At 40.0% G+C, this 57,671-nt stretch carries 52 protein-coding genes (2 of these 52 cut by a window edge); 28 read left to right on the top strand and 24 right to left on the bottom strand.

Annotated elements, in window-relative coordinates; genetic code table 11:
- The 4 genes from D0T56_RS04210 to D0T56_RS04195 form a co-directional block, all read left to right on the top strand.
- Positions 1-379 carry the 3' portion of an NUDIX domain-containing protein gene (locus D0T56_RS04210; RefSeq protein WP_163318887.1) on the top strand. It extends 323 nt beyond the left edge of the window, so only the last 379 of its 702 coding nucleotides appear in the window; the start codon falls outside the window, past its left edge; it ends in the stop codon at positions 377-379.
- A 99-nt stretch (positions 380-478) separates the two neighbouring features.
- Positions 479-1,360: an ADP-ribosylglycohydrolase family protein gene (locus tag D0T56_RS04205; RefSeq protein WP_163318886.1), complete on the top strand. Its 882-nt coding sequence runs from the start codon at positions 479-481 to the stop codon at positions 1,358-1,360.
- Entirely contained in the window at positions 1,357-1,770 is a 414-nt protein-coding gene (locus tag D0T56_RS04200; protein WP_163318885.1) for an ADP-ribosylation/crystallin J1, read from the top strand. The genes D0T56_RS04205 and D0T56_RS04200 overlap by 4 nt, the downstream gene beginning before the upstream one ends.
- Positions 1,767-2,291 carry an O-acetyl-ADP-ribose deacetylase gene (locus tag D0T56_RS04195; protein ID WP_163318884.1) on the top strand — a complete coding sequence of 175 codons (525 nt, stop codon included), beginning with the start codon at positions 1,767-1,769 and terminating at the stop codon, positions 2,289-2,291. Before D0T56_RS04200 ends, D0T56_RS04195 begins: the two co-directional genes overlap by 4 nt.
- Positions 2,292-2,377: 86 nt before the next feature.
- Here D0T56_RS04195 and D0T56_RS04190 read toward each other — a convergent pair whose 3' ends face one another.
- A complete protein-coding gene (locus D0T56_RS04190) occupies positions 2,378-3,004 on the bottom strand; it encodes a CatB-related O-acetyltransferase (RefSeq protein WP_163318883.1) in 627 nt (208 codons plus the stop codon).
- 562 nt (positions 3,005-3,566) lie between these two features.
- On the opposite strand from D0T56_RS04190, the gene D0T56_RS04185 reads away from it, so the two are divergent.
- From D0T56_RS04185 to D0T56_RS04160, 6 genes are all read left to right on the top strand, one after another.
- Positions 3,567-4,382: a helix-turn-helix domain-containing protein gene (locus D0T56_RS04185; RefSeq protein ID WP_163318882.1), complete on the top strand. Its 816-nt coding sequence runs from the start codon at positions 3,567-3,569 to the stop codon at positions 4,380-4,382.
- Between the two features lie 133 nt (positions 4,383-4,515).
- Positions 4,516-5,418: a hypothetical protein gene (locus tag D0T56_RS04180; RefSeq protein ID WP_163318881.1), complete on the top strand. Its 903-nt coding sequence runs from the start codon at positions 4,516-4,518 to the stop codon at positions 5,416-5,418.
- A gap of 678 nt (positions 5,419-6,096) precedes the next feature.
- The gene (locus D0T56_RS04175; RefSeq protein ID WP_163318880.1) at positions 6,097-6,795 is read left to right on the top strand and encodes a succinate dehydrogenase cytochrome b subunit; all 699 of its coding nucleotides are present in this window, start codon (positions 6,097-6,099) and stop codon (positions 6,793-6,795) included.
- A gap of 25 nt (positions 6,796-6,820) precedes the next feature.
- Entirely contained in the window at positions 6,821-8,779 is a 1,959-nt protein-coding gene (locus D0T56_RS04170) for a fumarate reductase/succinate dehydrogenase flavoprotein subunit (protein ID WP_163318879.1), read from the top strand.
- A 77-nt stretch (positions 8,780-8,856) separates the two neighbouring features.
- Positions 8,857-9,225, top strand: a complete 369-nt coding sequence (locus D0T56_RS04165; RefSeq protein WP_163318878.1) for a four helix bundle protein — start codon at positions 8,857-8,859, stop codon at positions 9,223-9,225.
- Positions 9,226-9,294: 69 nt separating this feature from the next.
- Positions 9,295-10,050, top strand: coding sequence for a succinate dehydrogenase/fumarate reductase iron-sulfur subunit (locus D0T56_RS04160; protein WP_163318877.1), 756 nt, complete (start codon positions 9,295-9,297; stop codon positions 10,048-10,050).
- Between the two features lie 130 nt (positions 10,051-10,180).
- Here the strand turns inward: D0T56_RS04160 and D0T56_RS04155 are convergent, their stop codons facing one another.
- From D0T56_RS04155 to D0T56_RS04145, 3 genes are all read right to left on the bottom strand, one after another.
- Positions 10,181-12,019: an LTA synthase family protein gene (locus D0T56_RS04155; RefSeq protein ID WP_163318876.1), complete on the bottom strand. Its 1,839-nt coding sequence runs from the start codon at positions 12,017-12,019 to the stop codon at positions 10,181-10,183.
- Between the two features lie 68 nt (positions 12,020-12,087).
- The gene (locus D0T56_RS04150) at positions 12,088-12,849 is read right to left on the bottom strand and encodes an SDR family NAD(P)-dependent oxidoreductase (protein ID WP_163318875.1); all 762 of its coding nucleotides are present in this window, start codon (positions 12,847-12,849) and stop codon (positions 12,088-12,090) included.
- Positions 12,850-13,148: 299 nt separating this feature from the next.
- The gene (locus tag D0T56_RS04145; RefSeq protein WP_163318874.1) at positions 13,149-14,099 is read right to left on the bottom strand and encodes a glucosaminidase domain-containing protein; all 951 of its coding nucleotides are present in this window, start codon (positions 14,097-14,099) and stop codon (positions 13,149-13,151) included.
- Between the two features lie 319 nt (positions 14,100-14,418).
- On the opposite strand from D0T56_RS04145, the gene cdd reads away from it, so the two are divergent.
- Entirely contained in the window at positions 14,419-14,898 is a 480-nt protein-coding gene (gene cdd, locus D0T56_RS04140; protein ID WP_163318873.1) for a cytidine deaminase, read from the top strand.
- An 8-nt stretch (positions 14,899-14,906) separates the two neighbouring features.
- Here the strand turns inward: cdd and D0T56_RS04135 are convergent, their stop codons facing one another.
- From D0T56_RS04135 to D0T56_RS04120, 4 genes are all read right to left on the bottom strand, one after another.
- Positions 14,907-16,589, bottom strand: a complete 1,683-nt coding sequence (locus tag D0T56_RS04135) for a L,D-transpeptidase family protein (RefSeq protein ID WP_163318872.1) — start codon at positions 16,587-16,589, stop codon at positions 14,907-14,909.
- A 164-nt stretch (positions 16,590-16,753) separates the two neighbouring features.
- Positions 16,754-17,701 (bottom strand): glycosyltransferase family 2 protein, encoded by a 948-nt coding sequence (locus D0T56_RS04130; protein ID WP_163318871.1) that lies wholly within the window; start codon positions 17,699-17,701, stop codon positions 16,754-16,756.
- Positions 17,702-17,715: 14 nt separating this feature from the next.
- Complete coding sequence (locus tag D0T56_RS04125) at positions 17,716-18,264, bottom strand: DUF4199 domain-containing protein (RefSeq protein WP_163318870.1); 549 nt, start codon at positions 18,262-18,264, stop codon at positions 17,716-17,718.
- Positions 18,265-18,459: 195 nt separating this feature from the next.
- Positions 18,460-18,729 (bottom strand): zinc ribbon domain-containing protein, encoded by a 270-nt coding sequence (locus D0T56_RS04120; RefSeq protein ID WP_163318904.1) that lies wholly within the window; start codon positions 18,727-18,729, stop codon positions 18,460-18,462.
- A gap of 85 nt (positions 18,730-18,814) precedes the next feature.
- Between D0T56_RS04120 and D0T56_RS16590 the strand changes: the two genes are divergently transcribed.
- Both D0T56_RS16590 and D0T56_RS04115 read left to right on the top strand, forming a co-directional pair.
- Complete coding sequence (locus tag D0T56_RS16590) at positions 18,815-18,982, top strand: hypothetical protein (RefSeq protein WP_185153831.1); 168 nt, start codon at positions 18,815-18,817, stop codon at positions 18,980-18,982.
- A gap of 99 nt (positions 18,983-19,081) precedes the next feature.
- Positions 19,082-19,933 carry a bifunctional methionine sulfoxide reductase B/A protein gene (locus tag D0T56_RS04115; protein WP_221412332.1) on the top strand — a complete coding sequence of 284 codons (852 nt, stop codon included), beginning with the start codon at positions 19,082-19,084 and terminating at the stop codon, positions 19,931-19,933.
- A gap of 89 nt (positions 19,934-20,022) precedes the next feature.
- On the opposite strand, the gene D0T56_RS04110 is transcribed toward D0T56_RS04115, so the two are convergent.
- Positions 20,023-20,868: a helix-turn-helix domain-containing protein gene (locus D0T56_RS04110; protein ID WP_163318868.1), complete on the bottom strand. Its 846-nt coding sequence runs from the start codon at positions 20,866-20,868 to the stop codon at positions 20,023-20,025.
- Positions 20,869-21,202: 334 nt separating this feature from the next.
- Here D0T56_RS04110 and D0T56_RS04105 point away from each other — a divergent pair, with 334 nt between their 5' ends.
- Positions 21,203-22,006, top strand: a complete 804-nt coding sequence (locus D0T56_RS04105; protein WP_163318867.1) for a hypothetical protein — start codon at positions 21,203-21,205, stop codon at positions 22,004-22,006.
- Between the two features lie 234 nt (positions 22,007-22,240).
- Here D0T56_RS04105 and D0T56_RS04100 read toward each other — a convergent pair whose 3' ends face one another.
- The 3 genes from D0T56_RS04100 to D0T56_RS04090 all read right to left on the bottom strand — a co-directional run bounded on the left by D0T56_RS04100 (position 22,241) and on the right by D0T56_RS04090 (position 26,184).
- On the bottom strand, positions 22,241-23,962 hold the full coding sequence (locus D0T56_RS04100) for a S41 family peptidase (RefSeq protein WP_163318866.1): 1,722 nt from the start codon (positions 23,960-23,962) through the stop codon (positions 22,241-22,243).
- Between the two features lie 201 nt (positions 23,963-24,163).
- The gene (locus tag D0T56_RS04095; RefSeq protein ID WP_163318865.1) at positions 24,164-25,225 is read right to left on the bottom strand and encodes a bifunctional 3-deoxy-7-phosphoheptulonate synthase/chorismate mutase type II; all 1,062 of its coding nucleotides are present in this window, start codon (positions 25,223-25,225) and stop codon (positions 24,164-24,166) included.
- A gap of 65 nt (positions 25,226-25,290) precedes the next feature.
- The gene (locus D0T56_RS04090; RefSeq protein ID WP_163318864.1) at positions 25,291-26,184 is read right to left on the bottom strand and encodes a class I SAM-dependent methyltransferase; all 894 of its coding nucleotides are present in this window, start codon (positions 26,182-26,184) and stop codon (positions 25,291-25,293) included.
- A 217-nt stretch (positions 26,185-26,401) separates the two neighbouring features.
- Here D0T56_RS04090 and D0T56_RS04085 point away from each other — a divergent pair, with 217 nt between their 5' ends.
- Both D0T56_RS04085 and D0T56_RS04080 read left to right on the top strand, forming a co-directional pair.
- Positions 26,402-28,381, top strand: coding sequence for a hypothetical protein (locus D0T56_RS04085; protein ID WP_163318863.1), 1,980 nt, complete (start codon positions 26,402-26,404; stop codon positions 28,379-28,381).
- Between the two features lie 130 nt (positions 28,382-28,511).
- Complete coding sequence (locus tag D0T56_RS04080; RefSeq protein WP_163318862.1) at positions 28,512-29,534, top strand: LacI family DNA-binding transcriptional regulator; 1,023 nt, start codon at positions 28,512-28,514, stop codon at positions 29,532-29,534.
- 23 nt (positions 29,535-29,557) lie between these two features.
- On the opposite strand, the gene D0T56_RS04075 is transcribed toward D0T56_RS04080, so the two are convergent.
- Both D0T56_RS04075 and D0T56_RS04070 read right to left on the bottom strand, forming a co-directional pair.
- Positions 29,558-30,100: a 1-acyl-sn-glycerol-3-phosphate acyltransferase gene (locus D0T56_RS04075; protein WP_163318861.1), complete on the bottom strand. Its 543-nt coding sequence runs from the start codon at positions 30,098-30,100 to the stop codon at positions 29,558-29,560.
- Between the two features lie 8 nt (positions 30,101-30,108).
- Complete coding sequence (locus tag D0T56_RS04070; protein WP_163318860.1) at positions 30,109-30,387, bottom strand: hypothetical protein; 279 nt, start codon at positions 30,385-30,387, stop codon at positions 30,109-30,111.
- Between the two features lie 248 nt (positions 30,388-30,635).
- Here D0T56_RS04070 and D0T56_RS04065 point away from each other — a divergent pair, with 248 nt between their 5' ends.
- The 4 genes from D0T56_RS04065 to D0T56_RS04050 all read left to right on the top strand — a co-directional run bounded on the left by D0T56_RS04065 (position 30,636) and on the right by D0T56_RS04050 (position 35,493).
- Positions 30,636-32,291: a glycogen/starch synthase gene (locus D0T56_RS04065; RefSeq protein WP_163318859.1), complete on the top strand. Its 1,656-nt coding sequence runs from the start codon at positions 30,636-30,638 to the stop codon at positions 32,289-32,291.
- Positions 32,292-32,372: 81 nt separating this feature from the next.
- Positions 32,373-32,801 carry a GNAT family N-acetyltransferase gene (locus tag D0T56_RS04060; RefSeq protein WP_163318858.1) on the top strand — a complete coding sequence of 143 codons (429 nt, stop codon included), beginning with the start codon at positions 32,373-32,375 and terminating at the stop codon, positions 32,799-32,801.
- A gap of 68 nt (positions 32,802-32,869) precedes the next feature.
- A complete protein-coding gene (gene rpe, locus D0T56_RS04055) occupies positions 32,870-33,523 on the top strand; it encodes a ribulose-phosphate 3-epimerase (protein ID WP_163318857.1) in 654 nt (217 codons plus the stop codon).
- Positions 33,524-33,531: 8 nt separating this feature from the next.
- A complete protein-coding gene (locus D0T56_RS04050) occupies positions 33,532-35,493 on the top strand; it encodes a ComEC/Rec2 family competence protein (RefSeq protein ID WP_221412331.1) in 1,962 nt (653 codons plus the stop codon).
- Positions 35,494-35,547: 54 nt separating this feature from the next.
- Here D0T56_RS04050 and lpxA read toward each other — a convergent pair whose 3' ends face one another.
- The 7 genes from lpxA to D0T56_RS04015 all read right to left on the bottom strand — a co-directional run bounded on the left by lpxA (position 35,548) and on the right by D0T56_RS04015 (position 44,135).
- Positions 35,548-36,330, bottom strand: coding sequence for an acyl-ACP--UDP-N-acetylglucosamine O-acyltransferase (gene lpxA, locus D0T56_RS04045; RefSeq protein ID WP_163318855.1), 783 nt, complete (start codon positions 36,328-36,330; stop codon positions 35,548-35,550).
- 18 nt (positions 36,331-36,348) lie between these two features.
- Positions 36,349-37,734, bottom strand: a complete 1,386-nt coding sequence (locus tag D0T56_RS04040; protein WP_163318854.1) for a bifunctional UDP-3-O-[3-hydroxymyristoyl] N-acetylglucosamine deacetylase/3-hydroxyacyl-ACP dehydratase — start codon at positions 37,732-37,734, stop codon at positions 36,349-36,351.
- A 76-nt stretch (positions 37,735-37,810) separates the two neighbouring features.
- Positions 37,811-38,839 (bottom strand): UDP-3-O-(3-hydroxymyristoyl)glucosamine N-acyltransferase, encoded by a 1,029-nt coding sequence (gene lpxD, locus D0T56_RS04035; RefSeq protein ID WP_370458783.1) that lies wholly within the window; start codon positions 38,837-38,839, stop codon positions 37,811-37,813.
- Between the two features lie 140 nt (positions 38,840-38,979).
- Entirely contained in the window at positions 38,980-40,824 is a 1,845-nt protein-coding gene (locus D0T56_RS04030) for a 4-hydroxy-3-methylbut-2-en-1-yl diphosphate synthase (RefSeq protein ID WP_163318852.1), read from the bottom strand.
- Positions 40,825-40,847: 23 nt separating this feature from the next.
- Positions 40,848-41,945, bottom strand: coding sequence for a DegT/DnrJ/EryC1/StrS aminotransferase family protein (locus tag D0T56_RS04025; protein ID WP_163318851.1), 1,098 nt, complete (start codon positions 41,943-41,945; stop codon positions 40,848-40,850).
- A gap of 10 nt (positions 41,946-41,955) precedes the next feature.
- The gene (locus tag D0T56_RS04020) at positions 41,956-42,525 is read right to left on the bottom strand and encodes a 5'-methylthioadenosine/S-adenosylhomocysteine nucleosidase (protein WP_163318850.1); all 570 of its coding nucleotides are present in this window, start codon (positions 42,523-42,525) and stop codon (positions 41,956-41,958) included.
- Positions 42,526-42,635: 110 nt separating this feature from the next.
- Positions 42,636-44,135, bottom strand: a complete 1,500-nt coding sequence (locus tag D0T56_RS04015) for a helicase HerA-like domain-containing protein (RefSeq protein WP_163318849.1) — start codon at positions 44,133-44,135, stop codon at positions 42,636-42,638.
- Between the two features lie 608 nt (positions 44,136-44,743).
- Between D0T56_RS04015 and D0T56_RS04010 the strand changes: the two genes are divergently transcribed.
- Positions 44,744-46,717 carry a KUP/HAK/KT family potassium transporter gene (locus tag D0T56_RS04010; RefSeq protein WP_163318848.1) on the top strand — a complete coding sequence of 658 codons (1,974 nt, stop codon included), beginning with the start codon at positions 44,744-44,746 and terminating at the stop codon, positions 46,715-46,717.
- 173 nt (positions 46,718-46,890) lie between these two features.
- Entirely contained in the window at positions 46,891-47,112 is a 222-nt protein-coding gene (locus D0T56_RS04005) for a hypothetical protein (RefSeq protein WP_163318847.1), read from the top strand.
- 259 nt (positions 47,113-47,371) lie between these two features.
- On the opposite strand, the gene D0T56_RS04000 is transcribed toward D0T56_RS04005, so the two are convergent.
- Both D0T56_RS04000 and abc-f read right to left on the bottom strand, forming a co-directional pair.
- Positions 47,372-47,872, bottom strand: a complete 501-nt coding sequence (locus tag D0T56_RS04000; protein ID WP_163318846.1) for a lipocalin family protein — start codon at positions 47,870-47,872, stop codon at positions 47,372-47,374.
- A 124-nt stretch (positions 47,873-47,996) separates the two neighbouring features.
- A complete protein-coding gene (gene abc-f / locus D0T56_RS03995) occupies positions 47,997-49,586 on the bottom strand; it encodes a ribosomal protection-like ABC-F family protein (RefSeq protein ID WP_163318845.1) in 1,590 nt (529 codons plus the stop codon).
- Positions 49,587-49,799: 213 nt separating this feature from the next.
- Between abc-f and D0T56_RS03990 the strand changes: the two genes are divergently transcribed.
- The 6 genes from D0T56_RS03990 (at position 49,800) to D0T56_RS03965 (ending at position 56,451) form a co-directional block, all read left to right on the top strand.
- Positions 49,800-50,066: a hypothetical protein gene (locus D0T56_RS03990; RefSeq protein WP_163318844.1), complete on the top strand. Its 267-nt coding sequence runs from the start codon at positions 49,800-49,802 to the stop codon at positions 50,064-50,066.
- A gap of 279 nt (positions 50,067-50,345) precedes the next feature.
- Entirely contained in the window at positions 50,346-52,952 is a 2,607-nt protein-coding gene (locus tag D0T56_RS03985; RefSeq protein WP_163318843.1) for a DNA translocase FtsK, read from the top strand.
- Positions 52,953-53,128: 176 nt separating this feature from the next.
- The gene (locus D0T56_RS03980) at positions 53,129-53,440 is read left to right on the top strand and encodes a GIY-YIG nuclease family protein (RefSeq protein WP_163318842.1); all 312 of its coding nucleotides are present in this window, start codon (positions 53,129-53,131) and stop codon (positions 53,438-53,440) included.
- Between the two features lie 283 nt (positions 53,441-53,723).
- Positions 53,724-54,356, top strand: a complete 633-nt coding sequence (locus D0T56_RS03975) for a LolA-like putative outer membrane lipoprotein chaperone (RefSeq protein ID WP_163318841.1) — start codon at positions 53,724-53,726, stop codon at positions 54,354-54,356.
- Between the two features lie 239 nt (positions 54,357-54,595).
- The gene (gene trxB, locus D0T56_RS03970; RefSeq protein ID WP_163318840.1) at positions 54,596-55,543 is read left to right on the top strand and encodes a thioredoxin-disulfide reductase; all 948 of its coding nucleotides are present in this window, start codon (positions 54,596-54,598) and stop codon (positions 55,541-55,543) included.
- Between the two features lie 269 nt (positions 55,544-55,812).
- The gene (locus D0T56_RS03965) at positions 55,813-56,451 is read left to right on the top strand and encodes a hypothetical protein (protein ID WP_163318839.1); all 639 of its coding nucleotides are present in this window, start codon (positions 55,813-55,815) and stop codon (positions 56,449-56,451) included.
- A gap of 111 nt (positions 56,452-56,562) precedes the next feature.
- Here D0T56_RS03965 and D0T56_RS03960 read toward each other — a convergent pair whose 3' ends face one another.
- Positions 56,563-57,671: the 3' portion of a sulfatase-like hydrolase/transferase gene (locus D0T56_RS03960; protein ID WP_163318838.1), read on the bottom strand. Its footprint extends 511 nt past the window's final position; the window shows 1,109 of its 1,620 coding nt (coding positions 512-1,620); its start codon lies beyond the right edge, outside the window — the gene reads right to left on this strand; its stop codon occupies positions 56,563-56,565.

Here is a 57,671-nt window from a genome sequence, read left to right as displayed (position 1 = left end):
TTACAATGCACAAGCTGGCATGGATGCAACAAATATCAAATGGTTTTCAATTTCTGATGCTCCTGAACTGGCGTTCGACCATGCGAAAATATTAGAGGTAGCTAAAGAAAGGCTGAAAGGAAAAATAAAATATCAACCCATAGGCTTTGAATTGCTTCCAGAGAAGTTCTCCTTGCCTGACCTGTTCCATTTATATAAAACCGTATTACAAACCGATCTGGACGACCGAAACTTCCGCAAAAAGATATTAAGTTATGGTCTATTGATTGATACAGGTGAAATGCAACGTGGAGCGCGTAACAGAGCACCTAAGCTATACAGTTTCGATAAAGACAGATACGAAGAATTGACAAAGACAGGATTTTATTTTGAATTATAATGAGAGGAGGAATAATACATAGCGCCTTATTCGGTGTTGCCGTGGGTGACGCTTTAGGCGTTCCTGTGGAATTTAGAAAATGATATAGATGTATAGTTTATGACTTCGATTGATATCAAGGAAAGGCTAAAGGGGTGCTTAATTGCCGGAGCAATAGGCGATGCTATTGGTTTTAAATACGAAGGTGCTGAAAATAATCAGGATATAACTTTCAATTTCGACTGGGTAATATCTGATGATACCCAATTAACATTGGCAACCTGCGAGGCCATCTACAACTCAATCGAAGTAAAACCTGAAAAAGTTTCTGAAAGGTTTTTATATTGGTACAGTCATAAGAAACTGATTGGTTTGGGAGCAAGTACCTTGAAAGCATTGAGAGAGTTGCAGGTCGGAGGACATTGGGCTTTGGTTGGTAGATCAGGAGAATATGCGGCAGGGAACGGAGCGGCTATGCGCATAGCACCATTGGCTTTTAAAAAGTATATCACAAAACTAACCATCAGGGATATATGCACGATTACACATCGTAATGACGAAGCTTATTCCGGTGCACTGGCAATTTATTATTCTATAAAGGCGGCCATAGATGGAATTTGGAAAGGAGATAACGGTTTGATAGATTATATAATCGCAAAAATTCCTGATACAAGAGTGAGGGATAGATTCATTGAGTTAATTCCTTTGCAGAGGTTATCTATATCCGAAATAGGTAAGCAATATAAATCGAGCGGATACGTGGTTGATTCCGTACCTATGGCTGTATTTGCCGCTCAGAAGATAAACAAGCTTGATTATGCTACGATTCTTACTGAACTGATTAAATTGGGAGGAGATACAGATACTGTATGTTCTATGTTCGGGCAAATTGTAGGTTCATTATATGGAACAAAAATAATATCGGATGACTTAATGTATCGGTTTGATGAACTAAAAATTACAGATATGGTTTCTGAAATTGTAAAGAACTGGAAAGAATGAAAACAACACTATACAGGCCAATAGGTCTGAAAGAACTACAATTAATAATTGATTCGGATTTTAAAGCTTTTCCTCCTCGATTGGAGTGGCAGCCGATATTTTATCCTGTACTCAATCAGGAATATGCAGAACAGATAGCTGAGAAATGGAATACGAAGGATGAATTCTCAGGCTACTGTGGTATTGTAACCAAGTTTGATCTGCCTGCAAGTTACCTACAAAAATATGAAGTTCACAATGTCGGAGGTTTTATCCATAATGAATTGTGGGTTCCGGCTGAAGATTTGAATGAATTTAATAGTAAGATTATCGGACAGATAGAAATAGTAAAAGTTTTTGCAGGGGAGAGCTTTGTAACATCAGTCAACGATGCTGCAACCCAATATGTATTAAAATATTTAGACAGATGAAAACAGAAATAAAACTGATAAAGGGAGATATAACAACAATGACTGTAGATGCCATTGTTAATGCAGCGAATTCTTCTTTACTTGGAGGCGGAGGTGTGGATGGTGCTATTCATCGCAAAGGTGGCCCTCAGATATTGGAAGAATGCAAAGTTATTCGTAACCGACAGGGAAAATGCAAAACCGGAGATGCAGTTTATACTTCTGCCGGATTGTTGCCTGCTAAATATGTGATACATACAGTAGGACCTATATGGATGATGGGCAAGAATAAAGAAACCGAACTGTTAGCCTCCTGTTATAGAAAATCTTTAGAAATAGCGGATTCTTTACTTGTAAAATCTATTGCTTTCCCAAACATCAGTACAGGAGTTTATCATTTTCCTAAAACAGAAGCAGCACAGATTGCTATTGATATAGTAAAGGAGTTTATTGATAATAATAATAAAAATATAGAAGAAGTTATATTTGTCTGCTTCGATGATGAGAATTATAGAATATATGAGAATATTTTAGCTGAATAAAAATGGTTGGTACTATCCCATATTTTGTGTAAGTCTCAACTACATGGTTGAATAATCATCAATCAGCCGCTTCAATATGGTTTAAATTATATTTCTGTCAATTTTTGGATATTTCCATTGACGATATAAGGTATTGCCTCTCTGATCTTATCGGTTGACCAATCCCACCATTGCAGTTTCTGCAATTTCGAGATGGCATCTTCGTCAAAGCGTTTCCGTATCTCTTTTGCCGGAACTCCCCCTACGATTGTATAAGGAGGAACGTTTTTCGTAACAACTGCCCGTGTTCCGATAATGGCTCCGTCGCCGATATGAACCCCGGCCATGATTATGGCATCATAACCAATCCACACATCGTTACCGATAACAATATCGCCTTTGTTGTCCCAAGCGTCCGTCACACTAGCCTTATCCAAATCCCATTCGTCATAAAACAATGGGAAAGTATAATTGGATAGTGACCTCAAGGTGTGGTTTGCACTGTTGAAGATAAACTTAGCGCCACAGGCAATGGAACAGAACTTTCCGATAATCAGGCGATCGTTATTAATCGGATAATGATATAACACATTATTCTTCTCGAACAGGGTTGGGTCGCCAACGAAATCGTTGAAGATGGTATAGTCTCCAACAATAATGTTGGGGTTGTTGACCACCGTATTCAGATAGATGGTTTGAGAGTCGTTTACCCTCGGATATATTTTTTTATTCATTGTAAATCAGCTTATTTGTTAATAAGAATATGAATTTAACCATGCCGAATAAAGGCACAGTAAATTGGGAATGACAATACTGCCATTCCTAATCTATTTACAAAAAGCTCATATACAACGCTGCCACTTCATAGGGTTCGTGAATTGATTCTTCTTTGAGTTTAAATTACAAAAGTAATACTTTTTAAGCGGTTAATTAGTTCAATCCAGTGGTGGTTCTCAACTAAAAAAAGTATTTTCTTCACGAAATATTTGCAGGAAAATAAATTTGTGTATATCTGTACTTTAATTATGAATGATTACACCCCTCTGTCACTTGGTAAGTGACGGAACTATATTTTAAGGTTTGTATTGTGTTTATTATTAATGGTTTAATAGCCTATCTATTGCGCTATAAGGCATTGATAAACATTTGTGCAACTTTTGAGAGATTTATGATAAAATGATTTCTATTGAAATGTGATAAGGTGTTGATATTCTGGTTAATGATGAAACACGACTAGGAAAATGATGTAAAACATACGTTAAACAAGCTATTATACAGAGACTTAAACAATACAAAATGATGAATTTTACAGATAACGGCATTGTGGAAGCAATTGCTTTAGACAGAGGCAAATTGTACACAACGGACAAGGACAATAGTAAAATAGTATTGGTGACGAAAGGATCAATTGAATTCTCCTTTTCCATGTACAATAATGTTGAGATGGATTGCGGTAAAATGCTTTTCGTTCCATCCGGATATGGTTTTAGGGCGATGGCAATGGAAGATGCTGCTGTCATTTTCTTTAACATAACGGAAGAATATGATTGGTGCAGGGCGATTGCGGTCGGTAACAATCAACTGTCGCAAGATGTGGATGATGGAATATCTTTTCTGGATGTGAAAGATATGTTGGGTAGTTATGTCTATTCCATAGAACTCTATTTGCAGAAAGGATACAGGGATTGCAATTTGATGCAGTTGAAAATAAAGGAATTAGGCTGCATTATGAATGTCTGTTACACAAAGCAGGAACTTCATGATTTTTTCAGGCTATATCAAACTAACGACTTGTTGTTTTCGGAACAAGTGAGGAAATATTCGGCAGAAATACGGACCGTGCGGCAATTGTCCGAGAGGATGAATTACAGCTATTCAGGTTTCAATAAGCGGTTCAGGAGAGTATTTGGTATGTCTGCATACAAATGGATGAAACAGCAACGGGCAAGGATAGTTTATCACGAAATTTATGAAACCAATAAGAGTTTAAAGCAAATTTCTGCGGATAACAAATTCATGACTTTGTCTCATTTTAATGAATTTTGTCATAAGGTATTGGGTGGGTCGCCACGCCAGATCAGAAAGCAAAGATATATGGAGCAAAGTTCCTGAAAAACAAACCCCTCTGTCACTTACCAAGTGACAGAGGGATATATATCTAAAAACAAGTGATTTACATATTTTTGAAAAATTTGAAGGAAAAGCAAGTGAAGAAAATATTAACACAACAAACAACAAAAAGAAGATGAAAAAGGATTTTTTAATTTTATTAATGTTTTTTATGCCATCGGCGCTGATAGCCCAGGTAGGAGTGAATACGGAAACCCCACAGGGAGTGTTTCATGTTGATGCTCAAAAGAATACGAGTGGTAACACGAACGTGAGCGATGATGTGATAGTTAACTCTCAGGGAAATGTCGGGATAGGCACAAATAGCCCCTCTCAAAAGTTGCATGTGGCAGGAAATTCATACACAAGCGGTTATGTTGGCATAGGAAACTCGTCTCCGGCATATAAACTTGATATCAGAACGGGAGGAACTTCCTCTTCTCCAACCAAAGGTTTCAGATTGGTAGACGGAAATCAAGCTTCGGGGAAAGTACTAACATCCAATGCCAATGGAATTGCAACCTGGGAGCAACCCGGATTCAGTGAGTTTACGCAAATCCCATTTTTTAGAAATACAAAGATAGGCCCTCTTCCGGCAGAGGAAACAAGTGCGACCTTTATGACCGGACATAAAATAACTTTTCCTGCATACGGAACGTATTCTGTGACATTAGGCGTAAGGGTCAGTGCAGTGAGCTCAATCAGAAACATAATAGAAAGAGCTTGTATTCAACTATTACCGGGTAACGATATTGACCTATGGGGTGCTGCAACCCGATTTAAAGGAGCGTATGAGGTTTATGCTACGAACGGAGGAACAGATCCAAGACCCTACTATGGCAATTTCAGGTTCTACTTCAGTCAAAATATAACGGTAGATGCATCCACAGGGCTGGAAGGGTATTTAGCAATTTACATTTTGACTAAAAGTGGGAGCACTTTCCCGGCTGGAAACGACAATTATCTCACATTCGAAATCGGTGATGGGAATGATATCTGTATACAGTGTACAGGTGGCTCTTTCGTGAAAATTAATTAATAATGCCAATCAGTATTTGGATTTTCTATAATAAAGACGTTGGTTTTTATTCGATATTCTTTGCTGCCGCGCCTACGAAGCAGATGCCGTTTCGCCTAACGGGTGTAAACGTGACATTTGGCTGATTGACGGGGTGCCCACACAGCGCAGATAAGCGACAAGAACAAAAAGCTGTTTGAGCATAGCCGAACCATTTTTGTCCTCTGGGGTTTGTAACCCCAGAGTTATTATTTTCCGGATTCAAAATCCGGATAGCACCCAAGCATGGGATTGCAAATCCCATATAACGACAGGGTGGAAGGGTGCATTTTGTAGGGGCAGGGCTCTGCTCTGCCCGAAAGTAGGGGCGAAAATATTGTACAATTTAAACCAACCTGTTTTAACTACTGATTCGCATTAATAGAAAGCATAAAGCTATACAGCCACTCATGTGCAAAACGACCCGTTACTGTCAAAAGTAGCGGGTTTTTACCTTTTAAATCAACCGATCCTCAAATTCTTCCTTCTTCCCTCAAAAACAGGTAAAAAAGTGACTTTTTATTTTCTTTAATTGGATATATTCCCTTATTTTTGCGATGCAAATATGTAAATGGGAATTATATATTATAAAATTCACTTTTAATAGACTTTTTTTTGAGAAAAAATTAACTATTCAATATAACTAAAAACTATTATTTTATGAGTTGGTTACTAAATTCTTCTATTGGCCGCAAATTCATCATGGCTCTTTCGGGTTGTGCTCTGGTTTTGTTTCTCATTTTCCACATGTGCATGAATCTTGTCTCATTCATTTCGATGGACGGATATATCATGATTTGTGAATTTTTAGGAACAAACTGGTATGCGGTTGCTGCTACCGTCGCATTGGTGGGGTTAATCCTTATTCACATTTTGTATGCTCTGTTCCTGACATTGCAAAACAGAAGAGCGCGTGGTGGCGATAAGTATGGATCGTCTAACCTGACGGATGTTGCATGGTCATCTAAAAACATGTTCGTTCTAGGATTGGTTGTACTGGCATTCTTGTTATTACACCTTTATGATTTTTGGTTCAAGATGATGTTTGCCGAATTGTTCGCAGGCAAAATTCATGCGTTGCACAGCATTGTTGTTTTGCCCGCCGAAGTAGGCGGTCACATGAATATGCTGTTCGGAAACCCAATCAAAGTGGTTCTTTACCTGATTGGCATCGCGGCATTGTGGTTTCACCTGTCTCATGGGGTTTGGAGTATGTTCCAATCGTCGGGTTTCAATGGCAGAACATGGTTGCCCCGCTTGAAAGTTATCGGTACTATTGTGGCGACATTAATTTGTCTTGGTTTTGCAATCGTGCCTATTATATTCTATTTGAGAAGTCTGGGACTTGGTATTTTATAAAAATTGACTAAAAGAAATAATAGATATGACTACTATTCTAGATCCTAAAAAAGATTCTAAAATTCCGGAAGGCCCTTTGGCTGATAAATGGACAAACTATAAAGACCACCAAAAACTTGTGAACCCTGCCAACAAACGCCGTTTGGACGTGATTGTTGTGGGAACAGGTCTTGCGGGTGGCTCTGCTGCCGCGTCTCTTGGCGAGATGGGCTTCAATGTATTGAACTTCTGCATTCAGGATTCTCCTCGCCGTGCGCACTCTATTGCAGCACAAGGAGGTATCAATGCAGCGAAAAACTATCAGAACGACGGCGACTCTGTATACCGTCTATTCTATGATACAATAAAAGGAGGCGACTATCGTGCTCGTGAGGCAAACGTTCACCGTATGGCCGAAGTAGCAAACAACATCATCGACCAATGTGTGGCTCAAGGTGTTCCCTTCGCTCGCGAATACGGAGGTCTTCTCGACAACCGTTCATTTGGTGGAGCGCAGGTATCACGTACATTCTACGCTAAAGGACAAACAGGGCAGCAGCTTCTTCTTGGCGCATACTCGTCATTGAGCCGTCAGGTAAAAAAAGGAACTGTGAAACTGTATACCCGTTACGAAATGCTCGATGTGGTTATCATAGACGGACGTGCCCGTGGTATCATTGCCCGCAACCTGGTAACAGGTAAGGTTGAGCGCTTCTCGGCTCATGCAGTGGTTATCGGTACAGGCGGTTACGGTAATACATTCTTCTTATCAACTAACGCAATGGGATCGAACGGTTCGGCTGCAATTCAGGCATACAAAAAAGGAGCATATTTTGCTAATCCTTGTTTCGCTCAGATTCACCCGACTTGTATTCCTGTTCACGGAGAATTTCAATCGAAACTGACTTTGATGTCAGAATCGCTTCGTAACGACGGACGTATCTGGGTTCCTAAAAAGAAAGAAGATGCAGAAGCAATCCGTGCAGGAAAACTGAAACCTACTCAAATAAAAGAAGAAGACAGGGACTACTATCTCGAAAGACGTTACCCTGCTTTCGGAAACCTTGTGCCTCGTGACGTTGCATCGCGTGCGGCAAAAGAAAGATGTGACGCCGGATTTGGTGTTAATTCAACAGGTTTGGCCGTATACCTTGATTTTTCTTCTGCAATAGAGCGTCTTGGACGAGATGTAGTTGAAGCAAGATACGGAAACCTTTTCCAGATGTATGAAAAAATTGTTGATGACAATCCATACGAAACTCCGATGATGATTTTCCCTGCCATCCACTACACAATGGGCGGTATCTGGGTAGACTATGAATTGCAAACCTCAATACCGGGATTGTTCTGTATCGGCGAAGCAAACTTCTCAGATCACGGAGCTAACCGTCTTGGGGCATCTGCTTTGATGCAAGGTTTGGCTGACGGATATTTCGTTCTTCCTTACACCATCCAAAACTATCTGGCAGATCAGATTACAGTGCCACGTTTCAGTACAGATCTTCCTGAGTTTGAACAAGCTGAGTCGGAACTGAAAAAGAAAATCGACAAATTGATGAATATCAAAGGAAAACATTCCGTTGATTCGATTCATAAGAAACTTGGTTTGATTATGTGGGATTTTGTTGGAATGGCACGTACAAAAGAATCTTTGGAAAAAGCCCTTGAAGACATCAAAGCATTGAAAAAAGAATTCTGGACAGATCTTCGCATACCCGGAGAGGCTGCCGACCTGAATGTGGAATTGGAAAAAGCATTGCGTCTTGCCGATTTCCTTGAAATAGGTGAACTTATGGCTCGCGACGGTTTAAACAGAAACGAATCTTGTGGAGGCCATTTCCGTGAAGAATATCAAACACCGGATGGTGAGGCTCTTCGTGACGATGAAAACTTCTCGTATGTAGCTTGCTGGAAATACAACGGCGAAGACCAAGATCCGGAATTGGTAAAAGAACCTCTCGACTACGAGTTCGTAGTTAGACAACAACGTAACTATAAATCGTAATTTCTAGTTACGAGTTACCAGTTACGAGTTGCCAGAATAAGAGTATTCCGGACTATTCGTAACCTAAAAAGCAATAAGTGATGACTCATAAAGATCTGATTGTTTGGAAAAAGGGAATAAACCTGGTGAAAGTTGTATATGATATGACTGCCGGTTTCCCATCGTCCGAGCAGTTTGGTCTGACTTCTCAAATCAGGAGAAGCGCAGTTTCAATCCCATCCAACATAGCTGAAGGATGTGGTAGAAACTCGGATAAAGAATTGATACAATTTCTTTATATAGCTTTGGGCTCTGCAACTGAGTTGGAAACACAGATTATAATTTCAGGCGAACTTAATTTTTTAAAGAAAGAAGATGTAGCCGTATTGAATGAGTCTGTAAATGAGATAATAAAAATGACAACATCGCTGATTAAGTCTTTAAAAACTCGTAACGAAACAAAATAATTTCATTAATAACCATGTTACCGGTTGGTTCTTGTAACTCGTAACTCGTAACTTGTAACTATTTGTCCAATGGAAAAAACAATAAATATATCGCTAAAAGTATGGCGTCAGAGAGGTCCGAAAGAAAAAGGAGCTTTCGAAACATATAGTTTGGAAAAGATTTCTACGGATACATCTTTTCTTGAGATGCTCGACATCCTGAATGAAAAACTGATAAACGAAGGCAAAGAACCTATCGTATTCGACCACGATTGCCGTGAAGGTATTTGCGGAATGTGCAGCCTCTACATCAACGGACACCCACACGGGCCGGACGAGGATGTAACAACTTGCCAGTTGCACATGCGTAAGTTTAAAGATGGCGAAACTATTACTATCGAGCCTTGGCGTTCGGCTGGTTTTCCTGTTATTCGCGACTTGATGGTAGACCGTACTGCGTTCGACAAAATTATGCAGGCAGGAGGTTATACATCTATCAATGTAGGCGGTGCACAAGATGCTAATGCTATTCCTATTTCGAAAGAAGATGCAGACGAGGCTATGGACTCGGCTTCTTGTATCGGTTGTGGAGCTTGCGTTGCAGCATGTAAGAACGGGTCGGCAATGTTGTTCGTATCGGCTAAAGTAAGCCAATTGGCACTTCTTCCTCAAGGACGTATCGAAGCTGCCAAACGTGCTAAAGCGATGGTTGCGCAAATGGACGAACTAGGCTTCGGTAACTGTACCAACACAGGTGCTTGCGAAGTGGAGTGCCCTAAGAATGTTTCTATCAGTAATATCGCACGATTGAACCGTGAGTTCTTGAAAGCGAAATTTAAAGATTAAAATATCTTGACATATTTATAAAGCCTGCTCTTGTTTAAAGGGCAGGCTTTTATATTTTCATTATATAATATAGAGTGAAACGACGGAATCACATACTACAATTGCATTGCCGCATGTATGCCGGCACAGGTCATTTCCTTTTCGCAATATCATCATACAAGCATTGCAAGTATGCTTTCCCCTGTTTTTCGAGGAGATCAGCTCCGGAGCCTTCTTTCATTATTGATTGCCCTTTCTCGCAATCGAAAACGACTTTAGCAGTGTCGGACATCATTCCAAACCCGTTAGGGAAAGCATAGAACGCAAAACTTTTGCTCGTCGGATTCATTATATCTTTGCTGAAAGTAAAGTCTTTATAGTCAAGTTTCATCTGGCTCAGCAACGTAGCCGCAAGATCGACCTGAGAACATGCCTTATCAACTATCATTGGCTGCTTTACCGCTCCCCCCAACCATAGCATAAATACATCGTGACGGTCGGGCGACGAATGGTCTAATGTTTTCGGGTAACGCATATCATGATCGGGTATCAATATCACTAAAGTGTTATCCCATTTCGGACTTTTTTTCAGGTTATCCATAAAAATACCGAGACAACTGTCCGTATAATACACCGAATTGAGATAATCATCCTCAAATCTCTTGGTAGGGACATCGAAAGGCTCATGACTGCTTAATGTCAAAAACATTTTCAAGTAAGGCTCTTCATCCTCTTTTTGAATATCATTGGCAAGCCTTTCGAAAGTAAGAGCATCGGGCACACCCCATTTTGTTAACCTCTCACTCACAGGGAAATCTTTATCTTTCGTAATATCAGTTACTTTCTGAGCAATAATAAACGATTGCATCTGAGCAAAATCCAAATCACCTCCATACAGGAATGAACCATTATAACCGTTCTCGACCAAAGATCCGGGTATGGAGCTTAATGTCTGCATCTTATTAAAATATTTCAGGATAGACATTGTGGGTTGAGCCGGGTATCCACCCACAACCGAAACCAGACCTCTGTCCGTTCTGAAACTATTGGCATACATCTTCCTGAAAAACACACCTTCTTCCGTCAATTTATTAAGATTTGGCGCAACACCTTTCTCTCCGCCTAGTGGCTCAAGTATTTTTGCTCCGAAACTTTCCAGAACAATGAATACTATATTCGGACGGTCGGTGTTCAGTAGTTGAGGAATCGTATCGCTCGGCTCATAGTGCATCAGATCGGCAAACACGTCGTGAGCCTCCTTGTCGTCCATAAAACGATATTGCTTACTGAAATCCGTACTCAGTTTCAACGAATAGAAGATGTTGAACACAGGGTTTATAGCTGCATGATTGAGGAACATATTGTTACTGAAATAGACCGAACCGGGACTCATTGTCGCAGTGGATATACCTCCTCTGATGGGAATTATCATCAATGCCATAATGATGACAAAAACTACCGACTGAACGACTTTCGATTTTGAAGGTTCGTCCGGAAATCTATCAACTATCAGTTTACGAAGGATAAAATACTGACCAAAACTTAAAAGAATCATGATCAGCAATATACCGATTGTCTCGATAATGGAAATGCTTGCCACCACTTCTGCCGGAGATGTTATATAAGCAAACACGGTGGAGTCTATCCTGAATCCCCAGTAGGAATATAAGACTACGTCGGACAAGAAGATAATTGAAACCAAAGCACTTACGATCATAAAATACACATTGAGTATTTGTTTCAAATGCTTCACCGTGAAAAGGGAAATTACAAGTATTATGAGTGGTATCAGCACCAGATAACCTCCGGTGGAGAAGTCCATAGGCAAACCTTTCCACATTACACTAAACCAATCACCTGCACCTGTCAAGGAAGATTGTTGCCAGTGAAACACAAGAAACACAACCTTTTGGATGACGAAAAGCAGAACAAAAATCAGGTATGTTTTTATGAACAATGCTATACGGGTGTTCAATATTTGTCTATTCATGATAGTAAGTCAGATAATTATTTTTGTCACACTGAATAATGCGAGGCATGACAATGAAAAAGTGTTTTCTATTCTTTATGAAATATTGTTGCCGAAGCCTGTGCCTTGGGCATGATGAGCATATCCTGAATGTCGACGTGATCGGGCGCATTGACAGCATAAGCAATGGCGTCGGCAATATCTTCGGCCAGCAAGGGCACAAAGCCGTCATAAACTTTATCTGCCCTGTCCTTGTCTCCCTTAAACCTGACAAGGGAAAATTCTGTCTCGGCAAAACCCGGACATATCTGTGTCACTTTTATCCCGTAATTGATCAAATCCATCCTAGTGCCTTTGCTGATGGCATCTACCGCATGTTTGGTTGCGCAGTATACATTTCCGTTAGGATAAACTTCCTTTCCGGCAATGGAGGCTATATTGATAATGTGCCCCGATTTTCGCTCAACCATCTGAGGCGAAATAAGACGGGTAACGTAAAGCAACCCTTTGATATTGGTATCTATCATTCGCTCCCAATCTTCACGAACCCCTTCGTGTATCGGGTTCAGTCCAACGGCTAAACCTGCGTTGTTGATCAAAACATCAACGTTTTTCCATTTGCCTGACAGTCCTTTGAGGTTAGCCTCCACTTCCGAATATATCCTGATATCGAAACTTAGCGTCAGAACGTCTGTATGGAGATTATCCTTAATTATTTCGTCTTTCAGTTCGCCCAGTCTTTCTTTTCTGCGTCCTGTTACGATCAGGTCGAAACCATCCTTCGCCAATCTTTTCGCAGTCTCTTTTCCAATGCCGGAGGTTGCTCCGGTAATCAATGCTATTTTTCTCATTTTTTTTATATTTTAAGTAACAGATATTCTTTAAAGATTACTCCTCAAAGAATAAATGTCTTTTGCTATTATGTACCCGTGGTGCATTTAGGACTTTGATATAAACTCATTTATTATAAGATTCATATCGGTTTTGTCATTTTGAACGAAGTGAAAAATCTGTGTATTTTCAATCCAGATCCTTCGTTTTACTCAGGATGACAATATAAATATGTATTATATTTCAGCCTGTTATCTTTCATTATCTAAATGCACCACGTGCTGTTATGTTTACAAAAGCAATAAATAGGACTGAAACCTTATCTCAATTTGAGAACATCTCCTTCGGTGGGGACATATTCCTCATCCAACTTGTTGATTTTGTATAGGTTTTTAACTTTCACGCCATAGTGTTGCGATATGCTGTGCATAGATTCTCCCACTTGTACCACGTGGTCGTAATATGGCTTGTCAGCCTTATTCTTTTTCTTTTGAAAATATATTTTGTCTCCTTTGCGAAGAGGGAAATCTTCGGGAACCTCATTATACTTGCACAAATCTTTCACCTTAAATCCGAATTCGTCGGCAATATCTTCATAGGTATCGCCATCCAAAGCAAAGATATAAACTAATCCTCCTGTTTTGTACGGAGTATGCGTATAGACTCTTGGTGTTGATTCCGATTTCTTATTTTTTTCTTTCTCCTTTTTGTCTTTTTTCGATTCTTTTTTGCCGTCTGACTTGTCATACTCATAAAGTTCGTAGGTTTCTATCATTCCTATCAACTTATTGGCATAACCTTTATCCGTGGCATAACCACTTGTTTGCAAACCTTTAGCCCATCCTTTATAATCGGTGATATCCAGTTTGAAAAGAGGACTGTATCGGGCATACTTGGTAAGAAACACTGCATGGTCGTTGTAAGAATCGGCTACACTATTATAGTGCCGGAAACAATCTTTCGGACCGTCATCTTTCATGTAATATTTTTTACCCGTCCAGTCTGAGTGGCATTTTATACCAAAGTGGTTGTTGGCTTTTTTTGCCAGGCTACTTGTCCCCGCACCCGACTCCAACAACCCCTGAGCCAATGTTATACTGGCAGGGATTTTATATTTACCCATGTGTTCTATACTGACATCCTTATACAGTTTAATGTAGTCTTCGTATATTTTTACTCTTTTCTGAGCCGACAGATTGGGCGTTACAACGCATAGTAAAAATAATATCAATAAAGAATGGTTCTTGAATCTTAAAATATTTTCTTTCATATCATTTTTGTATCTTTGAATAAAACACGTACAACAATAAATATGTTTAATGTTGCGGGCAAACAAGTTGCAAATTTTGTGATGCGCAAGTAACTTGCAAGCAATGCGAATCAGTAGTTGTTCAGGATGACAAAAGATACCAAAATTTACTTTTGACACACGCCCAACAAGAAATGTATTGCACTCTTTGCATCCTTGCGGTTTACTTTATCTAAACCAACATTCTAGTTATAGTAAATCCAAATACTGATTTTGATTGATATAACTATTAAAAAATATATTATTAAAAACTTTCAATCACTTAATATTATAATATAACATGGAAAGTCTTGAAATTATTACAAAGATAAAAGTTTATAGTATAGAGTCGTGCACAGGCGAGAAGAAAAAATTGATAGAAAAAGCACGACAAGCTACCCAATCGGCATACGCTCCGTATTCTAATTATAGTGTTGGTGCGGCTGTATTGCTGAAAAATGGAGAGATAATAACAGGCAGCAATCAGGAAAACGCAGCCTATCCATCAGGTTTGTGCGCCGAAAGAACGGCATTGTTTTATGCAAATGCCCAATATCCTGATGTTGCGGTGAGTATGGTTGCGATTGCAGCTTTCAACAAAGGAAACTTCACGCCGGATGTCTGCTCTCCCTGCGGATCGTGCCGACAGGTTTTTGTGGAAGTTGAAAATCGGTTCGATACCCCCGTCACCATCTTGATGTGTAGTAAAGACAAAGTATATGAGGTAAGTTCCATCAAAGAAATCTTACCCCTTAGCTTTTCAAAGCAATCTATGTTATAGAGTTATCATTAAAGACTTATAGACCTCAATATCGTATTGTCGTGCCCGTAAACGTCATCGGCGAAATACAGGCTGCTCTGAGCGGGCATGGCAAAAACTGTATGATAATCTAATGTAACAGGTATTGTTTTGGACAGGTTAATGACATTCGGAAGTTTTTTAAGGCTTCCGTCTTTCATTTTCCGTTTGCCTTCTTCCGATTCGGGGCTTCTTTCTATCGTATATAGTATTTGGTCTTTATATAGCTTATCGTCTAGTTTCGACATACAGTATTGCGTAAAATCAATCGGTTTTTCCAACCGCACGCATCCGTGGCTTACTGCCCTGTTCTTACGTAAAAATGCTGATTGAGAAGGTGTATCATGCAAATAGACGGAGAATCTGTTGGGGAATAAGAACTTCACCCGCCCTAATGAGTTTCCGCTACCCGCACCCTGACTGATGGAGTAGTTGAATGTGCTGGAAGAGGTCTTAGACCAGTCTATACTGGCCGGATCTACTGCTTTTCCGCCCTGGCTCATGGTCATATTTCTTCGTTTCAGATAGTTCGGGTCTTTTTTTATGGAATGATATAATTCTTTCTGAGTGATACTGCGAGGCACATTCCAAACGGGATTCATGTTGACGATGTTTATATCGCTTTCCATCAATGGCGTGCGGTTAGCAACGGTGCCTACACAAACTATCATTTGCAGGGCAACTTCATTTTTGTCGTAAGCAAACAAACGGAACGGAGCCACATTTACCTCCACCCTTCTGTCGGAACGTACTTTTTTTCTCCTCCAGCGTTGACGCTCCAAGTTGGCTTGCAGCTTTTTCATATAATAACTAAGGGGGCGGTTCAGCACCTCGATTGTGGTTTTCCCGATTTCGTCATCTTCATGATATGAATTTTCTCTACGAAACTTGTTTACAGCGTCTAGCAGATCTTTTGTAAGAATATTCTTCAACGAGTCTGTTCCTGTATATGTGTAATTTCCCGTGAGCACCAAACGGTCTACTATCCTCCCGATGTTTACGTTTTCATCGTTCAGTTTGTAGCTTGCATCACCAGCTTTGGGTACAATCGTTTCCAACTTAACGCTGCTTAAACTGTCGATGGCAATCAGTTTATTTTGCATTTTCACATACATTTCGCCTTTCGGTTCCGATTTCATCATCGCTTTTATCGGACATGCCAATACCAGTTTGTTTATGTATGAAAAATACAACGAATCGGGTTGAACTACATCAATGAAATAGTCGTTCGGCATTATTTTTTTAGGATTGGTATATCCAAACTTCAAGGCTTTAACATAGTCGATGGATGCCTTTGTGGAAAGAAATTCTAACTGAGCCAGAGCTTCATAGTATTTTTCTTTCGGATATTTGTTTTCGGACAGAGAATCAACGATTTGCTCTATTCGGGTTTTATTGAACAAGTCGGACGGCAGTCCATGCTGTTTACTATTGGAAAGTATTTCGATCAAAGGTTTAAACTTTTCTTTATCAAACGATTGACCTATCCACAAGTGTTGGTTGCTATTTTCTTGATACAGATGTTTCAGCCTGTTGTCTGTGGATATATATTTCGCCAAAGAATCGTTTAGTATAGCTAAATTTATTTCTCCGTTGTTGCCCGTTGTTTCCGTAGCTTTAGAAATAGATATGCCTAGTGTTAAAAATAGTAATAGAGTTGCCCAGTGTTTCATCTTAATTTAAAGAAGTTTATGTTTTTTCAGATACAAAGATATGTTTTCTTGAAAAAATAACAATAGATATCACTATTTCATAATGTAATTAACATTAAAGTGATCCCCGCTTTTTCATATCACTTCTTTTTGTCATCCTGACCAGGCAAGATGATTAGCGCAATCTATATTTCTTCTTCTATTTTATAATTATTTCTTTCAGACGAATTGCGGGATATGATTTCGCCCAGAAAACCGGCAAGAAAAAGCTGTGTCCCCAGTATCATCATTGTCAGGGAAATATAGAAATAAGGAGAATCTGTCACTAATCTGAATGGCATCCCGTTGTTCATTGCATACAACTTCATTGCACCTACAACAATAACGGCAACCAAACCAATGAAGAACATCAAACTGCCGAGCAGTCCGAAAAAATGCATCGGTTTGCGCCCGAATTTAGACAGAAACCAGAGCGTGAGCAGGTCTAAATAGCCATTCACAAAACGGCTTAAGCCAAACTTGCTCGACCCGTATTTTCTGGCTCTGTGCTGCACTTCTTTCTCTGTTATTTTCTTGAAGCCTGCTATTTTTGCCAGATAAGGAATATTACGGTGCATATCGTTATACACCTCTATATTTTTCACAACGGCCTTACGATAGGCTTTCAATCCGCAATTGAAGTCGTGTAGTTTTATGCCCGATACTTTTCGCAGGGTATAGTTGAACAGCTTGGTAGGTATTGTTTTTGAAAGTGGATCGTACCTTTTCTTTTTCCATCCCGAAACCAGATCGTAACCATCTTCTTTAATCATTCTGTATAGTTCGGGAATTTCGTCGGGACTATCTTGAAGATCGGCATCCATTGTTATCACAACATCACCTTCGGCTTTGGCAAAACCACAATGCAGAGCCGGCGATTTTCCGTAATTTCTACGGAATTTTATGGCTTTAACATGTTCCGACCTGCTTTTCAGTTTATTTATAACCTCCCACGAATGGTCTGTGCTTCCATCGTCAACAAAGATGACTTCGTAACTGAACTTGTTTTCGTTCATTACCTTTTCTATCCATTCAAATAGTTCCGGGAGCGATTCTTCTTCGTTATACAATGGCACAACAACAGATATATCCATCTTTTGTTTCAAAATTAGTTTAAATCCGGTCTTTTTCTTCTTACAAATATACCATAAAATAATGACAATACGAATCCGTACAGGGTGCTTACATATATATTATTGATGATGTATTCGGCATTGCTTGCCAGATGGAAAGGTTTTGCCACATTTACCGATTGCGTCGGCTCACTGAATATCCTCAGTAGCTGTTCTAGAATGAGTATGCCAATCCGCCCCTGCTTCGAAAGGAAATCGGGGTTGATGAACCCGATATGGATATATATGATTATGCACTCGATGAGAGATGCGAAAAAGAAGAGCATAGTGGAAAATGCCAGACATCTTTTATACGACATAATGCCGCCTAAAGCCCTTTCCCTATATCTGTTTACCAAAACATAATATATGAGAGGGGTTCCGATATTGAGCACATTATACACATACCAAAGATGGTCGTATACATCCCAAACAATCATGAATATATATTTGAAAAGCCAAAAGACACCAAGAACAACACCATATTGCATGGCATAAGTCAGGATGTTTTTAAAAGAGTACTTTAGCTTTTTCGAATTCACCATCAGTTGAGAAAATTTGTGCAAAAGTACTAAATTCTCTCATATAAGCGAATCTGTATTTGAAATAAGTTTGCGATCAGAATTGTTTATGTCTGATATTATACCGGATAAAGCGTTATTTCATTCATTTATTCGACATCTTCCGGGTGGAGTAAAAATAACATTCTACCCCTACCCGGAAAATATTGAATAAATTACTTATTTTTTCCAGCGTTTCAATGTCGGGAAAAATTGTTTCATACCAGCGCGCGCTTCCTCCTTTGTAAATTTATTCTCAGAATCTTTATTAAATTCTTCCAGATATACGAGGCTATGATCAATCATTTCGTCCATTGTTACATCTTGGGCAAAGATTCCGTCTTTGTAGCAATAGCTGCAATATTCGGTATTTACGGATTGATCTGCGTTTGTACTGTAAAACTCGGGTGACATTGGCATCCCGCAACTTTGGCAATAAGTCTGTTCCATTTTCATTGTTTTAAGGTTAGTTATAAAACTTTCGTTTGATTCAACTTGTTTATAAAGATAGTAGAAACTTTTAAAGTTAAAAACAATGAGCAGACGTGAAGAATTGGAAAAAGAAATTAGAATTGTTCAGAAAAGAATTGCAGATGCTCCTATTGATACCCCCAAGCATGTCATGGAGTTGTGGCAAAAGGAACTGGACAGTCTCGATTTTGAATTGAATAATCTGTACGACGATGATGAAAACGAATTTTGATGTATGTTTCGATTTAAATTGATTATACTTTTCGTTTTTTATTTTGGCATTGGGGTATCATGCACTCAGAATAATAACGGATCATCAGACAAGAACAATATGAAATACAATAAACTGACACCGGAAGAGGAAGATGTTATATTGCGTAAAGGTACGGAACGACCTTATAGCGGTGAGTATCTTGACAATAAAAAGGAAGGCACGTATGTGTGCAAACGCTGCGACACACCATTGTATAAATCGTCCGACAAGTTCGATTCGCATTGCGGATGGCCATCGTTTGACGATGAAATTGCGGGAGCCGTGAAGCGTGTTCCCGACAAGGACGGAAGACGGACTGAAATAATATGTGCAAATTGTGGGGCACACCTCGGACATGTTTTTCTGGGAGAAGGATTTACCGATAAAAATACACGTCATTGTGTTAATTCAATCTCAATGAAATTTATTCCCGAAAAAAGCAAGACAATCAGGAAGGCATATTTTGCGTCGGGTTGTTTCTGGGGTACTGAATATTACTTCATGAAGGCGAATGGAGTGAAACACACTGCCGTCGGATTTATGGGCGGGCATGTCGACAATCCCAGTTACAAGGAAGTGAGCGGAAAGAAAACCGGTCATCTGGAAACTACGGAGGTGGAGTATGACACAACAAAAACGAGTTACGAAGATTTGGTTAAACTCTTTTTCGAGACTCACGATTTCACGCAAACCGATGGGCAAGGTCCGGATATAGGACCTCAATATTTGTCCTGCATCTTTTATTCGGATGAAAATGAGAAAGCGATAGCACAAAAATATATCGACATTCTGCAATCAAAAGGTTACAAGGTGGCAACAAAACTGGTTGCGGCATCAACATTTTGGAAAGCTGAGGATTACCACCAGCAATATTACCTGCACAAAGGCACCACACCATACTGCCATGTTTACAGAAAGATATTTGATTAAAGGGTGTTGAAAATATTTTTGAAAGAGTTGTACAAGTAAAATATTTGAGTACCTTTGTATCATAAAATAAAGGAGTTAACTAAAATCTGTCACTGGGTAAGTGACGGATTTTGTTGTTTCAAGGGGCGTAATTCTACACGATTAAACTCCTTGTTTTTTCGTCTTATCTGCGAAGGAGAAGACCCCAGATTTCTATGGCAAAACTCATTGAAGTGAGACAAGGTGGCAAACTTGTGGCTGGTGCTTATCTGTTTCAAACTCATACTTGTCAGGCAAATATCCCTGAACACTTGTTTTGCCTTATTATCTTTCATCCAAGTGTATGCCGACATTCCAAAAGCTCTTCGGAATCGTTTATTGAACCCCGAATAACTGTAATTCATTACTTGCGCCAATTGCCTGACGGAGCGAATGTTGCGCGAATGTATGCCTACCTGTTCGATGAACACCATGTCTTGATTGGGCAAGAACTTGAAAAAGTTTTGCAATACAGTTTCAGGATAAAAACTCCTAAGTATGTACCCGAATTCCCTTAGCTTCAAATCGTCCAGATAGCTATCGTTAATTCTGCTGTCCTGATATACCTTGACTGTTTGCAGAAAGTTATTTACAACGCTCTTTACGGGCAGAACGGTGTAGTTGTCGGCAGTCGTCCCTATGCTACGAAAAAGAGGCGAAAGAATATCGCAGAGTCCCGACCGGTTTGCAAATCGTATCAGAACTATGTTAGACTCATCTTCCGTCGTTAGGGAGACTTCATCTCTAAAAGAATAAAACGCCATTTTAGAAGAGGGAATTTCAATCCCCGAAGAATTACAACATACCTTTCCTTGTGCGACCAATATTATCTTGTTTTCTCCTGAGGGAAAACACCACTCTTTTCCTTGCTCCAAATCCAAGAAAACAATTGGTTTGTCATTATCAGCTTTGATCATTATAAAGTTGTTTAAGTATTAAAAAATCAGCGTGTTTAACTAAAAACACACAAGCCTTATTTTTATCAGTTTTTCCAATTCGCGTATCAGTCATACGTAAACAATTATCCATCAGTATGTTACTGGGGAAATAAAGCATTTTATCCCCTCGACGGATAACACACGTTTAACAAATTACTTACCGGGTTGTACTATTGCCTTTCCGCGATTAATTAAACCTCTGAATATAAAGAACTTCCCACCAAGCATTAGCTTCCTCCGTCACTTACCCAGTGACAGATATGCAAAGGGTTAAAACAGAAATATTTAACACAACAAACAACATTAGAAACTTATGAAAAAGAGCAGTTTAATTTTATTGATTTTTTTAGCCGTTACGGCACTCAAAGCACAGGTGGGAGTGAACACGGAATCGCCTCAGGGAGTATTTCATATTGATGCGGCACGCAACACGAGCGGAAACACAAATGTTGCAGACGATGTGGTGGTGGATGCTCAAGGCAGAGTCGGAGTTGGGACGAACAATCCTCAGACAAAGGTGGATATCAGAAGCAGCACCCAAGGTGGTGGCTTCCGCTTGCAGGATGGATCGCAAGCCGATGGACGGGTACTTACTTCTGATGCAAGTGGTAATGCCAAATGGCGGTCTCATGGAATACAAACAGTTAATGCTGTTTGGAATGGAGATTCAACTTTTGTTATAGCAGATACAACCACACAGTTCTTCCTCAGTACAGGGACGACCTTAACCTTGCCTTCGGGAAGATGGCTTGTACAAGTAGCATTTCTTGTAGCACATAAATATCCAATTACAAATCCTATGACCTCTCCTTATTGGATTCGATCCTCATTCACGGATGGCATCGTCCCTATGGGAACAAGAATGCCGGTAACTACCGCCACTTATACTTCTGATTTTGAAGGTAATAATAGGCTGGTTGCAGGTGTAGGATATGGACTTTACAATACAGCGGTTGGTTCTGTTGTTCTTAACAATGCTACGAATGCGAATAAAACATATACATTTATAGTTGGAAATGTCAATAAACTGACTACCGCTCCAGCTTTCGAGTTTGGAAGAATAGGGCAAGGCCTTTGGCTTGAAGACAACATCACAGCTATAAAAATTCAGGATTAGTAAATCTATCAGCCATTAAATATATTTAAGATACGAGAATCGCATCTTTCCTTGTTCTCCGGGGTTTGTAACCCCGGAACAAAAATCCGGATAGTAGCCAAACATGGGATTGCAAATCCCATGCGACAAAAAAAATAAAGGAAACATCTTTCAATTAAGATGTTTCCTTTTTATATATCGAAAAACAGTATTCCTGAAATACGCCCGTTTGAATTATTCCCGTTTCTAAAAAACTTATTTCATTATATTGGCTTGAGCTTCCTCGCTGGCCTTAGGCTGTAATGTTTTTGCATAAAGGTCTTTGTCGTTCAGCACTTCAATTGCCTTTTTCACCACATTGTCGTTCCTCAATTGAACAATCGTTTCACCCCTGTTGTAATAGTAACGTTTTGCGATTTCCATGTTCAAATATTCAACAATGTCGTTTTTGAATGTCTCCAAATCCCTGTCCAAGTCGGGGACAAGCTTTGCTTCCAATGCTTTAAATTCATCCTCGGCAGTTTTCATGTAACCTTCAAATTCCATTATTTCTTTGAGGGTACTCATCGTTTTTTCGCTAGTCTGATCGTATTTAAAGTCTTTTGTTTTCACAAACGCTTTAAACTCTTCATAGTCTTTGTCCGAAATGCTGAACTCGTTTGCCGATGCAATTTTAGGATTCTTCTCAGTCCAGATAGTAGCAAAATCAAACACGATATTTTGATTAATAAGATAATAGAGCATGCTCGGATATTTCTCCGGCTCCAATTCAAAATCGGGCGAGATACCACCGCCGTCCCTGACTTCACGCCCTGACGCTGTTTTAAACACATGAGTCAGGCTATCGGGAATACGTCCCACACTACCGTCTTCGTTCCGGTGAGTGTAGTCAATCGCCTGAATACACCTGCCGCTCGGTATGTAGTATTTAGAACTTGTTATTTTCAGGCTTGCACCATAAGGCAACTCTCTGGTCATCTGCACCAATCCCTTGCCAAAAGTCCGCTGCCCTAAAATTACAGCCCTGTCCATATCCTGCAACGATCCGGAAAGAATTTCGGAAGAAGAAGCCGACCCTCTGTCAACCAATATGGCAATAGGAATTTCCGTATCAATCGGGGCTAAAGTAGTCCGGTATGTTCTTTCGGCTTGTTTCATCTTCCCTTTGGTTGTAAGAACAACTTCGCCTTTGGGCACAAAGAAGTTTACGATCTGTATCGCATCATCCAGCAGTCCGCCCGAATTGCCTCTTATGTCTATAATAAGCGATGTTATGCCTTGACTTTTCAAATCGAGAAATGCGTTTTTCACTTCAGAAGCACTTTTATCCGTAAATCCTGAAAAAGAAATATATCCCACATTGTCGGATAGCACTCCGTAGTAAGGCACTGCGCCAACGTGGATTAATTCACGCTTAACCTTGAACTCCATCGGTTTCTTTTTGCCAACACGTTCAATCTTTACCACTACCTCCGTACCGGCTTGTCCTTTCAATGAAGTACTTACTTTATTAGATAGCTCACGACCAATTTTGTCAACCGAACCATCCTTCACCATATCTTCACCATCAATCGAAAGAATTATATCCCCGGCTTTCAGTCCCGATTTTGCGGCAGGCATATTTTCGTAAGGCTCTGTTATCATCACAGCCACTTTTCCGTTATGCTCCCGTGCCAGAATGTACGAACCTATACCGGCATATTCGCCAGTTGTCATGAACTTGAAATCGTCCATTTCTTCTTCCATGATGAAGTTGGTGTAAGGATCGAGATTAGATAACATCCCGGTTATCGCAGTCTTCACATTCTTCTCTACATCAATGGAATCGACATAGTAAATATCTAAATCCCTCAGTGTGGAGTTGAAAATTTCGATGTATTTATTTATATCAAAATATTTTTTATCATTCTCCTGAGCATTTGCTCTGAATGACAAAATGGAAAGTAATGCTATCAATAAAACGGCCTTTCTTTTCATATATAATCTGCTAAATGATGAAACTGAATATTCTTTCAAACTAAAAACGAACAAAGAAACAACTTTTTATTAACAAATCAACTTAACATATTGTTATATCTTTCTAAAAAAATAAGATCGAGGCATCTTTATTATTGTACAAAAAAACGAGACTATCCGAATAGATAGCCTCGCCCGTTTTTCATATTTCAAAGAAACAGATTACTTATTCATAATGTCAACCTGTTGTCTTACCGATTCTTCGTGAATTGCCTCCAGCACAACACGCATAAACTCAGGATTCATACCCATCTCCGAAGCCTGATTGATACGCTTCGTAAGGATTTCATCGTAACGGTTGGTTTGAACAATCGTCATATTATGTTCTTTCTTGAAAGTACCTATTTCCTGAGATACACGCATACGCTTTGCCAACAACTCCAACAACTGATCGTCCAATTCGTCAATCTGTTTTCTCAACGCCGACAAGTCTTCCGTTGTTTGCTTGCTGTCTCTGATAACCAACGAATCCATTATCTCCTTCAATTTGGCTGGCGTAACTTGTTGAGAAGCATCGCTCCAAGCCTCATCCGGATTACAATGCGTTTCGATGATAAGTCCGTCGAAATTCAAATCCATTGCTTGTTGAGACAATGGCAATACCAAATCCCGCTTCCCGCCGATGTGGCTAGGGTCGCATATTATGGGCAGGTTAGGATATCTGCGTTTCAATTCGATCGGGATGTGCCATTGAGGCAAGTTGCGGTATATTTTTTTGTCGTAAGAACTGAATCCACGATGTATTGCTCCCAGTTTTTTCAATCCTGCATTGCTTAATCTTTCCAAAGCTCCAATCCACAATTCAAGATCGGGATTAACCGGATTTTTTACAAGCACGGGAATATCAACACCTTTCAATGCGTCTGCAATTTCCTGTACGGCAAAAGGGTTAGCTGTTGTGCGTGCACCCACCCAAAGCAGGTCTACACCATATTTCAAAGCCTCGTATACATGTTTTTCGGTTGCCACTTCCGTGGAAACATACATGCCTGTTTCTTGCTTAACCTTTTTCAGCCATTGCAATCCCTCACTGCCTACACCTTCAAAACCTCCCGGTTTGGTACGAGGTTTCCAGATACCGGCTCTTAGTATTTTTACTCCGTTGGCTGCAAGTTCTTTTGTAGTTTTCATTACCTGCTCTTCTGTTTCGGCACTACATGGACCTGCTATCAGGAATGGGCGTTTCGCATCCATTCCGGGCAACAAAATTGACTCTAATTCCATTTGCTTATATAATTTTTGTTACTATTTTACCCTAATTACGCTAAATAAGACAGGAAACAACCTTTTTATCTTACAAATCTCGCAAAGATACTCAAAGGTAGGAATTTTCCTGAATCTTCCGGTATAATTAACTCTCCATATTCGCATTTTTTTACATCAGGAAAGTAGTCTTTTATCAGGTTTGCCGCTATCACAGCCGAAAAACCCATCGAATAGAGGTTAAGGATAAGGAAAGAGTTTTTCTTTTCGAGCAATTCTCCGCACAAGGACATCAATTCGGCAATATTATCCTCCAGAATCCATCTTTCTCCATCAGGACCTCTTCCATAGGCGGGAGGGTCGAGAATGATTCCATTATATCTTTTACCCCTTTTAACCTCTCGTCGGCAAAACTTCAATGCGTCTTCCACAATCCACCGGATTCCATCCAAACCGGAAGCCTCCATGTTTTCGCGCGACCACGTGATAACTTGCTTCACCGAATCGACATGAGTCACGTCAGCCCCTGCGCTTTTCGCAGCAATAGAAGCTCCTCCTGTATATGCAAAAAGATTCAACACTTTGGGTTCAGGAGCATTAAAATTCTTTATCGTATCATATATAAAGTTCCAGTTTTCAGCTTGTTCCGGAAATATCCCGACATGCTTGAAGGAAGTCAAACCTAAACGAAATTTCAAGTGCATGTCTTTGTAATCATATTTCACAAACCATTGGTCGGGCATACTTTTTTTCTGTTTCCACTCGCCTCTTTCATTTCCGTCTTGCGACGATTTTCCTTTTTCGCGGGTGAAAGTTGCATTTGCCATTTGTTGCCACTCTTCTTCCGACAGTGATTTCGTCCAAACTGCCTGAGGTTCGGGGCGTGAGACTATGAATTTGCCAAAACGTTCCAGTTTTTCGTAATTACCGGAATCTATAAGTTTATAATCTGTCCAATGTTTAGGTTCGAGAAGATGCATAAATAGCTGATATATGAAATTTAACAGCACAAAGATATTAATAAAGTGAGTGTTTTTGGTATCCTGTTCCGATAAAGTGCAGAAAAATAATGAGAAACCAAAATGTCACCCTTTTTAAAATCATTTGTACCCCCTTAGCCATCTTTCGGTTTCTATTTTTGTGTTATCTAATATCATCCAGGCGGGACATTCTATTTAAATTTAAATCATTATACCTATGAGAAAAAAAATTACACAATTAAGATTATTATTCGTCAGCTTTATGCTGATGGGTGTTTTAGGAGTGAATGGGCAAGATTACAAGCTGTTTACAACTAATGAAGTTATTTATACTACAATAGCAAATATTGCAGCCGAATCTGATTGGGTTGAAGGAAAGTCATATACTGAAAGAAAAAGCCAAGATGTTACTAATCTGAACCCAGAAACAGATTTAGCATATACCAGTTCTACAAAATTAGATGGTATATATGTGAAAAGCGTAGATACTAGAAGTGCTTGGTTCTATATAACAGGTGTGGAACGCGTAGTTATCTATTACCAATCTTCATCTACATCAAACAGGACTCTCACAGCAGACCTTATCCCGAGTGATGGAAGCGTAACTCTTTCAAATTCTGTCGCTTCAGCAAAAGTGGCTGGTGCTTCTTTCAGTGTTACTGGTCTTGATGCTTCTAAAAAATATATATTGAAGCCTTATGCGTCAGGAGATATGATGATATATGCTATCAAATTCATTGTTCCCGCCGCAACTGGTACAAATAGCCTGACAACAAGTGTTTATCCTGAAAATGCAGGAACAGTTACTGTTGATCCTGAAAAAACATTATATTCCGCAACTGATGTAGTAACTCTCACTCCTACTCCTAAAGAAGGCTACGAGTTTGTTAACTGGACTGGAACTGATGCTGCAGATGTTGTTAATACAGATGGAGTGTATACAATAACTATGGATGGAAACAAAGAGGTTGTAGCAAACTTCACTGAAATAACAACACCATCACTTTCGGCAACTGAGTCTAGCCTTTCAGGATTTGAATACGAAGAAGGTAAAGGACCTTCTGCATCTCAAACATTTAGTCTTTCAGGTGTTGCACTGACAGCAGGCACAATCACAATTACAGCACCAACTGGATTTGAGGTTTCCACAGATGATGAGAATTTTGGATCAACTGCAACTATTTCAGCTACTAACGGTTCGTTAGCTGCAACTCTTGTTTATGTAAAACTTGTTGATGAAGCTGTAGGAACATATAATGGTGATATTACTATTTCCGGCACCAATGTTGGCGTAACAACTCCAATTACTGTAGCTTGTGAGGGAGAAGTTACTGCAGCCGATACATTTATTGCCATAAAAGCATCCGATTTAGTTTCTAAATCATGGACATCTGCAGATTTTGTTCTTGCTGATTACTCCGGTAACACAACAGTCTATTCAACAGACAACTATACAATGAAGATAGATGTTAATAACAAGACTGTAAAAATTAGCAAAGATGGAATAAGAATTAGTGGATCTGATACACGGGTTTCCGTAAAACTAGATGGCGCTTTTTTCGTTTATGCCACAGTTGTAGGTGCTGGTGACTCCAGAAAATTTAGATTTTACGAAGATAATGTTCAAAAAGTAGAACATGTCTTTGGTACAGAAGAAACAACATTTGTGTATTATTATGATGGCACAGCTACTGAGCAGTTAATTAGTGTTGGAATTAATAGTAGTGCCTTTATCAAAGAACTTAAAGTTATCCCTGCAGTTTCTCTAACAGTTGAGTGTGATGGACAAGCTGTTAAAAACGGCGAAGTATGTCACTACTACCTTGACGAAGATGTAGATAAAGATACAAAAGTTGTAGTTAGCGAAACGGTATCAATGTATCCTCTTAATGCTACAATCACCCTAACAGCAACACCTAGTACGGATTACTACCTAAAAAACTGGACAGGACATGCTGCTTCCGAAAGTTCTAGCAACACAACTAGTCAACTATTGATGGATGGACCTAAAACTGTTGGTGCTGAATTTGACATAACAACCGGAATAGACAACACAACCTCATCTAAAGCTGTTGTATCCGTGAAATACTATACAGTTACGGGTGTTGAAGTAGCAGAAGATGCTAAAGGACTTGTTATCGTAAAAACAACCTACGAAGATGGTTCGATAGAAACAGCGAAAAGAATATTGGAATAAGATAAAAGTTTAAAATATTCTAAATTTCATCAAAAGGCTATCTCTGCAATAGTGAAGATAGCCTTTGTTCTTTTGTTTTTCAATTTATGTATTCCGAGTCAGAACCTTATCTCTAAAACATCTTTAAACTATGGAAAAAAACAGACCTGTATCTCTCAAAGATCTGGCAAAAGAATTGGGCGTTTCCATTTCCACAGTTTCCCGCGCATTGAAAAATAGTCCCGAAATAGGAGCGGAATTGAAAAAACGCATCAAAAAGCTGGCAAAAGAAAGAAACTATCGTCCTAATCCATTCGCTATGAGTCTGTTGAAAAACTCGCCCCGGATTATTGGCATTCTGGTACCCGACATCGTCACTCACTTCTATGCCTCGATAATCAGTGGGATAACCGATATTGCACGGGCAAACAACTACTCGGTAATAATAAGTTCATCTTACGAACAATACGAATTGGAAAAGCAAAGCCTCGAGGATTTCATAAACCTTCGGGTGGAAGGCATTATAGCTTGCCTTGCTCAGGAAACCACCGACTACAGCCACTTCGAAGAACTTGTCAACCAGAATATCCCTACGGTTTTTTTCGACAGGATTTGCCTCACCGACAAGTTTTCGTCCGTAATAACAGACAATGCCGAATCGGCGCAAAAAGCCACGCAACACCTGCTCGAAACAGGCTCGAAACGGGTAGCTTTCATCGGTGGAGGGAATCACCTCGAAATTGTAAAACAACGTAAACATGGCTATTTGCAAGCTCTTAGAGAAAAAAACATTCCGATAGAAAAAGAACTTGTCTTTTGCAAAAAGATAGGTTTCGACTACGGATACGAAGGCGCATGCAAGCTACTGTCACTACCTCAGCCGCCCGATGCCATACTGGCAATGAACGATAGCCTGGCCTTTGGCGCAATGAAAGCGATAAAGAAACACAACCTGAGAATTCCCGAAGATGTGTCTCTGATCGGCTACACCGACGAACTTCATTCCAACTACGTAGACCCTGCATTAACTTCTATGACACATCAGACCTATAAGATGGGAGAAGAATCATGCAAGTTGCTGTTAAGACATATCAGAGGAAACGAAAAGCCCAAACATATAACCATTCCTGCGCTTCTAACCATAAGAGAATCTTCCATAAAAAAAGGAGATTAACTTCGTGTCAACCTCCTTCTTCTTTATTTTTCCGAAAACAGATGGGGAATCTTTCCTTTCGCCCCTTTGTAATATGCTTTTATCTTTGGCATGTCCGTTTCAATATCTCCACTTGGGGTCAGGACGTCTTTAAAATAAACCGTCTTATCGCCGTAATCAAGAACAGCGATCAGAATAGGGACTTTCGCACCCAAAGCAATATAGTAGAATCCTTTTTTCCAATCCGCATTATATTTTCGTGTGCCTTCGGGAGTTATGGCAATACGAAACTCGTCTCGTTTGGCAAATTCTTCTGCCAACTGCTCCGTAAGGGAGTTTTTCTTACTCCTGTCTACGGGTATGCCTCCCATTGCCCTAAACAACAGGTTCAGAGGAAAAAAGAACCAGCTTTTCTTCATCAAGAAGTTCGCCTTCTTTCCCATAGCTCCGTATATCATCTTGCCTACAATCAGGTCCCAGTTGCTGGTATGAGGAGCCACGCATATAATGCACTTCGAGGGAGATTTTACTTCCTCAACAATTTTCCAACCTAAAAATTTAAGAATGAAACTATAAATTTTTCTCATCCTTTTTCTTATGCAAGTTTACTTAACTTCCCGCCCAGCTCATTTACGGCTTGTTTGAGATCTGTTCTCACCCCGGCATAATATTTCTTAGGATTTTCTCCGGCGTTTTTCCTCCCTGCATTCATCTTGTCAGACAGCTGCATGTGCACACCTTCTATCTCGTTTATCAACTCGTCAGCTTTTGCCGTGTCTGCATCAATCACAAATGTTTTATAGAAAAAACATTCGGTATAAAGCGCAACCATCGATTCGTGTATTTCTTTTTTTAGTGATCGTTTACTGCTCATAATTCTCGTTAATTATTAGATACTTCTTTCCTGAAAGAAAGATAAATTTATGCTACAAAGATATAAAAAAGATGCATGGTCTTTCCCGATGCTCCATTTTTTAATTTATAATATTAACTTTGAACCCCTTAAGGCGGTAGGCCTTTTTGTTGCCTGGGCAAATAAAAATGACCCCGGCAAAAAAATAACTTAAGGACAGATATCGTTAATTCGATGTAATTGCTTAATAAACAACACAAAAAAAGATAATGGCTAAAAAACAAACTATCAAAGAATCACTTTCTCCCGATTTTGTATTCGAAACCAGCTGGGAGGTATGCAACAAAGTAGGAGGAATATATACGGTTTTGTCGTCGAAAGCAAAAACCATGCAAACCATATACAACGAAAATGTATTATTTATAGGTCCCGATATCTGGGACAATACAAAAAGTCCGTGGTTTAGAGAAGACAAAAATCTACTGCCCGAATGGGTAGAACATGCCCGGAAGAAAGACGGGCTGAAAATAAAAATCGGAAGATGGGATGTACCCGGACAGCCTAAAACCGTATTGGTCGATTTTACTCAATTTTTTGAACAAAAGGATAAAATATATGCTCAAATGTGGGAGAAATTCGGCGTAGATTCGATGCCCGCATACGGAGACTATGACGAGTCGTGCATGTTTGCCTATGCCACAGGTGTGGTTATAGAAAGCTACTATAAATTCCACAAAATGGGACGAAAAAAAGTCATCGCCCATTTCAACGAATGGATGCTAGGTATGGGACTTTTATACGTAAAGGACAAACTGCCTAAAGTTGCTACTGTTTTCACCACTCATGCCACAACCGTAGGACGGTCGATAGCATCGAACAACAAACCTCTGTATAGCCAGATGCATGCATACAATGGTGATCAAATGGCACACGAATTGAATGTCGTATCGAAACATTCGATAGAAAAGAAAGCCGCACAACAATCAGACTGCTTCACCTCCGTAAGCGGTGTCACTCAATGGGAAGCAACTCAACTGCTTGAGTGTAAGCCGATGGTTACCCCCAATGGTTTTGAGAAAGATTTTGTACCGAAGGGCAAATCGTACACAACCAAAAGAGACAAAGCACGCCAGGCTCTGATAAACGTAACGGAAAAACTGACAGGAACCAAAATAAACAAAAATGCCGTACTGATTGGCACAAGCGGGCGCTACGAGTACAGGAACAAGGGCTTAGACGTTTTCATTGACGCCCTGAACAGGGTAAGATATGCACAAGACCTGAAAAAAGAAGTCGTAGCTTTCATTATGGTTCCGGCGTGGGTAGATACGGCTAGAGAAGACCTGAAAGAACGCTTGCTGTCGGCTCAGGACTTCACTACGCCGCTGCACAATCCGTTCATCACGCACAATCTCCACGACATAAACAATGATCCTGCCACAAGCCAAATGCGATATTTGCAGTTATGCAACGGGCAAGACAATGTGAAAGTTGTCTTCATTCCTTCTTACCTGAACGGAACGGATGGAATATTCGACCTGACATATTACGATTTGCTGATAGGGCTTGATGCTACAATATTCCCTTCTTACTACGAACCTTGGGGATATACGCCACACGAAAGCATTGCTTTCTCCGTACCAACTCTGACCACATCCCTTGCCGGGTTTGGTGTTTGGGCAAAAACTGTTGGCGATTGCACAAAACTGGTGAACAGCATAAGGGTAATAACCCGTGATGATGATAATTTCGAGCATGTTTCGAGGAAAATTAGCGAAGCCATTTGCGAACTCTCAGCAATGGGGCGTGAAGATTTGGAAAAATCGAGACAGCTAGCCAGAAAAAAAGCCGAAATTGCCGACTGGCAGCATTTCTTCAAATATTATGAAGAAGCCTATCACGAGGCTCTGAGCAAGAAGAAATAAATTTGCAAAAAAAATCCGGATGATCCAATAATAATTTGCATGTAGCATACAAGTTATTGACTATCCGGATATATTTGTACTATGATTCAGGAAGCAACACAGACAGACTATCAACAACTGTCTCGAATATGGGAAAGTGCCGTTTCTTCGACACACGATTTCCTTGAAAAAGAAGACTATGAGTATTACAAGTCGCAATTGACTCTATACTTTAAGTATGTGAAACTCTATACTTTCAAAGAAGAAGAGGGAGGAGAAATAAAAGGTTTTCTTGGTGTAGCGGCCGATAAAATAGAAATGCTCTTTGTTCATAACGATTTCAGAAGACAAGGCATTGGCAAAACCTTAATTAATTTTGCTATAGACGAGTTGAAACTCAGCAAAGTGGATGTTAACGAACAGAACATTCAGGCCTTGAATTTTTATAAACTTATCGGTTTTAAACAGATAGGCTATTCCGAGATAGATCAAGAGGGAAAACCCTACCCAATTGTTTATATGTCTTTGTGATATTGCTAATCAGCTTTAATAATTAAGAATAAACATGTACATTTGTTCGGATAAAAAACAAATGTATCATGAGTCATAAAATAGCCCCTTCAATTCTTTCGGCAGATTTCCTGAATCTGCAATCAGACATAGAAATGATAAACCGCAGCGAAGCCGACTGGATTCACTGCGATGTGATGGACGGAGTTTTCGTTCCTAATATTTCGTTCGGGTTTCCTATCATAAAACAAGTGAGCAAGATTGCAAAAAAGCCATTGGATGTGCATCTGATGATAGCCGACCCCAATCCGTACATTGAAGCCGTAAAAGATGCCGGTGCTTATATGATGAATGTTCACTACGAAACCTGCCCTCATCTGCACAGAACAATATCTGCCATTCGCGAGGCAGGGATGAAAGCCGGCGTTACACTCAATCCGCATACGCCCGTCTCTGTATTGGAAGATATATTACAAGATATCGACATGGTGTTGCTGATGACTGTTAATCCGGGTTTTGGAGGTCAGAAATTTATCGGACACTCACTGACTAAAGTCCGCAAGTTGCGTGAAATGATCGACAGCCGTAATCTGAAAACATTGATAGAAGTTGATGGCGGAGTAAATATGGAAACAGGAAAACAATTGGTAGATGCCGGCGCAGATGTATTGGTGGCCGGAAATTTTGTTTTTGCTTCCGACAATCCGGTAGAAACAATCCACAAACTGAAATCTATTGTGTAATTCGTGATATGCCCGAAAGCAACATTGTAAAATCGCCCTTCTTCAGGCTGCTTTTGCCTCTGTTGGCGGGAATCATTTTACAATATCATTTAGACATAAAATATTTAAGCATAATTCTTTTCGCTTTAGGCATAGGGGTTATGCTTTTTTCTTTTTTTCTCCCGCCAGGTAAAGAATATAATTACAGATGGCTTTTCGGTGCGGGATCATCACTTCTCCTTATTGCCGCCGGAACTTTCTCTACACAACTCCGACAACGGGATGCAGGTTTCGATTTCCGAAAAGGAGAACAATCTTACATCGGTGTTGTTTTAGATACTCCGAAAGAAAAGCCAAAATCAATTGCCATTGAAGTTTTACTATCCTCATCCCGCTCCACATCAAAGAAGATTGTTTGTTACATTCATCCGAATACAACAAGCAGAGGATTGCAACCCGGCGATGAAATCCGACTGTACGGAGAAATAGAACCGTTCAAAAATACGGGCAACCCCGATGAGTTTGATTATGCAGCCTACATGTACAACAAAGGTTTTTCAGGATATGTATATCTGCCTGCAAACAGGTGGGAACCAACTCTAAAGACAAAACATACCGTACAAACTTATGCGTCAAAATGCAAGGCTGAGGTATTAGATTTCTACCGCTCCCTCAATCTGAATGATACTCAGTTTTCCATCATATCGGCTTTGACACTTGGTTATAAAGACGAAATGCCGGACGACATAAAGGAATCGTTCAGAACCACAGGCACAGCTCATGTTTTGGCAACCAGCGGATTACACGTTGGTATTATTTTCAGTATGATCATGTTCCTTTTCGGATTTCTCCACAGAAAATCCGGGTACTACAAATTGAAGTTCGTTTTCATAATCCTATTTTTATGGATGTATGCTTTTCTTGCCGGATTGTCACCATCCATTGTCAGGGCATGTATAATGCTAACTATCTATTGCTTTGCCGAAATATTCAACAGAAAAGGATTCTCTTTCAATACCATTTTTGCAGCCGCCTTCCTTATGCTTATTTTCAACCCGTTCAGTTTATTCGACATCGGATTTCAGCTAAGTTTCATGGCTGTTATCTCGATTTGCTATCTGCAACCAAAACTTTCTAAACTATGGGAGATTGAAAATAAATACGGGCGATATGTCTGGCAACTATTCACCTTGTCAATGGCTGCGCAGATTGGCACTTTTGCTCTTTGCCTCTATTATTTCGGTTACTTTCCTACCTACTTTTTCGTAACAAATCTTTTTGTTCCCATACTAGCCGGAGCGATTATTTATCTGACAATAGCAATCTTTTTTGCAAGCATGCTCCCCTTTGTCATGAATTTGCTTATAATACCTTTAAAATTCATAATACTGATATTAACGACCTTAATACAGTTCTTTGAGAATCTTCCTCTGGCAAAACTTGACAATCCGGCTATTCCGCTTGCCAGCGTATTCTTGTTCATTATACTGATTTTTTCTGCTGCCATTTTTCTTCGGAAGAAAAAAGCATCTGCTCTCATAGTATCGCTTTCCTCAATCGCTCTATTAATATTGATTCCTCTCTTTTTAAGGCTAAAAAGCAAAGAGAATGAGCTGTGGGTGCTAAACAGGAAAGAAATGCCTGAAATCAGGTGGAATTATGCCCGAATTGAAAGCCAATACTCTCCTGATTCGATCAATTGTCAAAAACTTATTTCATTCGAGGGAAAAAGGATATTATCTGTATCGTCAATGACACCTTGGATAGATAAACACTCGGAAGAGAAATTTCATGTAGATTACTTGCATTTATGCGGAAACGAAAATTTCACGTTGTCTTCCCTGTCCGAAATCATATCTTTCAGGTCTGTCATTCTGGATGCGACACTATCGCCTAAGACAAGCAGGAAGCTGGCAAAAGAGTGCGCCAGGCTGAACATAAATTTCTACGATGTAAGGGAGCATGGTGCATTCTGTATAGCATCCAAATAAAAAGCCTCATACAACGAATGTACAAGGCTTTCTCTGTGGAATATAATGTTTGTTTTATACGTATCCTCTCACAATGCCTCTTGGCGATTCCTTTATGAAATTAACTATGTTAATCATCTCCGGAGTTTTCTGGAAATCTTCTTCAATCTTCTTCACGGCATCGCTAAAATTCATTCCCGAATTGTATATCACACGATAAATTTCCTGAATCTGGTTTATCGTATCGTTCGAAAATCCCGATCTGCGCAATCCTACTGAATTGATTCCGGCATACGAAACAGGCTCACGTCCGGCAATGGTGTAAGGTGGTATATCTTTACCCAGGCGTGTTCCTCCTTGAATCATCACATTGCGCCCAACTCTTGTAAATTGGTGTACGAGCGTGCCTCCACTAAGGATAGCATGTTCAAAAACCTCTACCTCTCCGGCCAACTGAGTAGCATTGCCAATTATAATATAATCTTTCAATATACAATCATGTGCTATATGAGAATAAGCCATCAGTAAACAGTTACTACCAACCACGGTTTGCCCTTTGGCTGCAGTACCTCTGTTCACCGTACAACATTCCCTCACCGTAGTGTTGTCTCCTATAACAGCAAGTGTCTCTTCTCCCTTGAATTTCAAATCTTGAGGTATTCCTCCGATTACAGCACCCGGAAATATCCGGCAATTTTTTCCAATTCTGGAACCAAACCGTATATTTGCATTAGACATGATATGAGCTCCGTCACCAATCTCTACATTACTTTCTACATAGGCAAAAGGCTCTATAATTACATTGGCTCCTATTTTAGCATCCGGATGTATGTATGCAAGATTAGAAATATTTGACATATATTCTTCTGGTTAAGGTTATTTATTTTTAACGATCTGTGCTGTAAACTCAGCCTCCGAAACAATCTTATCTCCGATGAAGGCAAAACCTTTCATATTTGCAATTCCTCTTCTGATTTCAGACATCATATCGAGACGGAAAATAAGCGTATCGCCCGGAACTACTTTCTGGCGGAACTTCACATTATCTATTTTAAGGAAATAAGTAGAATATCTTTCTGCTTCTTCCACATTCGAAAGCACCAGTAAACCGCCAATTTGAGCCATTGCTTCTACCTGAAGCACACCCGGCATCACCGGTTCTTGAGGGAAGTGACCTTGAAAGAATGGTTCATTCACAGATATATTTTTCACTCCAACAATGTGTTTCTGACCGATTTCGATAATTTTATCAACCATCAGGAACGGGTATCTGTGAGGTAACAGGTTTCTAACCTGATTGATATCGAATATAGGTTCTTTATTCGGATCATACACCGGAGGTTGTACTTCGTTCAGCCTGATTTGCTTGCGTATTGCCCTAGCCAACTGATTATTGATCTTATGCCCCGGACGTGTTGCTATCACGCGACCTTTTATCGGCTTTCCGATAAGAGCCATGTCTCCAATTATATCGAGCAGCTTATGACGAGCCGGCTCGTTAGGATATATAATAGATTTATTATTCAAATACCCCAATTCGGTAGCATCCTTGTGAGGTGCTCCGATAAGATCGGCTAGTTTATTCAATTCATCTTGTGATATTTGACGTTCATATATCACAATAGCATTATCCAAATCTCCGCCTTTTATCAATCCTGCCTCATGAAGTTTTTGCACTTCACGAACAAACACGAAAGTACGGCTGCTGGCTATGTCTTTTTCAAAATCGGCCATGTCATCCAACGATGCAGACTGATTTGGTATATATTTCGATTCGAACTCGATAAACGAATTTATGCAAAAATGATCGTCCGGAAGAAGAATTAGCTTCGAGCCTGTTTCTTCGTCACGCACTTCCATCTTACGACGCACAACATAATAGTCTTTCTCTACCTCTTGCTCTACAATTCCTACACGTTTTATCTCTTTTACATATTCAATTGCACTTCCGTCCAAAATCGGAAATTCGGGTCCGTCAACTTCTATCAAACAGTTGTCAACACTCAAGGCATACAATGCCGCCATTGCATGTTCTACTGTGCTTATTTGCACTTCTCCTTTAATCAAGACTGTGCCTCGTTGGGTTGCTCCCACATTTTCGGCAAGAGCATCTATTACAGGCTGATTTTCCAGATCAGTTCTTTTAATTTTATATCCATGATCTTCCGGTGCAGGATGAAATGTTACTTTCAATTGTAATCCGGTGTGTAAACCTTTTCCTTCGAGTGAGAAACTTTCTTTTAGAGTTGTTTGTTTTTCCATCTAGTGTTTTTTTCTTTCAAACAGACGAAAGTGTATCAAAAAAAGCACATGTCTTTTTGTTACACTTTCTATATTGTTATTTTTTAAGATTATCTATTTCTTTCTTCAATTCGTTCAATTGCTTATACATATCGGGCAACTTAGGGAATATAATGCTGCTCTTGAAGAAATCCTTCACCGGAATAGCCGGTGCTCCCATGATTTTCGAATCGGGTTTTATATTGCTTATTATCCCCGATTGAGCTCCTATGCTGGAGTTGTCTCCTATCGTGATGTGCCCGCCAAGTCCTACCTGACCGCCCAGCACGCAATTCTTTCCCACCTTGGTGGAACCCGAAATGCCAACCTGAGAAGCCATTACCGTATTCTCCCCGATTTCTACATTATGAGCCACTTGTATAAGATTGTCCAGCTTCACCCCCTTGCGTATGATAGTTGCATCCATCACGGCACGGTCTATTGCCGTATTTGCGCCTATTTCCACATCGTCTTCTACAATAACGATTCCCATTTGAGGTATTTTCTTGTAAACGCCCTCTTCGGGAGCAAAACCAAATCCATCCGATCCGACTACCGCTCCGGCATGGATGATACAGTTATTTCCGATCTTGCACCCTGGATATATCTTCGCTCCGGCATACACAATCGTATTTTCACCGATCTGCGCTCCATCTCCGATATAAGAGTGGGGATAAACCTGTACATTATCGGCTACTTTGGCTCCATCCGCAATATACGCAAATGCTGCCACATAAACATTCTGTCCTAGCTGTGCCTTTTCCGAAACATAAGACATTGGCTCGATTCCGGTCTTTTTTGGCTTGCTTTTTTCAACCACATCTAACAATATGGCTAAAGCTGCATAAGCGTTAGGAACCCTGACCAATGTTGCTCCGATGGGTTGCTCGGCCACAAAGTCATTATTTACCAAAACGATACTGGCTTTTGTATCGTAGATGTAGTTTGTGTATTTGGGATTGGCTAAGAAAGTTAATGTCCCAGGCTTGCCTTCTTCAATTTTCGAAAAGTTGTTGACTTCCACATCCGGGTTTCCGTCAACCGAACCATTTAGAAAATGAGCTAATTGTTTTGCTGAAAAAGATATTTGCATGGATAAAAAGGTCAAAAATGACTTAATTCGAATTAATAACGACTGCGAAATAATAAATAATTTTTCAAATAACAGCCTTTTTAGGCTAAAAATCTTATAATTGTCTCATTAATATATTACAATAAGCTACAATTTCACTTCGGATCAACCCAATCATTGTTATCTTTGATGAGTTGTACAAGCCTTTCCACGGCACAATCTGAGGGGATATTTTTTTCTATGCACTCTTGTTTTTTATACAAAGACACTTTTCCCTTCTCTGCTCCCACATAACCGTAATCGGCATCCGCCATTTCTCCGGGACCGTTCACTATGCAACCCATAATCCCTATCTTCAGGTGTTTAAGGTGCGATGTGGCCTCCTTTATGCGTGCCACGGTCGATTGCAGGTCGAACAATGTGCGTCCGCAACTAGGGCAGGAAATATATTCCGTCTTGCTTGTTCTGACACGGGCGGCTTGCAAGATACCAAAAGAATAAGCATCAATCCTTTTTTGTGGAATGTTTCCTTCATTTTCTATCATGATGCCATTGCCAAAACCATCAAGAAGAACCGTGCCGAAGTCAATCCCGGCCTTCACCTGAATATCTTCGGCTTCATTTTCTTGATAATTTCGTTTAAATACAACAGGCGTCTCGCAACCGTTATTCATCAACGTATGAACAAACGCACGTTGCTCTCCAACTCCATTAGCGTGATTTGTTGTGACGATCAATACTATCGACGAATCGGTTTTTAACAACGAAATAATATCTTCCGACAATTCGGGGTAACTTAATTCCAAGAATTTCAATCCGGAACTATTGCCTTTTATTTCCGTATAATTCGTTTTATCGAACAAGGGATAGGTATTTTGCCCTCCTTTCCATCCCTCAAAATCGACGATTGCTGATACCGATTTGGGCGCAGAAGATGCAAGTTCTTTTCCCACATAGATATAATCAGGAAGAAAATGAACATCAAACTCAAAATTACCTGTTTTTCTGTCCGAAATCACTACTGGCAACTGATCTCCGCCAATATTACCAACCGAATATGTCTTTCGGCGAAGTGTGGAGAATTGAGAATAGTCGGCATTTGCCACTGCTTCTATTCTGGAATGATTTGTCCGCCGATTGATATAATCAACCATCTTTGCGGCAACAGGTATTTCAATCTCAGGATCTTCACTCAGCGACACTCTTATCGTATCGCCCAATCCGTCGGAAAGCAATGCGCCGATACCTACAGCCGATTTGATACGTCCGTCTTCTCCGTCGCCAGCTTCCGTAACACCAAGATGCAGGGGGAAAGCCAGTCCTTCTTCATCCATCTTTTGCACCAACAGACGAACGGCTTTTGTCATCACAACTGTATTGGAGGCTTTCATCGAAATGGCAATATCATGAAAATCCTGCTCTATACATATCCTGAGAAATTCCATGCACGATTCCACCATACCTTCGGGTGTATCGCCATAGCGAGACATTATCCTGTCTGACAACGATCCGTGATTCACTCCGATGCGAACCGCAGTTCCGTGCTCTTTACAGATATTGAGGAAAGATGTAAGTTTTGTCCTTATCTTGTTCAGTTCTTCCGCATATTCTTCGTCTGTCAGGTCTTTTCCGTCAAAACGTTTTACCCCATCCACAAAATTACCGGGATTGATGCGTACTTTCTCCACATATTTTGCAGCCGCTTCCGCTGCCCGTGGATTGAAATGAATATCTGCAATGAGAGGTGTGTTATAGCCTCTCTTTCTTATCTCCTCCTTGATATTTTTGAGGTTCTCACCTTCCCTGACCCCTTGCGCAGTGAGGCGCACATATTCGCCTCCGGCTTCAATAATACGGATAGATTGTTCAGCACTAGCTTTTGTATCGTTCGTGTTCGTGCTGGTCATTGATTGTATGCGAATAGGATTATTACCCCCGAGAGGGGTATCGCCTATCTTTGTTTCGGACGATATACGCCGTTTATAATTAAAAAAATCCATAAAATGATCTTTTGTTTGATGGGTTACCACTTATTCAGTGTTTCAACGATTTTCTGAACCTCCGCTTCCGTTATTCCAATGAATAGCGGTATGCTCAACACTTCGTTGTGAATTAATTCTGTTATTGGCAAACTCAAATCGCTCAATTCCTTGTAAGCCTGCTGTTTATGCGGAGGTATAGGATAGTGAATTTGAGTTTGTATGCCGTTATCTAATAGATATTGTTGTAATTTATCTCTCTGTTTTGTCCTGATTACGAACAAATGAAAAGCATGCTCTTCCATGTTCGTTACCTGGGGTAAGATTATTTTCTCATTTTTAATATTATCCAGATAATATTGTGCATTCCGATGCCGTTGTTTGCTATCCTCGTCAATGCCTTTCAGTTTGACCGAAAGTACTGCTGCCTGCAATTCATCCAGACGGGAATTTACGCCTTTCTGTTCAAATACATACTTCTCATCAGAACCATAATTGGCAATAGATTTAACCAAAGCGGCAAGTTGTGAGTCATTCGTTGTAACCGCCCCTGCATCGCCAATTGCACCAAGATTTTTTGCAGGATAGAAACTGAATGTTGCCGCATCCGACAAATTTCCTGCTTTTCGTCCTCTATAAATTGCGCCATGAGCCTGTGCGGCATCTTCGAGAAGTTTCAGGTTATGTTTAGAAGCTATTTCGCTTAACTCGTCCATCGGACTAATTTGCCCATACAGATGAACGGCAAGAATGGCTTTCGTTCTGGGCGTTATTTTTTCTTCAACCAGTGATGGGTCTATATTGTAAGTATTTATATCCGGTTCAACAAGCACAGGAGTCAGCCCCGCCTGAGAAATTGCCAGAATACTGGCTACAAAAGTATTGGCAGGGACAATCACCTCATCGCCTTGCTGCATCACTCCCTGCTCTATGTATGCCAACAAAACCAGACGGATGGCATCTAAACCATTGGCAACACCAACGCAATACTTTGTTCCGCAATAGGCTGCATATTCCCGCTCAAATGCTTCACATTCTTTCCCTCTGATATACCAACCTGAGTCTAATACACGTTGTATAGCCTCATTCATTTGTTGCCGGTAGTTTAGGTTTATTCTTTTCAGGTCAAGAAATGGAATCATTTTCTGTTAATTAAAAGTTATCTAATGTCTTCCTTAATGCTTCGGCGGCGTGCTTCACTGTTGTTTCCCAATCTTCGGCAGCACTATCGTCTGCTCCGTCGGATATATATTTCAGGCAAAGAAACGGAATTTGTTCTTGTTGAGCGATATAAGCAAGCGGATAGGCTTCCATGTCAATAACATTATACACCATTGTGTTATGATTCACTTCAAAGCTGTCTCCTGTTCCGCAAATACCTTCATCCAAACCGTCAACCTTCAATCCATATTCCAAAACCGGACCAACTCCCGAAAAAGGTGTTTCGTACATCTTAGCACCAATCATGGTGGCATCCATGTCTCTCTGCACAAATTTCGTACAACAAACAACCGACCCTCTATCGAAGTGATTGCTTCCCGCCGACCCCAGATTTACAATTATACTCGGTTTGTTTTCTTTTATCTTTCGGGTGAGATGATAAGCAGCATTCACTTTCCCAACTCCTATAAAGAGAGGATTTACGTCACTAAACTTATCTGATGCCTCACTTTCTAAAGCAAAGACAAACACGGGATTTTCCTTTAATAATTTTTTAAACATATAGATTATACTTTCAAAGTCATCTAAATATTTTATATTTTGATTGTCATGCCGAGTGAAACGAAGCTTCTGAAACCAGATACTTCACTATGTTCAGGATGACAAGCGCATTATTTCTTTTTCTTTCCGAAAAACGAGCTTATCAATTGCTTTGCCACAGGAACCAAGATAGTTGTAGCCAATGTTGTTAACATTCTGTTTCGTTGTTTTTTCGACTGCTGATCGGCCTTTTCCTGTGCCTGACGAGCCTTTTCCTCTTCTTTTTTAGCTTTCTCGTCAGCTTTTGCCTGCTCTGCGGCATCTTTTTCAGCCTGTATCGAGTTCAATTTTTCTGTCAATTTCTCGTATGCCGATTCCCTATCCACATCTTGCGCATAAAATCTGTTCAAGACAGAACCATCGACCAATGACTTTCTTTCTTCGGGTGTTATCGGTCCAATTTGCCCCTCAGGAGGAAGGACATAAGCTCTTTCAACAGGTTGAGGTGCGCCTTTCTCATCCAGAAACGAGATTAAAGCCTCACCTGTTCCCAGTTCCGAGATAGCTGTTTCCGTGTCGAATTTAGGGTTTGCCCTGAAACTTTGAGCTGCCGCTTTCAATGCTTTCTGATCTTTCGGAGTGTATGCCCTCAACGCATGCTGGATACGGTTACCCAGCTGAGCCAATACATTATCAGGAATATCAGACGGACTTTGCGATATGAAATAGATACCGACACCCTTCGAGCGGATCAGCCTGACCACTTGTTCAATTTTGTCGACCAAAGCCTTTGGAGCATCGCTAAACAAGAGGTGAGCCTCATCGAAAAAGAAAACCAACTTCGGCTTATCGGGATCTCCTATTTCGGGCAGAGTTTCGAAAAGTTTTGTCATCAGCCAAAGCAGGAATGTCGAGTATATCTTAGGCGAGTTCATCAACTTATCGGCAGCGATAATGTTAATCACTCCTTTGTTTCCGCTGGTTTGAATCAGGTCGTCCAAATTGAGGGAAGGTTCTCCGAAAAACAAATCTGCTCCATCATGCTCCAATTGCAACAATCCCCGTTGAATTGCACCAATGCTGGCAGCGGATATATTTCCGTAATTGGTAGTGAAACTGTTGGTGTTATTTCCTACATATTCCAATATTTTCTGCAAATCTTTCAAGTCTATCAATTCCAGATTTTCATCTTTCGATATTTTGAAAATAATGGTCAATACGGCACTTTGTGTATCGTTCAACGAAAGCAGACGGCTCAACAGCAAAGGTCCCATATCGGCGATAGTTGCCCTGATGGGTACACCTTGTTCCTTAAACACATCCCACAACTGAACAGGAAAACCCTGAAAAACAAAACCTTTTTCCGTCAACCCGTAAGAATCGACACGCTTGGTAACACTTTCCTTGTTGCCTCCCTTGTTTGCCACGCCCGACAAGTCTCCTTTTATGTCGGCTGCAAAGACGGGCACACCCATCGAACTGAACGTTTCGGCTAAATTTTGTAAAGTTACAGTTTTTCCGGTTCCCGTAGCTCCGGTTATAAGTCCATGGCGGTTAGCCATTTTAGGGTTCAGACAGATTTCACTATCTTGATTGATTGCTATAAAAAGCCTGTTTTCGTTGTCAAACATATTTCCCTGACATTTGTTTAGATGATGATTTCACAAATATAGTTATTCAAAAATTACGGACAAAATTGAGATCGGACAAGTAACTAAAATATCTTTAACCCGTAGTGCATTTAAGACTTTGATGTTAATTCATTTGTTATAATACTTATATCCGTTTTGTCATTTTGAACGAAGTGAAAAATCTGTGTGTTTCAATCCAGATCCTTCACTTCGTTCAGAAACAACGTTCGCCGAAGCGAAGGCGAGGCAATGACAGAAAGATACCAAAATTTACTTTTAGAACACCTGCCGTCGCATGGGATTTACAATCCCATGCTTGTCTGCTATCCGGATTTAAAATCCGGGAAATAATAACTTCGGGGTTACAAACCCCGAAGAACAAGATAACTGTTATGTGTTCTACAGATGCTTCCTGTCGTCAGCATGACAAAACAACTACTGATTCTCATTAATAATTAGGCTAAAGCATACAAGCTGAACTAATGAAAACAGATCAAACAGTTCTTTATTCGACACAACATCTATTGAACCTTTATTCGAAATCGGTGTTCAGATAAGAGATATGGTTATGTTTTCTTTATGTATGCAAAAAATCGTTATCAACAACTATGGGAAGTACAAAGCATAAAGTCCCTTTTGGCGTTTTCGGAATCGTTTTAGCAATCGGAGTCGTTTTCGGCGATATCGGAACATCTCCTCTATATGTAATGAAAGCCATCATCGGGGCGTTACCGCAAAGCGACATGGCACGACCTGACTATATATTGGGTGCTGTTTCCTGTGTTTTCTGGACTTTGACCATACAAACCACCCTCAAGTATGTGGTGATAACCCTGCGTGCCGACAACAAGGGCGAAGGCGGCATTTTGTCTCTCTATGCTCTTATCAGAAAAAAACATCGCTGGGCATACGTAATTGCAGCAGTAGGAGCAGCCACACTGCTTGCCGATGGAGTTATTACCCCCGCAATCACCGTAATGACTGCAATGGAAGGACTTAACACCTTAGTGCCAAGCATACCTGTAATTCCCATATCCATAGCAATTATAATAGGCATATTTCTTGTTCAACCACTAGGTACTAGTTCTTTAGGACGGTTCTATGGCACTATTATGCTTGTATGGTTCATCACATTGGGCGTTTTAGGGCTGAATCAGTTTGTGCATGACTTTTCCGTTTTGAAAGCCATTAACCCATATTACGCTATTCATTTCCTGATCGAAGCACCGCACACGATGATCATACTTGGTGCTGTATTTCTGTGTACAACAGGGGCGGAAGCTCTTTATTCCGATCTGGGGCATACAGGATTGAAAAACATCAGAGTATCTTGGACTTTTGTTAAAAGTATGCTTATTCTGAATTATTTAGGGCAAGCTGCCTGGATTATTGACAATCCTTCACTTATCAATGTCGGTGTTAATCCATTTTTTGCAATGATGCCTTCGTGGTTCAATTTTGCCGGAGTTATATTAGCCACATTAGCCGCAATTATAGCATCACAAGCTTTGATTAGCGGGTCGTATACAATAATCAGCGAAGCCATTTCCCTCAATCTCTGGCCAAACGTAAAAATCAAATATCCGACACGAATAAAAGGGCAGATGTTTATCCCCTCGGTAAACTGGTTTCTGATGATTTCGTGCATCATTATTGTGCTCACATTCCAATCGTCGACCAACCTTGAAGCGGCATACGGGCTTTCCATCACCTTAAGTATGTTGATGACCACTATCCTCCTGTTCCTTTACATGGAAAAGATGGGCATACCACGATGGGGTAGAATAGGCCTGACAATATTTTTTACGATCATTGAGGTTAGTTTCTTCCTTGCCAATATGCAAAAATTTGCACACGGAGGTTTTGCATCCATCCTAATTGCCGGAGTCATATTCTTCATGATGTATTCGTGGTACAACGGCAGGCGGATAAAGAGCCATTATACAGCATACGACACTGTGGATGATGCTTATATAGACAAGATAAACAGGGTGAGCGAGGACACCGAGATAGCCAAAACAGCCACCAATCTGGTGTTCATTACACGTGCCAACAAGACATATTCGCTCGAAAACAAGATCACCTATTCCTTATTCAGCAAACAACCAAAAAGAGCCGACACCTATTGGTTTATCAACATTAAAAGGACTGATTCGCCTTACGATTTCGAATATTCAGTGAAAACCCTTCTGCCTAAAAAGATTTTCAGGATAAATATACTGGTCGGATTTAAGGTCGGAGTACATACAGATCAGTTTGTTCACCTGATAACGAACGAATTGGAGCGAAGAGGCGTGGTTGATCTGTCATCCCGTTATCCTTCAATGAAAGGCATGCGGGGAGACTTCAAATTTGTTGTGGTTGACCGTATCTTCAGAAATGTAGACCTTAACATAAAACAAAGGATTATTCTTGCGTGCTATAATTTGGTAAAAAAACTTAGCACGTCCGACACACAGATGTACGACATAGATCCATCATTTGCAATGGTTGAAACCGTCCCTCTGGTGTCGATGAAATCGGGTTCTCACGATCTGAGAAAGTTAATAGATATTTCCGAATCGGAAAAAGATGCGGAATAAGGTCATTTTTCTCTTGTATTTTATTACTTTTAAGGTTTCGGTTGAAACTAATCATACGCTTTATTCTTGTAAACGTTGTTTCAAATTATCACTCACCGAAGTTACTTCGGCAACCAAAACGATAGAAAGGTCTTCGACCTTAAAATATTTTCACATCTAAAACAGAGGCAATTATGAGATTTTTTCTAGGTATCATTTCTACGGTTATTGTCCTGACAGGAGCAACTCTGACGGTGCTCGCACTATGGGGCGTTCAACCCATTTCGTGGACAATTGTATGGAAATCAAGCGTTACGATACTTATCGTATCGGCGGTCTTCTTACTACTCTACTTGTTCTATTATGTATTTTTCAAACGTTATTCACCTCATAAAGACAGATTCGACAAAAAATAGAGAAAGCCTGAGAACTCACAATTCTCAGGCTTTCTTCACCAAATGTATACCTTTACGGCTTAGTTGATTTTCACACACATCAGTCAGCAGCCATTTAAATCTTCCAGAAAATGAGGGAGGTACGAGCCGAAAAAGAATTATCTCCGGTTTTACCAATGCTAAGGATGCCCTGTGTGGCAGGTAGCGAATAAGACCAATAGCCGAGTCTGAATACGCAAATTTATTTTCTTGCAAATATTTCGTAAAGAAAATACTTTTATCAATTACTTTTCGCGTAAGTCATTGTTGCTGTTGCACTATCAATATTAATGCCCACAAGTGCCGCACCCCAACTGGCCAGATCCGACAAGTAACTTTTCCTTATCTGCAAAGTTGACGAACTTGCTGTAACAACTTTATAAGTTTCTGTCGTTTGTGTATCATTATATGTTAGATACAAAGAATCGGTAGTCAGGCTATACGTTCCCTCTCCCTGAGAAGAGATTGCACTATCTTCGATGAAATAGTAGGTAAAAGTACCATCCGAATCAAAATCATAACCATCCGGTTCGGCTGCGGCGGCATATCCCTGAAATGTAGAAAGGACTGCACTCAATGTAGCATCAATCAGCGTATTACCAGTTTCTATATTTACCGAAACGGAAGATATACCCCAAACACCCTCAACAGTCCCGATGTTTTCGTAAGTTTCATCGTCGTCCGAGTCGCACGAAATAAAAAGAAGAGGAAGAGCAAAGAATAAATAAAAGATTTTTTTCATAATGTAATTTTTGTTGTTTGTTTAAACCATTTTTTACTAATATTTCGCTACAAAACTCCTCTAAAAATCACTTCTCAACAATCGGAATCGACAAAAGCCACAGTTCTATCGACAAAAAACCCCATTAAACTCCTATTTCCTGATTTACTCCAACTTCCTGAATAAAATACTGATCGTGAGAAATAACAATCAACGTTCCTTTATAATCACGGATGGCATTCGTAACAATCTCCAAACTCTGAATATCAAGATTATTAGTCGGTTCGTCCAACACAAACACATCAGGAGTGTTGTTGCTTACCATCAGGCAGCAGAAAACCAGTCGCATTTTTTCACCGCCACTCAGTTTGTCACAAGTTTTATTCCACGTATCAAATGGGAACAGATAGCGATGAAGTATGGTTTTTATCTCGTGTTCCAACAAATTCATCGAATTAAAATGCTGGATCTGCTCCAAAACCGTAAGACTGTTGTCAATGATTGAATATTCCTGATCAACATACAAACTACTAAAATCGGCACGAACTATATCACCCTGTTTGGGTTCAAGTTTTCCCTGTATAATGTTAAGTAATGTAGTTTTACCCTTTCCGTTTCCGCCCTTAATCGCAATTCGGTCGCCACTTTTTATTTGAAAACTGAGAGGACTATCCCACAACATTTCAGAGGAATAACCAAAATTAATATCTTTTGCCGTCACCAATATTTTACCCGAATGTAGGTTAGCATCTTCAAAATTCAGCTTCATTTCTTTGCCTTCAGGCAACTTCTGGCGTATTTGCCTCAAATCGTCCGATATTCCTCCCATTTTATCGGCATGCACATCTTTCAACTTCGATGCGCTCGCTTCGGCACGGTTCTTTATCGTATTCATCATAATGCGGGGAGTACCTTCCTTTATTTGCTTCTTCTGCCCACGGGCATCCATCCGTTGTTTTCGCTCGGCAGCCTCTCGTGCAACTTTTTTTGCCTGTCGCAACGCCTTTTCTTTGTCTTCCAACTGAGCCTGCAAAGCCTGCAATTGCTCTTCTTTCTGGATTTTATAAAACTCATAATTTCCGCCATACATCTCCACCCCACCCTTATGCAACTCATAAGTCAGGCTGATCAGGTTGAGCAATGTTCTGTCATGGCTAACAACTATAATTGTAGATCGTCCCGATTCAATAAGTTCGTATAATTGATGCCTGGCGTCTGCATCCAAATGATTGGTAGGTTCATCCAGAAGCACAACTGAGGGTGAATGAATATTTATTCCTGACAGAAAAACCTTTGTTTTTTCGCCACCACTCAGAAACTCCATCTGATCGGACAAGCCAAGATGTTGCAATCCCCACGATGCAAGAGCCGCCAAAGCTCTTTCCTCAATATCCCAATCATCGTTGAGCAAATCGAAGTTCAGCTGGCTTGCATCACCACCCAGAATTGCATGCAATGCGTTAAGCTTATCTTCAATTCCCAATGCCTGAGATATGGTTAAATTGTCATATTGCCCAAAATGCTGGGGAATATAATATGGTTTATCAGACGAAATTATTTCGCCCGACGACGGAGATAACTTCCCTGCTATAATCTTCAACAGAGTTGACTTGCCCGAACCGTTTTTCCCGATCAATGAAACTTTTTGCGCTGTCGGGACAGAAAAACTTATATTTTGAAACAATGTTTCTTTATCTGAATGAATGTATGATATATTGTTGATAGTAATACTCATGATAAAATAATAATGGATTAAAAATGCGAATCAGTAGTTGTTTTGTCATACTGACAACAGGACGTCTATATCTAGTAAACAAGGTACAAGACACTAGTCTTTTCACTCGTCCACTTGTCTACTTGTCTACTTGTCTACTTGTCTACTTGTCTACTTGTCTACTTGTCTACTATTTATCCAGATCCTTCACTCTGTTCAGGATGACAAGAAAGTGTGTCAAAGACAAATCTTTCGGGCAGACCAGAGGCCTGCCCCTACAAACACACCTGCCGTCGCATGGGATTTGCAATCCCATGCTTGCCTGCTATCCGGATTTTAAATCCGGGAAATAACAGCTTCAGGGTTACAAATCCCGAAGAACAAGGATCCTTCACTAACGTTCAGGATGACAATTCTGCAAATGAAGCCTATCTAAACAGCCTATTAAAGCTGCTTAGTACAATAAAAACATATCTGAAAATGTTTTCGAGGAAGAAATAATTAATTACATGATTTCTAAGTTAACAGCAACAGACCGTAGAATAGGGCGCCTGCCACCGGATGTTGATAATTTATTGAACCAAATGCCTGAGATTTTTCTCAGCTACAAGATGGTGTCTTAACCATCATTTTTTACTTAGATATTTTCATCGGAGTAGTTTATTCGTTTAAGCTGCAAAGATATACAATATTTTATAATTCACCGCTTGCGAATAAAAGAAAAGATAAAAGATTTTGTACCTTTGTTGCTTATTGACGTATAATATTCACACTACATAAATGGCGAAAAAGAAACCAGCAACGAGAAAGAAACCCAACACCCGAAGCACAAAGACCAATACCAAGAAAGGAAAAAAATCATTTTTCAGGAGCATTGTTAATTTTCTGAAAAGTGATATTGGCAGTTTTGTGATAGGTATTTGTATTCTTTTCGTTGCCATCTATATCCTCATCGGAATGATTTCTTTCTTCTTCACAGGAGCAGAAGATCAGAGCAAAATAATAAACAAGTCTTTCACCGAGCTTATCGGCAACAAACTCGGAATAAAAAACTGGACAGGCACAACAGGAGCTTTTGTTTCCGAACAACTTATCAATAAATTTATGGGGATATTCTCCCTGCTCATTCCTGTGTATATAGCCCTGATCGGTTTGAGGCTTATGCGTGTGTGGAAATGTTCGCTTATCAGAACATTCCTCATCTTTTCTTTTGTATTGATATGGGGTTCCATCACTTTTTCATTCTTGCAAAGTGCCATATATCCTAATCCGGAAGACAACACCTCTTTCATCAGGTGGGGAGGCAGTCATGGTTCAACCATAGTGAACTCTATGGAAAGCGCTTTCGGAAAACCGGGAATGATACTAATCGTCATCCTTCTGTTTGTTATTTTCATTCTCATAACGAAAAAAGCATCTGTCGAATTTTTCCGCAATATTTTCCAGAAACCATTACAACTGGCAACAAAGAAAAATGACAATGAGCCTGAGACGATAGAAGAAAATGAGGAGAACGAAGAAGAAGATAAGCCATCATTCTTCCAACGCATTTTTGCATTAATCAAGCATGGCAAAGAGGAAGACGAGGAAGAAGATGACGTTATTCCTTTCAACAACGCAACAGAAGAGCCATCTCCGGTGGTTGATTTTTCGATAGACATCCCCTCAACACCCCCTCCAAGCAGAACAAAACCTGCGCCGGCCAAACCGGCATTGAGCATAGAAGACGATTTTGAGGTTGTTGTACCTCAAATAGAAGAGACATACATAGCACCACAACCAACGACGACTACACCTCCGCAACCAACGGTAGACAGAGAACCTGAGCCGCAACAAACCGATCCCGAAAGTTGGGAAGAAGAGGTAGAGATGGAAGATTACGACCCGACAAAAGATTTATCTTCTTACAAATCTCCGTCACTCGACTTGTTGAAAGTATACGATACCTCAGGACATGGTGTAGACATGGAAGAACAACGAGCCAATAAAGAGAAGATCATCAAAACGCTGAAAGATTATGGCATAGAAATCACTTCCATAAAAGCAACAGTAGGTCCTACAATCACATTGTATGAAATTGTACCTCAGGCCGGAGTACGTATTTCCAAGATCAGAAATCTTGAAGATGATATCGCCCTGAGCCTTGCGGCATTGGGTATCCGTATCATTGCGCCGATGCCGGGTAAAGGAACAATTGGTATTGAAGTGCCAAATAAAGACCCTCAGATTGTATCAATGCAATCGGTAATTGCCTCGAAACGTTTTCAGGAGTCTACTCTGGATCTGCCTGTCGCTTTAGGAAAAACGATTACGAACGAGATTTTCATGTTCGACCTTTGCAAGATGCCTCACCTTCTGGTAGCAGGGGCAACAGGTCAGGGTAAATCGGTGGGACTGAATGCCATCATAACATCGCTTCTGTATAAAAAGCATCCTGCCGAAATGAAGATGGTGCTTGTCGATCCTAAAATGGTAGAGTTTAATATTTATTCTACCATCGAAAAACATTATCTGGCAAAACTACCCGATGCGGAAAAAGCGATTATCACGGATGTAACAAAAGTTACTCAGACGCTCAATTCCTTAACCAAGGAAATGGACGACCGCTACGAGCTGCTAATGGGTGCAAGTGTGCGCACGATAAAAGAATATAACGAAAAGTTTATAAAGCGCAGGTTAAGTCCGGTAAAAGGTCACAGGTATCTGCCATACATAGTTGTCGTGATAGACGAGTTTGGAGACTTGATAATGACGGCAGGCAAAGAGATAGAACTGCCTATTGCCCGTATCGCCCAGAAGGCACGAGCAGTAGGTATACACATGATTATTGCAACACAGCGTCCGACAACAAATATCATCACAGGAACCATCAAGGCCAACTTCCCCGCCCGTATGGCTTTCCGTGTTACATCTCAGATAGATTCACGTACTATTCTGGATATGGCAGGAGCAAATCAGCTTATAGGTCGTGGAGACATGTTATTCTCGCAAGGCAGCGACTTGGTGCGTGTTCAGTGTGCATTTGTCGATACGCCGGAAGTGGAAGGCATCGCCCAATACATCGGCAGCCAACAAGGTTACTCTCATGCTTTCGAACTGCCCGAATTTGTGACCGATGCAGGTGACGACAAAGCCGGAAGTGTAGATCTGAACGACAAAGACCCTTTGTTTGACGAAGCTGCACGCCTGATCGTTATTCATCAGCAAGGTTCAACGTCGCTCATTCAGCGTAAATTTTCGATCGGATATAACCGTGCCGGTCGCCTGATGGATCAATTGGAAGCAGCGGGAGTAGTGGGTCCTACGCAAGGCAGCAAGCCAAGGGAAGTCTATATCGGCGATGAATATAGCTTGGAACAAAAACTAAACTCGATGAAAGGTTTATAGTTTTATTAAACTTTTTTCGTTTTTTAATGTCTTAACTTTAATAGAACATTAATTTATTTTGTCATCCTGAGTGAAACGAAGGATCTGGTTACTTACAAACAGATTCTTCACTATGTTCAGAAACAACGTTCGAGGAGCGACGGCGACTCAATGACAAAAATTATTTAAATACAAGGATGAAACCTTTAGGATTGCACAATTACTTTGTTTACATCCTTACTAATCGCAACAGAAATGTTTTATATGTAGGTGTAACCAATGATCTAGAAAGGAGATTATATGAGCATCAAGAAAAAGATCAGTATCAAAATATGTCTTTCTCTAGCAAGTATAAAACATTTTACCTTATCTATTGGGAAAGGTTTGAAAATATAGAAGATGCTATTATGAGAGAAAAACAAATTAAAGGTTGGACTAGAGCAAAAAAAGAGACATTAATTTCCGAATTTAATCCAGAATGGAAATTTTTAAACGATGAAATATCATAAAGATAAATTTTTATTGTCATGCTGAGTGAAACGAAGCATCTGATATTTAGAAGTCATCTAGACTTTTTAAATTATACTTAATTTTTGAGTTTTTGTCATGTTGAACGTAGTGAAACATCTAAAAAAACAGATCCTTCGATACTCTCAGGATGACAAAATTGAACAAAACGAAAAAGTCTAGACGGTTTCTTACTTACAAACAACTTCTTCACTATATTTAGAAACAACGTTCGAGGAGCGACGGCGACTCAATGACAAAAAATAGAAACAAAAAACTACAATTATGAAAACAAAAATTTTGATTGTTCTTTCTGTTCTTTTCGCTCAGATAGCAGTGGCTCAAAATGCGAGAACAATACTCGATAATGCTTCCGATGCTTTCAACAAAGCGGGGGGAGTCAATGCGAAGTTTACGGTCAAACAAGAAAATACGAGAACAAAAGAAACCTTCAATCAAAACGGAACAGCTTGGATAAAAGGGAATAAGTTTAAATTTGAGCTTACCGATGCCATCACATGGTTCGACGGAAAAACTCAATGGGTATACGCAAAAAGAGGCGACGAGGTGAATGTCACAAACCCGACAGGTGAAGAACTTGCATCTATCAGCCCTACGGCATTGCTTGGCATGTATAAGTCGGGCTTCAACCTCATCTACAAAGGTGAAGTAAAAGATCAGGGAAGACTTGCATATAACGTCGAAATGGTTCCACAGAAAAAAGGAGAGGTAAGCAAATTTATTATAAATATTGACAAGCAAAATTCGCAAATAAAATCCATCACGATAATCAACACCGACGGAACTAAAGCGACACTCACCATTACAAAATACCAAACCGGCGTGACTCTTACCGATTCGACGTTCTCGTTCAACAGCAAAGAGTATCCGGGTGTGGATATCATAGACCTACGTTAACATATAGTTATACTATATATGGCATAGAAAATTTGAATCGTTAAGATTTTGTTTTCATACGCATTGTCTATAATTTTGCATTTATAACGAGCGTAATATTTTACGTCCATTCTTTCGGGTAGACCAGAGGTCTATCCCTACAATCAAACAAATATTATTGTAGGGGTGGGGTTCTACTCCACCCGTGGAATTTGCCTGAAAAACGATTAATGTAATCAAACTAAAAACAATATAAGATTATGAGTGAAAAAGTACGTTGCCTGATCATCGGGTCGGGTCCGGCAGGTTTTACTGCTGCGATATATGCATCACGGGCAAATCTCGCACCCGTTCTTTACGAAGGAATCCAACCGGGAGGACAACTAACAACTACTACGGATGTAGAAAATTTTCCCGGATATCCCGAAGGCGTTACAGGCACGGAACTGATGGAAGACCTGAAAAAACAGGCTGTCAGATTCGGGGCAGAGATCAGAAACGGCATTGCAACCTCCGTAGACTTTTCGGTTTCGCCTAAAAAAGTGATCATTGACGGTGAAAAGGAAATAGAAGCAGATACAGTTATCATTTCGACAGGGGCAACAGCCAAATATCTTGGACTTCCTGACGAAACGAAATATGCAGGAATGGGAGTCTCGGCCTGTGCCACATGCGACGGATTTTTCTATCGCAAGAAAGTAGTAGCTGTTGTTGGTGGTGGTGACACTGCGTGCGAAGAGGCGATCTATCTGGCCGGACTGGCAAGCAAAGTCTACCTCATTGTAAGAAAACCTTTCCTCCGTGCATCTAAAGTAATGCAAAACCGTGTCTTTGCTCACGAAAAGATAGAAGTTCTGTTTGAATGCAATGCTGTTGGTTTGTTTGGTGAGAATGGCGTTGAAGGCGCGAATATCGTAAAACATGCAGGGCAAGCTAACGAAGAAAAATTTGATCTGGCTATTGACGGTTTCTTCCTGGCAATAGGGCATACTCCAAACACTAAGATATTTGAAGGACAAATAGATATGGACGAAACAGGATATATCAAGACACAGGCTATGTCGACCAAGACAAACATACCCGGTGTATTTGCCGCCGGTGATGTAGCCGACCCCGTCTACCGTCAGGGAATAACTGCAGCAGCCAGCGGATGTAAAGCTGCTATTGACGTAGAAAGATATTTGAACGAAACCGAATGTTCTTTATAGCCTAAAAGAACAACATAAGATTAATTCTAAAGCCAACTCTCAATAACATAAGGGTTGGCTTTTGTTTTACTTGAACATTTGCCTTAAACTCACCTGTAAAGATCAAGCATATTTTTTTAATATATCAAATTATGTTACCTTAATGAAAATTATGTAACTTTGTTCTCTTTAAGTTAAATTACACAAAAAAAAAACAAGCTGGCGACTTTACAAAACATGATAAAATGATTAGATAAACCAAATTATAATTTACACAAAATCAATTTTTTATGAAACTAGAAAAAATCTTATTATTGTCTGCTTCGGCATTCATTCTATCCACGTCTTGTTCAATATTCAATCCTGCAAAAATGGATGAAAAAGAAGGTGTTGACAAATTTGTAGAAGCCGTAACTACAAAAGTTGATACTGAAAAATACCTTATCGTATCGGCTGAAATGGAAGAAACAGACAAGCTGTCGAACAAAGCCGGCTCAATCGTTATCGACCTGATTGACAAAGAAGGAAAGCCATATATCCAAACAGTATCCGACGACGTAAACGAAGTGTTGGAAAAACCAGAGAATGAAAACAAAGCTGTAGCTGCCGCTAAGAAAAAAATGAAAGACAAAGGCTTGCTGAAAGATGACAAAGCCATTACAAAAGGGGTAGATGCTGCCAGTGTAAAATCGGATGCTGTATTAGCACTCATAGACAAAGCTAAAACAATGCTCCCCACCGGATATTCATTCAAAAGCACACGTTCCATCAAAGTTCTTTTAGACAAAGAAGGCAATACAGTTTACGAAATCGGCATCAATGTTACTGAAAACGGTAAGGCTACAAGAAAAGTAGGCAGAACCACATATACCGATTATTACATGTTAACATACACTGTTGACAAAGATGGCAACATGGAAATGGAATAAAATAACATTCTCGCAATATCCAAACCTGCTCTTTTAGGGCAGGTTTTTTCGTTTCAGCTTTTCAGTCAATATCACTCACCGTAGCAACAACCTTAAACATCTGGTTATCAATCACTCTTCTGCAGCCTTAATATTTACAAACATCTCAGGTTTAAAATCTTTGTCCAATACATATCTTCCATCCACAATACTTTTATCTACAGCACTTTGAGGGATTTTATATCCTAAAATTTCGGACAGTATGTAAATTGAAGAAGATGTGTTTATAAGTTGTGATTCTTGGTCTACATATTTTCCAATAATAGAATCGGTGTTTACAACATCCGTATTATTCGAAATAGCAAAAACAGGTACCCTATAATCTTGTTGCCAACCAAAAGCATGGCCTTTCCCTATAACTTCGCCATGATCTGAGATATAATATATTACAGAAGAAGAAAGATCGTCTTTCATCACACCATATATTTCTCTGAAAACCCGGTCGGTATGATGAATAGAACGATCGTAGTCTGCAACTATATCATCTCCCGGTATACTATTCTTGTCTATTTCATCATATCTTGTATTATAATCATGATGGCTGCCAACAAGATGAATTACAAAAAATTGCTTTTCATTTGGCTTATGCCATTTCTTCAAGATTTTTATCAAGTTAAGGTCTTCAAGTTGACCTTCTACCATCATATCCCTGAAACTTCTTTTATCTGCATTTGCCCCGATAGAACCGACATATCCGTCTCCAATACCAACTTTGTCTTGATTTGATATCCAGTTTGTTTCATACCCTGCGTCTTTAGCAATCTCCACTACATTTTTATAATCGAAAAAGGTTTGCACATTTGTAGGTGAGGCAAAACTAAGAACCAATTTTACAGCTTCCCGAGTGAGTGGAGCTGGTGCTACGCCTTGATAAAAGTTGAAATCGACAGTCTTTGTATGATATAAGCTATCCAGAAATGGGGTGGTTTTGACAGGATATCCGTAGAGTGAGTAATGATCTCTGCGAGCAGTTTCACCAACTATAAGATATATTTTCTGGGGTTGCTTCTTTGTCTGTTCAAATGAAATACCTTCAGGCAAGGTACGATTAGTATGTACATAATCTTTTAGTTTCCACATTTCATGTTGATAAGCTCCAAATGTGAGAAAATCTCCATAAAAAACAGGAGTAATATTTTTTAGCGATTTTTCTATGGTTAGCACTACATTCAACTTAAACA

This window comes from Dysgonomonas sp. 520 (assembly GCF_010501095.1).
Taxonomy (GTDB): domain Bacteria; phylum Bacteroidota; class Bacteroidia; order Bacteroidales; family Dysgonomonadaceae; genus QVMP01.
This window is presented reverse-complemented; position numbering and strand designations above follow the sequence as displayed.

Excerpts from the sequence above, each read along its gene's own strand:
- D0T56_RS04205 (WP_163318886.1), top strand. The coding sequence starts at position 479 with ATGACTTCGATTGATATCAAGGAAAGGCTAAAGGGGTGCTTAATTGCC.
- D0T56_RS04200 (WP_163318885.1), top strand. The coding sequence starts at position 1,357 with ATGAAAACAACACTATACAGGCCAATAGGTCTGAAAGAACTACAATTA.
- D0T56_RS04195 (WP_163318884.1), top strand. The coding sequence starts at position 1,767 with ATGAAAACAGAAATAAAACTGATAAAGGGAGATATAACAACAATGACT.
- D0T56_RS04190 (WP_163318883.1), bottom strand. The coding sequence starts at position 3,004 with ATGAATAAAAAAATATATCCGAGGGTAAACGACTCTCAAACCATCTAT.
- D0T56_RS04185 (WP_163318882.1), top strand. The coding sequence starts at position 3,567 with ATGATGAATTTTACAGATAACGGCATTGTGGAAGCAATTGCTTTAGAC.
- D0T56_RS04180 (WP_163318881.1), top strand. The coding sequence starts at position 4,516 with ATGAAAAAGGATTTTTTAATTTTATTAATGTTTTTTATGCCATCGGCG.
- D0T56_RS04175 (WP_163318880.1), top strand. The coding sequence starts at position 6,097 with ATGAGTTGGTTACTAAATTCTTCTATTGGCCGCAAATTCATCATGGCT.
- D0T56_RS04170 (WP_163318879.1), top strand. The coding sequence starts at position 6,821 with ATGACTACTATTCTAGATCCTAAAAAAGATTCTAAAATTCCGGAAGGC.
- D0T56_RS04160 (WP_163318877.1), top strand. The coding sequence starts at position 9,295 with ATGGAAAAAACAATAAATATATCGCTAAAAGTATGGCGTCAGAGAGGT.
- D0T56_RS04155 (WP_163318876.1), bottom strand. The coding sequence starts at position 12,019 with ATGAATAGACAAATATTGAACACCCGTATAGCATTGTTCATAAAAACA.
- D0T56_RS04150 (WP_163318875.1), bottom strand. The coding sequence starts at position 12,849 with ATGAGAAAAATAGCATTGATTACCGGAGCAACCTCCGGCATTGGAAAA.
- D0T56_RS04145 (WP_163318874.1), bottom strand. The coding sequence starts at position 14,099 with ATGAAAGAAAATATTTTAAGATTCAAGAACCATTCTTTATTGATATTA.
- cdd (WP_163318873.1), top strand. The coding sequence starts at position 14,419 with ATGGAAAGTCTTGAAATTATTACAAAGATAAAAGTTTATAGTATAGAG.
- D0T56_RS04135 (WP_163318872.1), bottom strand. The coding sequence starts at position 16,589 with ATGAAACACTGGGCAACTCTATTACTATTTTTAACACTAGGCATATCT.
- D0T56_RS04130 (WP_163318871.1), bottom strand. The coding sequence starts at position 17,701 with ATGGATATATCTGTTGTTGTGCCATTGTATAACGAAGAAGAATCGCTC.
- D0T56_RS04125 (WP_163318870.1), bottom strand. The coding sequence starts at position 18,264 with ATGGTGAATTCGAAAAAGCTAAAGTACTCTTTTAAAAACATCCTGACT.
- D0T56_RS04120 (WP_163318904.1), bottom strand. The coding sequence starts at position 18,729 with ATGGAACAGACTTATTGCCAAAGTTGCGGGATGCCAATGTCACCCGAG.
- D0T56_RS16590 (WP_185153831.1), top strand. The coding sequence starts at position 18,815 with ATGAGCAGACGTGAAGAATTGGAAAAAGAAATTAGAATTGTTCAGAAA.
- D0T56_RS04115 (WP_221412332.1), top strand. The coding sequence starts at position 19,082 with ATGAAATACAATAAACTGACACCGGAAGAGGAAGATGTTATATTGCGT.
- D0T56_RS04110 (WP_163318868.1), bottom strand. The coding sequence starts at position 20,868 with ATGATCAAAGCTGATAATGACAAACCAATTGTTTTCTTGGATTTGGAG.
- D0T56_RS04105 (WP_163318867.1), top strand. The coding sequence starts at position 21,203 with ATGAAAAAGAGCAGTTTAATTTTATTGATTTTTTTAGCCGTTACGGCA.
- D0T56_RS04100 (WP_163318866.1), bottom strand. The coding sequence starts at position 23,962 with ATGAAAAGAAAGGCCGTTTTATTGATAGCATTACTTTCCATTTTGTCA.
- D0T56_RS04095 (WP_163318865.1), bottom strand. The coding sequence starts at position 25,225 with ATGGAATTAGAGTCAATTTTGTTGCCCGGAATGGATGCGAAACGCCCA.
- D0T56_RS04090 (WP_163318864.1), bottom strand. The coding sequence starts at position 26,184 with ATGCATCTTCTCGAACCTAAACATTGGACAGATTATAAACTTATAGAT.
- D0T56_RS04085 (WP_163318863.1), top strand. The coding sequence starts at position 26,402 with ATGAGAAAAAAAATTACACAATTAAGATTATTATTCGTCAGCTTTATG.
- D0T56_RS04080 (WP_163318862.1), top strand. The coding sequence starts at position 28,512 with ATGGAAAAAAACAGACCTGTATCTCTCAAAGATCTGGCAAAAGAATTG.
- D0T56_RS04075 (WP_163318861.1), bottom strand. The coding sequence starts at position 30,100 with ATGAGAAAAATTTATAGTTTCATTCTTAAATTTTTAGGTTGGAAAATT.
- D0T56_RS04070 (WP_163318860.1), bottom strand. The coding sequence starts at position 30,387 with ATGAGCAGTAAACGATCACTAAAAAAAGAAATACACGAATCGATGGTT.
- D0T56_RS04065 (WP_163318859.1), top strand. The coding sequence starts at position 30,636 with ATGGCTAAAAAACAAACTATCAAAGAATCACTTTCTCCCGATTTTGTA.
- D0T56_RS04060 (WP_163318858.1), top strand. The coding sequence starts at position 32,373 with ATGATTCAGGAAGCAACACAGACAGACTATCAACAACTGTCTCGAATA.
- rpe (WP_163318857.1), top strand. The coding sequence starts at position 32,870 with ATGAGTCATAAAATAGCCCCTTCAATTCTTTCGGCAGATTTCCTGAAT.
- D0T56_RS04050 (WP_221412331.1), top strand. The coding sequence starts at position 33,532 with ATGCCCGAAAGCAACATTGTAAAATCGCCCTTCTTCAGGCTGCTTTTG.
- lpxA (WP_163318855.1), bottom strand. The coding sequence starts at position 36,330 with ATGTCAAATATTTCTAATCTTGCATACATACATCCGGATGCTAAAATA.
- D0T56_RS04040 (WP_163318854.1), bottom strand. The coding sequence starts at position 37,734 with ATGGAAAAACAAACAACTCTAAAAGAAAGTTTCTCACTCGAAGGAAAA.
- D0T56_RS04030 (WP_163318852.1), bottom strand. The coding sequence starts at position 40,824 with ATGGATTTTTTTAATTATAAACGGCGTATATCGTCCGAAACAAAGATA.
- D0T56_RS04025 (WP_163318851.1), bottom strand. The coding sequence starts at position 41,945 with ATGATTCCATTTCTTGACCTGAAAAGAATAAACCTAAACTACCGGCAA.
- D0T56_RS04020 (WP_163318850.1), bottom strand. The coding sequence starts at position 42,525 with ATGTTTAAAAAATTATTAAAGGAAAATCCCGTGTTTGTCTTTGCTTTA.
- D0T56_RS04015 (WP_163318849.1), bottom strand. The coding sequence starts at position 44,135 with ATGTTTGACAACGAAAACAGGCTTTTTATAGCAATCAATCAAGATAGT.
- D0T56_RS04010 (WP_163318848.1), top strand. The coding sequence starts at position 44,744 with ATGGGAAGTACAAAGCATAAAGTCCCTTTTGGCGTTTTCGGAATCGTT.
- D0T56_RS04005 (WP_163318847.1), top strand. The coding sequence starts at position 46,891 with ATGAGATTTTTTCTAGGTATCATTTCTACGGTTATTGTCCTGACAGGA.
- D0T56_RS04000 (WP_163318846.1), bottom strand. The coding sequence starts at position 47,872 with ATGAAAAAAATCTTTTATTTATTCTTTGCTCTTCCTCTTCTTTTTATT.
- abc-f (WP_163318845.1), bottom strand. The coding sequence starts at position 49,586 with ATGAGTATTACTATCAACAATATATCATACATTCATTCAGATAAAGAA.
- D0T56_RS03985 (WP_163318843.1), top strand. The coding sequence starts at position 50,346 with ATGGCGAAAAAGAAACCAGCAACGAGAAAGAAACCCAACACCCGAAGC.
- D0T56_RS03980 (WP_163318842.1), top strand. The coding sequence starts at position 53,129 with ATGAAACCTTTAGGATTGCACAATTACTTTGTTTACATCCTTACTAAT.
- D0T56_RS03975 (WP_163318841.1), top strand. The coding sequence starts at position 53,724 with ATGAAAACAAAAATTTTGATTGTTCTTTCTGTTCTTTTCGCTCAGATA.
- trxB (WP_163318840.1), top strand. The coding sequence starts at position 54,596 with ATGAGTGAAAAAGTACGTTGCCTGATCATCGGGTCGGGTCCGGCAGGT.
- D0T56_RS03965 (WP_163318839.1), top strand. The coding sequence starts at position 55,813 with ATGAAACTAGAAAAAATCTTATTATTGTCTGCTTCGGCATTCATTCTA.